Annotated in this window: 52 protein-coding genes (2 of these 52 only partly in view); 1 reads left to right on the top strand and 51 read right to left on the bottom strand. The window is 42.0% G+C overall.

Annotated features, from left to right (window positions below; translation table 11 throughout):
• The 51 genes from ACFSBH_RS01840 to ACFSBH_RS01590 form a co-directional block, all read right to left on the bottom strand.
• Positions 1 to 511: the 5' portion of a flagellar hook-basal body protein gene (locus ACFSBH_RS01840; RefSeq protein WP_379595741.1), read on the bottom strand. Its footprint begins 293 nt before the window's first position; only the first 511 of its 804 coding nucleotides appear in the window; the start codon lies at positions 509 to 511; its stop codon lies off the left edge, out of view.
• Between the two features lie 39 nt (positions 512 to 550).
• The gene (gene mreB, locus ACFSBH_RS01835; protein WP_251516108.1) at positions 551 to 1,552 is read right to left on the bottom strand and encodes a rod shape-determining protein; all 1,002 of its coding nucleotides are present in this window, start codon (positions 1,550 to 1,552) and stop codon (positions 551 to 553) included.
• 248 nt (positions 1,553 to 1,800) lie between these two features.
• The gene (spoIIID, locus tag ACFSBH_RS01830) at positions 1,801 to 2,073 is read right to left on the bottom strand and encodes a sporulation transcriptional regulator SpoIIID (RefSeq protein WP_251516110.1); all 273 of its coding nucleotides are present in this window, start codon (positions 2,071 to 2,073) and stop codon (positions 1,801 to 1,803) included.
• A gap of 370 nt (positions 2,074 to 2,443) precedes the next feature.
• On the bottom strand, positions 2,444 to 3,334 hold the full coding sequence (locus tag ACFSBH_RS01825; RefSeq protein ID WP_379595738.1) for a peptidoglycan DD-metalloendopeptidase family protein: 891 nt from the start codon (positions 3,332 to 3,334) through the stop codon (positions 2,444 to 2,446).
• A gap of 664 nt (positions 3,335 to 3,998) precedes the next feature.
• On the bottom strand, positions 3,999 to 5,150 hold the full coding sequence (gene spoIID, locus ACFSBH_RS01820) for a stage II sporulation protein D (RefSeq protein ID WP_251516114.1): 1,152 nt from the start codon (positions 5,148 to 5,150) through the stop codon (positions 3,999 to 4,001).
• Between the two features lie 235 nt (positions 5,151 to 5,385).
• The gene (gene murA / locus ACFSBH_RS01815) at positions 5,386 to 6,711 is read right to left on the bottom strand and encodes a UDP-N-acetylglucosamine 1-carboxyvinyltransferase (RefSeq protein WP_251516116.1); all 1,326 of its coding nucleotides are present in this window, start codon (positions 6,709 to 6,711) and stop codon (positions 5,386 to 5,388) included.
• Between the two features lie 36 nt (positions 6,712 to 6,747).
• Entirely contained in the window at positions 6,748 to 7,461 is a 714-nt protein-coding gene (locus ACFSBH_RS01810) for a YwmB family TATA-box binding protein (protein WP_379595736.1), read from the bottom strand.
• 149 nt (positions 7,462 to 7,610) lie between these two features.
• Positions 7,611 to 7,841, bottom strand: coding sequence for a DUF1146 family protein (locus tag ACFSBH_RS01805; RefSeq protein WP_251516120.1), 231 nt, complete (start codon positions 7,839 to 7,841; stop codon positions 7,611 to 7,613).
• A 331-nt stretch (positions 7,842 to 8,172) separates the two neighbouring features.
• On the bottom strand, positions 8,173 to 8,571 hold the full coding sequence (locus ACFSBH_RS01800) for a F0F1 ATP synthase subunit epsilon (RefSeq protein ID WP_251516153.1): 399 nt from the start codon (positions 8,569 to 8,571) through the stop codon (positions 8,173 to 8,175).
• A 71-nt stretch (positions 8,572 to 8,642) separates the two neighbouring features.
• Positions 8,643 to 10,049, bottom strand: coding sequence for a F0F1 ATP synthase subunit beta (atpD, locus tag ACFSBH_RS01795; protein ID WP_251516122.1), 1,407 nt, complete (start codon positions 10,047 to 10,049; stop codon positions 8,643 to 8,645).
• 32 nt (positions 10,050 to 10,081) lie between these two features.
• The gene (atpG, locus tag ACFSBH_RS01790; RefSeq protein WP_251516124.1) at positions 10,082 to 10,942 is read right to left on the bottom strand and encodes an ATP synthase F1 subunit gamma; all 861 of its coding nucleotides are present in this window, start codon (positions 10,940 to 10,942) and stop codon (positions 10,082 to 10,084) included.
• Positions 10,943 to 11,233: 291 nt separating this feature from the next.
• On the bottom strand, positions 11,234 to 12,745 hold the full coding sequence (gene atpA, locus ACFSBH_RS01785; RefSeq protein ID WP_251516126.1) for a F0F1 ATP synthase subunit alpha: 1,512 nt from the start codon (positions 12,743 to 12,745) through the stop codon (positions 11,234 to 11,236).
• An 18-nt stretch (positions 12,746 to 12,763) separates the two neighbouring features.
• A complete protein-coding gene (locus tag ACFSBH_RS01780) occupies positions 12,764 to 13,309 on the bottom strand; it encodes a F0F1 ATP synthase subunit delta (protein WP_251516128.1) in 546 nt (181 codons plus the stop codon).
• Positions 13,306 to 13,833: a F0F1 ATP synthase subunit B gene (atpF, locus tag ACFSBH_RS01775; RefSeq protein WP_251516130.1), complete on the bottom strand. Its 528-nt coding sequence runs from the start codon at positions 13,831 to 13,833 to the stop codon at positions 13,306 to 13,308. The genes ACFSBH_RS01780 and atpF overlap by 4 nt, the downstream gene beginning before the upstream one ends.
• A gap of 156 nt (positions 13,834 to 13,989) precedes the next feature.
• On the bottom strand, positions 13,990 to 14,202 hold the full coding sequence (atpE, locus tag ACFSBH_RS01770) for a F0F1 ATP synthase subunit C (protein ID WP_251516132.1): 213 nt from the start codon (positions 14,200 to 14,202) through the stop codon (positions 13,990 to 13,992).
• A 45-nt stretch (positions 14,203 to 14,247) separates the two neighbouring features.
• On the bottom strand, positions 14,248 to 14,973 hold the full coding sequence (gene atpB, locus ACFSBH_RS01765; RefSeq protein ID WP_251516135.1) for a F0F1 ATP synthase subunit A: 726 nt from the start codon (positions 14,971 to 14,973) through the stop codon (positions 14,248 to 14,250).
• 131 nt (positions 14,974 to 15,104) lie between these two features.
• Positions 15,105 to 15,491 carry an ATP synthase subunit I gene (locus ACFSBH_RS01760; protein ID WP_251516137.1) on the bottom strand — a complete coding sequence of 129 codons (387 nt, stop codon included), beginning with the start codon at positions 15,489 to 15,491 and terminating at the stop codon, positions 15,105 to 15,107.
• 587 nt (positions 15,492 to 16,078) lie between these two features.
• Complete coding sequence (locus ACFSBH_RS01755; protein WP_379595731.1) at positions 16,079 to 18,217, bottom strand: S8 family serine peptidase; 2,139 nt, start codon at positions 18,215 to 18,217, stop codon at positions 16,079 to 16,081.
• Between the two features lie 113 nt (positions 18,218 to 18,330).
• Complete coding sequence (gene upp, locus ACFSBH_RS01750; RefSeq protein ID WP_251516150.1) at positions 18,331 to 18,960, bottom strand: uracil phosphoribosyltransferase; 630 nt, start codon at positions 18,958 to 18,960, stop codon at positions 18,331 to 18,333.
• A gap of 963 nt (positions 18,961 to 19,923) precedes the next feature.
• On the bottom strand, positions 19,924 to 21,180 hold the full coding sequence (locus ACFSBH_RS01745) for a serine hydroxymethyltransferase (RefSeq protein ID WP_379595729.1): 1,257 nt from the start codon (positions 21,178 to 21,180) through the stop codon (positions 19,924 to 19,926).
• A 74-nt stretch (positions 21,181 to 21,254) separates the two neighbouring features.
• Positions 21,255 to 21,803, bottom strand: a complete 549-nt coding sequence (locus ACFSBH_RS01740) for a TIGR01440 family protein (protein WP_251515774.1) — start codon at positions 21,801 to 21,803, stop codon at positions 21,255 to 21,257.
• 612 nt (positions 21,804 to 22,415) lie between these two features.
• The gene (rpiB, locus tag ACFSBH_RS01735) at positions 22,416 to 22,856 is read right to left on the bottom strand and encodes a ribose 5-phosphate isomerase B (RefSeq protein ID WP_251515773.1); all 441 of its coding nucleotides are present in this window, start codon (positions 22,854 to 22,856) and stop codon (positions 22,416 to 22,418) included.
• Positions 22,857 to 22,873: 17 nt separating this feature from the next.
• Complete coding sequence (locus ACFSBH_RS01730) at positions 22,874 to 24,163, bottom strand: methyl-accepting chemotaxis protein (RefSeq protein ID WP_251515772.1); 1,290 nt, start codon at positions 24,161 to 24,163, stop codon at positions 22,874 to 22,876.
• 6 nt (positions 24,164 to 24,169) lie between these two features.
• The gene (locus ACFSBH_RS01725) at positions 24,170 to 24,775 is read right to left on the bottom strand and encodes an arsenate reductase/protein-tyrosine-phosphatase family protein (RefSeq protein ID WP_285853808.1); all 606 of its coding nucleotides are present in this window, start codon (positions 24,773 to 24,775) and stop codon (positions 24,170 to 24,172) included.
• Positions 24,776 to 25,576: 801 nt separating this feature from the next.
• A complete protein-coding gene (locus tag ACFSBH_RS01720; protein WP_251515771.1) occupies positions 25,577 to 26,131 on the bottom strand; it encodes a manganese efflux pump MntP in 555 nt (184 codons plus the stop codon).
• 61 nt (positions 26,132 to 26,192) lie between these two features.
• Positions 26,193 to 27,206 carry an L-threonylcarbamoyladenylate synthase gene (locus tag ACFSBH_RS01715; RefSeq protein WP_379595725.1) on the bottom strand — a complete coding sequence of 338 codons (1,014 nt, stop codon included), beginning with the start codon at positions 27,204 to 27,206 and terminating at the stop codon, positions 26,193 to 26,195.
• 208 nt (positions 27,207 to 27,414) lie between these two features.
• Positions 27,415 to 27,816 carry a GNAT family N-acetyltransferase gene (locus ACFSBH_RS01710; RefSeq protein ID WP_251515769.1) on the bottom strand — a complete coding sequence of 134 codons (402 nt, stop codon included), beginning with the start codon at positions 27,814 to 27,816 and terminating at the stop codon, positions 27,415 to 27,417.
• A 129-nt stretch (positions 27,817 to 27,945) separates the two neighbouring features.
• On the bottom strand, positions 27,946 to 28,554 hold the full coding sequence (spoIIR, locus tag ACFSBH_RS01705; protein WP_251515768.1) for a stage II sporulation protein R: 609 nt from the start codon (positions 28,552 to 28,554) through the stop codon (positions 27,946 to 27,948).
• A gap of 182 nt (positions 28,555 to 28,736) precedes the next feature.
• Complete coding sequence (gene prmC, locus ACFSBH_RS01700; protein WP_379595723.1) at positions 28,737 to 29,588, bottom strand: peptide chain release factor N(5)-glutamine methyltransferase; 852 nt, start codon at positions 29,586 to 29,588, stop codon at positions 28,737 to 28,739.
• Between the two features lie 4 nt (positions 29,589 to 29,592).
• Positions 29,593 to 30,663 (bottom strand): peptide chain release factor 1, encoded by a 1,071-nt coding sequence (gene prfA, locus ACFSBH_RS01695; protein ID WP_251515765.1) that lies wholly within the window; start codon positions 30,661 to 30,663, stop codon positions 29,593 to 29,595.
• A gap of 87 nt (positions 30,664 to 30,750) precedes the next feature.
• Positions 30,751 to 30,882 (bottom strand): hypothetical protein, encoded by a 132-nt coding sequence (locus ACFSBH_RS01690; protein ID WP_379595720.1) that lies wholly within the window; start codon positions 30,880 to 30,882, stop codon positions 30,751 to 30,753.
• Between the two features lie 153 nt (positions 30,883 to 31,035).
• Positions 31,036 to 31,656, bottom strand: coding sequence for a thymidine kinase (locus ACFSBH_RS01685; RefSeq protein WP_251515764.1), 621 nt, complete (start codon positions 31,654 to 31,656; stop codon positions 31,036 to 31,038).
• A gap of 281 nt (positions 31,657 to 31,937) precedes the next feature.
• Complete coding sequence (locus ACFSBH_RS01680) at positions 31,938 to 32,183, bottom strand: type B 50S ribosomal protein L31 (RefSeq protein WP_251515763.1); 246 nt, start codon at positions 32,181 to 32,183, stop codon at positions 31,938 to 31,940.
• A 455-nt stretch (positions 32,184 to 32,638) separates the two neighbouring features.
• Positions 32,639 to 33,919, bottom strand: a complete 1,281-nt coding sequence (rho, locus tag ACFSBH_RS01675; protein WP_379595718.1) for a transcription termination factor Rho — start codon at positions 33,917 to 33,919, stop codon at positions 32,639 to 32,641.
• A gap of 341 nt (positions 33,920 to 34,260) precedes the next feature.
• Positions 34,261 to 35,229 carry a class II fructose-bisphosphatase gene (gene glpX, locus ACFSBH_RS01670; protein WP_251515761.1) on the bottom strand — a complete coding sequence of 323 codons (969 nt, stop codon included), beginning with the start codon at positions 35,227 to 35,229 and terminating at the stop codon, positions 34,261 to 34,263.
• Between the two features lie 72 nt (positions 35,230 to 35,301).
• A complete protein-coding gene (locus ACFSBH_RS01665; RefSeq protein WP_251515760.1) occupies positions 35,302 to 36,588 on the bottom strand; it encodes a UDP-N-acetylglucosamine 1-carboxyvinyltransferase in 1,287 nt (428 codons plus the stop codon).
• A 134-nt stretch (positions 36,589 to 36,722) separates the two neighbouring features.
• Positions 36,723 to 37,367 (bottom strand): fructose-6-phosphate aldolase, encoded by a 645-nt coding sequence (fsa, locus tag ACFSBH_RS01660; protein WP_379595715.1) that lies wholly within the window; start codon positions 37,365 to 37,367, stop codon positions 36,723 to 36,725.
• Positions 37,368 to 37,397: 30 nt separating this feature from the next.
• Positions 37,398 to 38,252: a class II fructose-1,6-bisphosphate aldolase gene (fba, locus tag ACFSBH_RS01655; protein WP_251515756.1), complete on the bottom strand. Its 855-nt coding sequence runs from the start codon at positions 38,250 to 38,252 to the stop codon at positions 37,398 to 37,400.
• A gap of 267 nt (positions 38,253 to 38,519) precedes the next feature.
• The gene (locus ACFSBH_RS01650; RefSeq protein WP_251515754.1) at positions 38,520 to 38,885 is read right to left on the bottom strand and encodes a response regulator; all 366 of its coding nucleotides are present in this window, start codon (positions 38,883 to 38,885) and stop codon (positions 38,520 to 38,522) included.
• Between the two features lie 144 nt (positions 38,886 to 39,029).
• Positions 39,030 to 40,637, bottom strand: a complete 1,608-nt coding sequence (locus tag ACFSBH_RS01645) for a CTP synthase (RefSeq protein WP_251515752.1) — start codon at positions 40,635 to 40,637, stop codon at positions 39,030 to 39,032.
• 266 nt (positions 40,638 to 40,903) lie between these two features.
• Positions 40,904 to 41,407, bottom strand: a complete 504-nt coding sequence (rpoE, locus tag ACFSBH_RS01640; RefSeq protein WP_251515750.1) for a DNA-directed RNA polymerase subunit delta — start codon at positions 41,405 to 41,407, stop codon at positions 40,904 to 40,906.
• A gap of 990 nt (positions 41,408 to 42,397) precedes the next feature.
• Positions 42,398 to 45,640 (bottom strand): fused isobutyryl-CoA mutase/GTPase IcmF, encoded by a 3,243-nt coding sequence (gene icmF / locus ACFSBH_RS01635; protein WP_379595712.1) that lies wholly within the window; start codon positions 45,638 to 45,640, stop codon positions 42,398 to 42,400.
• A gap of 19 nt (positions 45,641 to 45,659) precedes the next feature.
• A complete protein-coding gene (locus ACFSBH_RS01630; protein ID WP_251515776.1) occupies positions 45,660 to 46,280 on the bottom strand; it encodes a TetR/AcrR family transcriptional regulator in 621 nt (206 codons plus the stop codon).
• Positions 46,273 to 47,220, bottom strand: a complete 948-nt coding sequence (gene meaB / locus ACFSBH_RS01625) for a methylmalonyl Co-A mutase-associated GTPase MeaB (protein ID WP_251515746.1) — start codon at positions 47,218 to 47,220, stop codon at positions 46,273 to 46,275. The genes ACFSBH_RS01630 and meaB overlap by 8 nt, the downstream gene beginning before the upstream one ends.
• 252 nt (positions 47,221 to 47,472) lie before the next feature.
• The gene (locus ACFSBH_RS01620) at positions 47,473 to 48,612 is read right to left on the bottom strand and encodes an acyl-CoA dehydrogenase (RefSeq protein WP_251515739.1); all 1,140 of its coding nucleotides are present in this window, start codon (positions 48,610 to 48,612) and stop codon (positions 47,473 to 47,475) included.
• A gap of 11 nt (positions 48,613 to 48,623) precedes the next feature.
• Complete coding sequence (locus tag ACFSBH_RS01615) at positions 48,624 to 49,757, bottom strand: acyl-CoA dehydrogenase (protein ID WP_251515737.1); 1,134 nt, start codon at positions 49,755 to 49,757, stop codon at positions 48,624 to 48,626.
• A gap of 19 nt (positions 49,758 to 49,776) precedes the next feature.
• Entirely contained in the window at positions 49,777 to 50,628 is an 852-nt protein-coding gene (locus ACFSBH_RS01610; protein ID WP_251515735.1) for a 3-hydroxybutyryl-CoA dehydrogenase, read from the bottom strand.
• Positions 50,629 to 50,653: 25 nt separating this feature from the next.
• Positions 50,654 to 51,835 carry an acetyl-CoA C-acetyltransferase gene (locus tag ACFSBH_RS01605; RefSeq protein WP_379595709.1) on the bottom strand — a complete coding sequence of 394 codons (1,182 nt, stop codon included), beginning with the start codon at positions 51,833 to 51,835 and terminating at the stop codon, positions 50,654 to 50,656.
• Between the two features lie 465 nt (positions 51,836 to 52,300).
• Entirely contained in the window at positions 52,301 to 54,403 is a 2,103-nt protein-coding gene (locus tag ACFSBH_RS01600) for a heterodisulfide reductase-related iron-sulfur binding cluster (protein ID WP_251515731.1), read from the bottom strand.
• Between the two features lie 748 nt (positions 54,404 to 55,151).
• Positions 55,152 to 56,825 carry an arginine--tRNA ligase gene (gene argS / locus ACFSBH_RS01595; protein ID WP_251515729.1) on the bottom strand — a complete coding sequence of 558 codons (1,674 nt, stop codon included), beginning with the start codon at positions 56,823 to 56,825 and terminating at the stop codon, positions 55,152 to 55,154.
• Positions 56,822 to 57,259 (bottom strand): YwiB family protein, encoded by a 438-nt coding sequence (locus ACFSBH_RS01590; RefSeq protein ID WP_379595706.1) that lies wholly within the window; start codon positions 57,257 to 57,259, stop codon positions 56,822 to 56,824. Before ACFSBH_RS01590 ends, argS begins: the two co-directional genes overlap by 4 nt.
• A gap of 228 nt (positions 57,260 to 57,487) precedes the next feature.
• On the opposite strand from ACFSBH_RS01590, the gene ACFSBH_RS01585 reads away from it, so the two are divergent.
• Positions 57,488 to 57,671, top strand: the 5' portion of a protein-coding gene (locus tag ACFSBH_RS01585; protein ID WP_379595704.1) for an NADPH-dependent FMN reductase. The gene runs 395 nt beyond the window's last position; the window shows 184 of its 579 coding nt (coding positions 1-184); the start codon lies at positions 57,488 to 57,490; the stop codon falls past the right edge of the window.

Below are 57,671 nucleotides of genomic sequence, written 5' to 3'. Positions count from 1 at the left end.
CTGTATCTGTCACATTAAAATGAGGGCCGCCTGGTTGAATAGGTTCACCCGTACTGCTTAGCACATAATACCCTTGGTTCGTTACGAGATACCCATCGCCATCAATCGTAAAATTCCCATTTCGCGTCAAACGTTCTTCCCCGGCTTCATTTTGCACCCGGAAAAATAATCCGCCATTTTCATCGGGCACATTCACTTGAACAAGTGCAAGATCCGTCCCGATACCTGTTTCACGGATATCACCCTGAGCAAAATCCGGAACGAATTCCTGGACGTAAACACCTGTGTTGATGGAACCGATGGTTTGGTTGAATGGTACTTTAAAATTGTTTTTCGTCGGCAGCTGTTTATTTCCTTGTGCTTGTATCAGCATCTCAGGAAATGATCGAATGGTCGCTTGATCCGCTTTGAATCCAGGTGTATTCATATTCGCGATATTATTCCCCAGCGCTTCCTGGTATCTCTGCTGAGCCATCATCCCACTCGCAGCTGTATAGAATCCTCGTAACATGGGTACTCCTCCTCTAGCCTTTCCGTGTTGCTTTAAATGTTAGCCGATTTGTCTTCTTTCGATTTTATCGATATTTTCCAGCATGATTCCTGTACCTTTTGCCACACAGCTCATTGGTTCCTCTGCAACGAATACAGGGACCTTCAGCTCTTCAGCAAGCAAGAGATCCATTCCATGGATAAGCGCTCCGCCTCCAGTCAGGATGACGCCACGATCGATAATATCAGCTGATAATTCTGGTGGTGTTTGTTCAAGAACCATCTTCGCTGCTTGTACAATCAAAGATACGGACTCTCTTAACGCTTCTTCGATTTCTTTAGAATGAACCGTGATGGTGCGAGGAAGCCCGCTGACCATGTCACGTCCACGAATATCGAGTGACTCGTCTCTTGCATCTGTAAACACGGTAGCGACACTAATTTTAATTTCTTCCGCTGTCCGCTCACCGATCAATAGTTTATATTTTTTCTTAATGTATTGAAGAATTTCTGCATCAAAATTATCCCCTGCCATTTTTATGGATTCAGAGGTAACAATTCCGCCCATCGATAGAACCGCAACATCTGTTGTTCCACCACCGATGTCGACAACCATATTTCCGCTTGGCTGGTAGATTTCCATCCCAGCGCCGATTGCAGCGACTTTAGGCTCTTCTTCCAAGTAAACTTTTTTACCGCCTGATTTTTCCGCTGCTTCTTTAATCGCTTTCTGCTCCACTTTTGTAATGTTCGTTGGACAGCAAATAAGCATGCGTGGTTTAGTAAACAGGCCTTTTACATTTATTTTATTTATAAAATGTTTTAACATCGCTTCTGTAACATCAAAATCAGCAATAACGCCATCTTTTAATGGACGGATTGCTTCAATGTTTCCTGGTGTTCGACCAACCATACGACGGGCTGCTTCTCCGACTTCGAGGACTTTTCCCGTATTTTTATCCATAGCAACAACGGCTGGTTCGTTTAATACAATTCCTTTTCCTTTTACATGAATCAAAACGTTGGCGGTTCCAAGGTCTATTCCAATATCTCTAGAAAACATTCTATCTAGGTCCTCCCAAAATTTAACTGTCTTGCACGTGAATTCACACAATGCTACTAATAACATATTTTATCACAGTTTGGTACAATAAACTTCTTTTATCGAAAATAATTTGTAAAAATTTATCTAGTTCTGTCGAAAGTGGCTGGGAGGTACAGAAGAGTAGCATTGCAGGGTGAAGAAGGAATAGGCGGTAAAAAAACGGGCTACTAATCCTTGTGAGTGACTAGTAGCTTATAGAAGGGTTTTCAATTTCGCGAACTATTGATGGTTTCTCGCTTTTTATATTTCTGTCTCGTTGCTTCACCGCCTCGCAGGTGTCTGATCGCTTTATGATATTCCAGCACTTCTTTCACCTGGTTGGCAAGCTCGGGATTAATTTCCGGTAAACGTTCAGTCAAATCTTTATGGACGGTACTTTTGGACACTCCGAATTCCTTGGCGATTTTCCGGACCGTCATCCTTGTCTCAATGACATGCTGACCAATACGGATTGCTCTTTCTTTGATGTAATCATGCACACCGTTCGCCTCCTAAGTTGATCGTTCTGAGGTGCCGTTTTTTAGCTTTCTGTTCAACTGGGGCAAGGTATATCATTACTGTGAAGTCAACTGATAAAAGTCTACTATGTAATTTTCAGTTATGCAGGTTCTGGGAAGTTTCCACTAATCTCTTTCACCTCAGCGCAAAATCTTTGTTTGGTTTGTAACATTTTATTACAAGCTACACCTGATTATGAATAAATCTTTTCTAGGACAAGGGGTAGAGAGAAGTTTTTTGGATAAGTTGGGTAAATTGGGAGGACATGAGGTGTGGGAATTTATGTGCGAAACTTTATGTATAGAAAAAAAGACACCCTGGCGTAAACGCCAAGATGTCCTTGTCCCAAAATTATTCTTCTAGATTTTCTTCGTCAGAACTTTCTTCCTCAGATTCTGCATCTTCAGATTCCGCCTCTTCACCTTCAGCATCACTGTCTTCGCCTTCATCACTATCTTCTTCTGCAGACTCATCTACTTCATCTGCTTCTTCAGCTGTTGGTTCAGCATTTTCCTCAGCAGATGTTTCGGCATCTTCTTCAGAGCCTGAAACAAGACTGTCTACGGATGCTAATGGCTGATTGACAACTGCTTCTGGGTTAACAGCTTCGTTAGCTTTACGGATTTCAAAATGGACATGATTGCCATTATCTTTTCCGAAGTTATTTTTCCCAGCAGTTCCGATTGCATCTCCTTGTTCCACGCGATCATTCGCTTCTACGGATACTTCACCAAGGCTTGCGTAATACGTTTTTACATCGTTATCATGTGCAATTACAGCAACGTTCCCGAGTAACGGGTCTTCTTTTACCTCGCTTACCGTACCGCTCAGCGCAGCGACTACTTCAAAGCTTTCGCCGTCAGCTGATGTAATGTCAATACCTGTGCTTTGATAATAACGATTGTTGTAATGGATTAGAGCATTTACTTGGTCTGCCTCGTCTGCGTTATAATCAAAAAATTTCGTTACGATTTGTGCTTCTTCAGCGTTTGCGACAGGTAACTGAATTACTTCCAGCTGATCCATTACAGGAACTGCAGAATCATCACTTGGAATTGGAGTGTAATCATCCGTTTGCTCTAGCGACTCATCAACTACTTGTTCGTCCCCGTTATTTGTATACCAGACAACTGCAGAGATTAATAGAGCTGCTAGTACTAAGTAAAGACTAGGGAAGAACCATCTTTTACGGAAAATACGTGTCCAGCGTTTTTTTGGACCGAATTTGTTTTCCTCATTCATTCTTATCACCTCAACAACCATTCTGTTCAGAAAATAGAAAATCTATACATTGATAGTGAAAAATTTTTAAGATTTGCGTATTTTATTGGTTTTTGAGGGGAAGTTAAGCATTTGGGAATAAGTTACTGTGTTATCTAGTAAATTTATTATTACCCAAGGTGCATTGCTATAGTATAGTCATTTTGACATGAGAGGGAGTCTATTGTAAGTTTAAAACGATTGCCAAGATCATTCGTGACATGAGAGACAGTCTATTGTAAGTTTTAAGCGGTTGCCAAGATCATTCGTGACATGAGAGACGTTCTATTGTTAGTTTTATACGATTGCCAAGAACATTCGTGACATGAGAGACAGTCTATTGTAAGTTTTAAGCGGTTGCCAAGATCATTCGTGACATGAGAGACGCTCTATTGTTAGTTTTATACGATTGCCAAGATCATTCGTGACATGAGAGACGCTCTATTGTAAGTTTTAAACGATTGCCAAGAACATTCGAGACATGAGAGACGCTCTATTGTAAATTTTAAACAATTTCCATCAGCATTCGTAACACGAGAGAGACTCTATTAAACGTTTCTGGTAATTGACAAAGAAATTCTTTACTTGAAAGCCACAGCTAAAACTACAGCATTCTATGAAAAGTAATGTAAACAAAAAACCCCGTCTATTTCAAGACGAGGGTTGGGGCTGCTTCATCCAAGGTACTGATTTCTACTCCTTGGTAATAGTATTTAACGATCTCTTCGTAGCTCTTTCCTTCTTTCGCCATGGCGTCGGCGCCGAATTGGCTCATGCCGATTCCGTGCCCGTAGCCTTTTGTTGTAAAAATGAAGTGATCGTTATTTTGTTTGACGGAGAAGTCGCTGGAACGTAGAGCTAGTTTGTCACGCACTTCTCTACCTGTAAATGTATTTCCCTCAATGACAAACTCACTGACACGCCCACTATCATTACGGGCGATGAGAATATCATTGGATTTCCCATTCGGAATATCTACTTCCAAAAGTTTTTCCAATTCATCTTTGGAAAATGTTTCCTGACTTACAAGTTTTGGATTTTCGAGATCCCATGGACTTGGCACACTGCGCAAGTATGGCACTTCATTTTCCCAGTAATCCTCGGAGTTCTCCGTAAAGCCATTACTCATTGAAAAATAGGCAGGCGTGATTGGATCTTCATTATATGTTATGATTTGACCTTTTGTCGCTTCTACTGCTGCTTTAATCTTTTCTAGATTCGTTTCATAATTACTACCCCATTGTTGCTGCAATTCTTGATTGTTTTTATATACCTGATGCTGCACGGTATCTGTAATATCGAACTCTTCCTCTTTATTTCCTCCTAGGAGGTGGCTCACCGTATAAGTGCGGGCGGCGAGGGCTTGAGCCTTTAGAGCTTCCAATTCAAAGTCTGCCGACATTTCTGCTGCAACAACACCGACAATATAATCTTCAAGCGGTACATCCTCCACCACATCTGCTTTCGTGCGCATGACGGCTACAGAAACCGCTTCAGGGTTTTCATCTTCCAATGTAGTTTCCTCGACCGATTCAGTTATTTCCGATTTATTACCTAAAGGCAACACAATCAAACTAGGAACCACGAGTATAAGCGTAAGAAGTAATAAAATCGAAATGATGATTGGCAACCTGTATGAATACTGATGATGTCTGAAATACACTGAACCTTTTGGTTTAAACGAAGGGGTTAGCTTTGTTTTTGCTGATGTGATGGTGCTTTTTCTAAAAGATGATTGACTTTGCAGTTTTTTCTTCAAGTGTTTCTGGAGATTGATTTTTTTCTTTGTACTTTTCACAAATTCCCTCCTTGTTGTTGAGTTCATGCTTACATGCAGATATACACAACGACTTGCATATAAACACTAGCTTAAGTTTAGCAATCTACTATTATATTTATACGCTAAAGGGAAAAATAGACCTGAAAAGTTATGAAAAATTAAAGAAAACAGTCACTTAAAAAGAAAATTACCATATAAATAACCCCTACCGGATATTTTTCTTCTGGTAGGGGTTGTCATGTTGTATTATTTGTTATGATAACTTTGCAATTTTTTCTTCAGCTGTTACAGGAAGTGGCTCGATTACATTGTCGTTTTCGTCCACGCGAACGATGTCTGCACCTAGAGCAGCCAATTTACCAACGATATTTACATAACCGCGGTCCAAATGTTTCAATTGAGTCACTCGAGTACGTCCTTCTGCGACTAAACCAGCTAAGATTAGCGAAGCTGCTGCACGAAGATCTGTTGCCGCGACTTCTGCACCTTGGAGATCATTTAATCCCTCAATGATTACGCTACGGCCTTCAATTTTAATCTTTGCGTTCATTCTTCTAAATTCTTCCACATGCATGAAACGATTTTCAAAAACAGTTTCAGTGAGGACGCTAGTACCGTTTGCTTTTAGCATTAGTGCCATCATTTGGGATTGCATGTCAGTTGGGAAGCCTGGGTAAGGAAGTGTTTTAATATCTGTAGCCTTAAGTTCTTGAGGACCAATAACACGAACTCCGGTTTCCTCTTCCTTAATAGTTACACCTACTTCTTCCAATTTAGAGATAACAGAGCGCAAATGTTCAGTTTCCACGTTTTCAACGAGTACATTACCACCTGTAATCGCAGCAGCTACCATGAATGTACCTGCTTCAATTCGGTCTGGAATAATCGTATGCGTTGCACCGTGGAGCTTTTCCACTCCTTGGATACGGATTGTTTCTGTACCAGCACCAACAATATCGGCACCCATTTTATTCAAGTAATTTGCTAAATCAACAATTTCAGGTTCTTTAGCTGCGTTCTCAATTGTTGTAACTCCATCAGCAAGGCTTGCAGCCATCATAATATTTTCCGTAGCGCCAACACTCGGCATATCTAAATAAATTTTTGCACCTTTAAGACGTCCATCTACTTTCGCTTCAACGAAACCATTACCGACATGAATGTCAGCTCCCATGGCTTCAAAGCCTTTTAGATGAAGGTCGATTGGACGTGATCCGATTGCACAGCCACCTGGCATAGCAACATTTGCATGGCCATAGCGGGCGAGCAGTGGTCCCAGTACGAGGACAGAAGCGCGCATTTTCCGAACATATTCAAACGGAGCCTCTGTACGTAATCTTCTGGAAGCATCAATTTCTACTGTATTTTGTTCTGCATCAAAGGTAACCTCGGCGTTAAGGTTTCTTAGTACTTCGTTGATTGTATAAACATCAGCTAAAACAGGTACATCTGTAATTACGCTTTTGCCTTCACTAGCAATTAAGCTCGCAGCCAAAACTGGCAATACGGCATTTTTGGCACCTTCTACTTTTACAGTACCATTTAGTTGCTGTCCACCTCTTACGATGATTTTTTCCATATTTATAAATCTCCTTCAAATCCTTTTTTCTAGATATTAATATTCATTCATTAGGATAGGTGTGCCTATCGTGTATGCCAGCTTTCCTGAATCCCCTTGAGTCGCGACGATTTGTAAATTATATGGTATACCCTGAATGACAAATTTCTCGTTCCATAGAGGTGTATACCCGTATTTTATTTTTTTATGCTTGGACATTTCGAGTGGATCATCTTGCTCTTCCACATGCTCCAGCTGCAGCGATTCTGTTAATACGTCAATAACCGCTCTATTCTCTATTGTATCATCTTCTATGACCTCAATACAAGTGAATTCATCAGGTTTATCTTGAAAGAATGAATCGTTGAGTTTACCACTTGTTTGATCATATTCCGATTGAATTTCTTCGTTCCAATCGGACCCTTTCATAACAGCTATCAGCTCAATATGTTCAGGTTCTGTCTTTGACACAATAATCGTTTGATCCACATGGATAGATGTTGAATTTTCTTCATCAAACAGAATATATTTTATACTATTTTCATCTTCGGTTCTAGTTACTAAATGACTATTTCGTACATCGTTCAAAATATCGTTGAAATTGGTTTTGGAGATAGATTCTTTAAGCATGACTTCCCAATTTGTAATTGCCCATGTATTTTCTTCTGCGATTTTGGTGAGTGTATGTAGGGGATCAACTGGTTCGTTTGGGGTAGCTCCTGTCATAAACATACTAGTAATGATAAAAAGTAATATTACTGTTTTTTTCATGTCTCTCTCCACCTTATCCTTTGATTATTTTCAGTATGGACAGGTATATATATTTTATTCACTAGATTAGTAGATTGAGAGACCAAAACAGGAGTTTATCCTTGATGAAACTCGGTTAATATAATAAGAGCTCTATGTGTGAGCTCTTTTTAAAATAGATATGATAAATCTTGTGACCAACGGATAATGTCGAGAACAAAGTTACTGACACCAGTACCGATTAATATTGCTAAAAACATGAGGAAAATCCGACCTTCTGTAGAGTGACCTTTGCGGATGATCGGGTCGAAATTCAGCTTTAACATGAGACGCCATGTGAGCCAAATAAAGAATAAATGCGAAATCATGCTAATTAACGCAATCTGACCTATCGAAATCATGGAGGGCTCCTTTCATAAGAAATATTATTGTCGATATTTCCCGGGAAATGAGTTCGGGAAAGAATGACAGTAGATGAGGACTTTTACATATCATTCAAAGAAAAAATCTCTTATAACATAGTGTGTCATAAGAGATTTTGTTTTATTACGACGTCGAAAAGACGCAGGTACTTTTTCGTATCGGCTAGCTTCAGCGACCAGGGACTGTTCGAACTTCATGCGCCTCCAGTCGATAAGTCAACATCGGTTCGTTACCTCACCGTGTTTCCTTTATCTTCTTGCGCCGCATTCCAGTTCGACCGTCCCTAAACGGTCGCTTCAGCTTTTGTATTTACTTCCCACTTACACTTAAGCGGTTAATTGCGCGTTTGAGTGCTAATTCAGCTCTCTGGAAGTCGATGTCGTCTTGTTTCGATTGTAGACGACGTTCTGCACGCTCCTTTGCCTGTTTCGCACGGGCAACGTCAATGTCGCTGGCTTTTTCGGCAGATTGTGCGAGAATAGTTACTTTATCAGGACGTACTTCCATAAATCCTCCACTGACTGCCACTTGGTATGTTTCATTGTTTTTCTTTAACCGTGTGACACCAATGTCTAATGGGGCTACTAAAGGAATATGACCTGGTAAAATACCTAGTTCACCGTTTTCAGTTTTACTAACGACCATTTCATAATCCTCTTCCAGGACTGTACCACTAGGAGTTACAACACTCACAGTTAGTGTTTTCAGGATAAACCCCTCCTAATATTGGTAAGATGGCGGGAAGTATATGAAACTTTCCCCCTTCTTCCATTTATCATTTATTGTTGCATTTGTTTTGCTTTTTCTACAACTTCCTCAATGCTTCCAACTAGACGGAATGCATCTTCTGGAAGATCGTCATGCTTACCTTCAAGGATTTCCTTAAAGCCTCTTACTGTTTCTTGAACTGGTACATAAGAACCTTTTTGACCAGTAAATTGCTCAGCAACGTGGAAGTTCTGAGATAAGAAGAACTGGATACGACGTGCACGTGCAACCGTCAATTTATCTTCTTCACTCAACTCATCCATACCTAGAATTGCGATAATATCTTGTAATTCACGGTATTTCTGAAGTGTACGTTGTACTTCAGTTGCAACTTGGTAGTGCTCTTCTCCAACAACTTCTGGGTCAAGTGCACGAGAAGTTGAAGCAAGAGGATCCACCGCTGGGTAGATACCCATCTCAGAAAGTTTACGGTCCAAGTTAGTTGTTGCATCTAAGTGAGCAAATGTTGTAGCCGGAGCCGGGTCCGTATAGTCATCCGCAGGTACGTAAATCGCTTGAATCGATGTTACAGAACCTTTTTGTGTAGATGTGATTCGCTCTTGTAGTTTACCCATTTCTGAAGCAAGTGTTGGCTGGTAACCTACCGCTGAAGGCATACGGCCTAGTAGCGCGGAAACCTCAGAACCTGCTTGTGTGAAACGGAAAATGTTGTCGATGAACAATAGTACGTCTTGGCCTTGTTCATCACGGAAGTATTCAGCCATTGTAAGACCTGTTAATGCAACACGCATACGTGCTCCAGGTGGCTCGTTCATTTGTCCGAATACCATCGCTGTTTTTGCGATAACTCCAGAGTCTTTCATCTCATAGTAAAGGTCATTACCTTCACGTGTACGCTCTCCAACACCAGCGAATACGGAAATACCACCGTGCTCTTGAGCGATGTTGTTGATTAATTCTTGGATAAGTACCGTTTTACCTACACCAGCACCACCGAACAATCCAATCTTACCACCCTTGATATATGGAGCAAGTAAGTCAACAACTTTAATTCCTGTTTCAAGAATTTCAGTTTCAGTTGAAAGTTCTTCAAATTTCGGTGCTTCACGGTGGATAGGATCTAAACGAACGTCGTTTCCAAGTGGTTCGTCAAGGTCGATATTCTCACCTAATACGTTAAATACTCTTCCTAAAGTAACATCTCCTACCGGTACGGAGATTGGTCTGCCTAAGTCTGTTACATTTGCACCACGTTGTACACCGTCTGTAGATGCCATTGCAATGGTGCGGACACTGTTATCGCCAAGGTGTAGTGCAACTTCTAATGAAAGCTTGCTGTCAACGCCATTAATGTTGACATCTACTTCCAAGGCGTTGTAGATTTCTGGGAGTTGGCCGTCTTCGAATTTTACGTCGACAACAGGACCCATTACCTGTGTAACTTGTCCCTTACTCATGGATTTCCCTCCTAACTTACTTTTCAAATCAACTATTCAAGCGCAGATGCTCCACCAACAATTTCCGTGATTTCTTGCGTGATTGCCGCTTGACGTGCACGGTTATATTGAAGCGAAAGGTCATCGATCAATTCGGATGCATTATCAGTTGCACTCTTCATGGCAGTCATACTTGCTGCGTGCTCACTTGCTTTTGCATCAAGTAATGCGCCGAAGATGAGACTTTCAGCATATTGTGGAAGCAATACGTCTAAAATTTGTTGCTCATTTGGTTCATATTCATATTCGCTGTTAGAATTTCCGACTCCAGCGATATCCTCAATCGGTAATAATTGCTTCTGAGTGACCACTTGTGAAATTGCACTTACATAATGGTTATAGAAAATGATTAATTCATCAATTTCACCATCAGTGTACATTTGCACAGTTTCGGAAGCAATTTCCTGAATTTCAGCATAGCTAGGTTGATCTGCTACACCAAGGATACTTTTTGCAATTGGTAAATTAAGTCTTCTACAAAAATCATAGCCTTTTGACCCCATCACGATGATCGTGTATTCCGATGGGTCGGAATGGCGCTCATTAATTGTCTTTGTAAGATCTCTTAAAATATGACTGTTGTACGCTCCAACAAGTCCTTTATCTGAAGTGATGATCAGATATCCTGTTTTATTGACCTTACGTTTTGTCAGCATGGGATGTGTAACATCTGAGCTACTGTTCGCAATGCTACCGACAACTTCCTGAATCTTTTCGCTATAAGGAACAAAACCTTTCGCAGCGCGTTCGGCTTTACCCATTTTAGAGGCAGATACCAGCTCCATCGCAGCTGTTATTTGTTTTGTCTTTTTTGTAGAATCTATTCTTCCTTTTAGATCTCTAAGTGATGCCAAGCTTCTTCACCACCCTTTCGCAGTGATTTGTGAAGAGGGCTGGCTAGTGAATGCCAGACCTCTTATATTAAAACGGTCGATTACGCATTTGATACGTCTAGCTCCAGTGACCAGGGACTGTCCGAACTTCATGCGCTTCCGGTCGATAAGTCAACATCGGTTCGTTACCTCGCCATGTTTCCTTTATCTTCAAGATATAGGGGAAGTTCGACTAAGAACGCCCCATCCTGGGGCAACATCGAACCACCCCACGTCCTGTGGGGCGCAGTTCGGCCGTCCCTAAACGGTCGATTACGCATTTGATGGTAAGAATGTGTTCTTGAATCCTTCAATTGCTTTGTTCATTTTATCTGCATCAGGCAGTTGGCCTGTAGTGCGGATTTCTTCTAGCAATTCGTTTGCGTTTGTAGCTAACCATATGTTCATTTCTTCTTCAAAACGAAGAATATCTTCGACTGGAATATCATCTAGATAGCCTTTTGTAAGTGCATAAATGATCATTACTTGGTTTTCTACCGCTAGTGGTTTATGCAAGCCTTGTTTTAGTACTTCAACTGTACGTGCACCACGGTTCAGTTTTGCTTGTGTTGCTGCATCAAGGTCAGAACCGAACTGAGCGAAGGCTTCTAGCTCACGGAAGGATGCAAGGTCCAGACGTAGTGTACCTGCAACTTTCTTCATCGCTTTGATTTGTGCGTCTCCACCTACACGTGATACGGATAGACCAGCGTTGATCGCCGGACGTACACCGGAGAAGAATAGGTCAGACTGTAAGAAAATTTGTCCGTCTGTAATGGAGATAACGTTCGTTGGGATATAAGCAGAAATGTCCCCTGCTTGTGTTTCAACGAATGGTAGCGCCGTTAGAGAACCGCCACCTTTTGCGTCACTAAGTTTAGCTGCACGTTCAAGTAGACGTGAGTGCAAGTAGAAAACATCCCCTGGGAATGCTTCACGTCCTGGTGGACGACGTAATAGTAGGGAAAGTTCACGGTATGCGTTCGCTTGTTTCGACAAGTCATCATAAACAACAAGTACGTGTTTTCCGTTATACATGAATTCTTCACCCATCGCTACACCAGCATATGGAGCTAGGTATAGAGAAGGTGCTGGGTCTGAAGCAGATGCAGATACAACGATTGTGTAATCTAGTGCACCATAACGACGTAGAACTTCAACTGTAGAACGTACAGTAGATTCTTTTTGTCCAATTGCAACGTAGATACAAATCATATCTTGATCTTTTTGGTTAATGATCGTGTCGATCGCTACCGTTGTTTTACCTGTTTGACGGTCACCGATGATCAACTCACGCTGTCCACGTCCGATTGGTACGAGGGCGTCGATCGCTTTAATACCAGTTTGTAATGGCTCGAAAACCGATTGACGATCCATTACACCAGGAGCTTGTGCTTCGATTGGACGAGTTTTTGTCGTGTTGATTGGGCCAAGTCCATCAATTGGTTGACCTAATGTGTTCACTACGCGTCCTAATAATTCCTCTCCAACTGGTACTTGCATGATTCTTCCTGTACGACGAACTTCATCGCCTTCTTTAATTCCTAAATAATCACCGAGGATAACGATACCTACGTTACTTTCCTCAAGGTTTTGCGCTAATCCCATAACGCCATTTTCAAATTCTAATAGTTCTCCAGCCATTGCGCTTTCGAGGCCATGTGCACGTGCAATTCCGTCCCCTACTTCAATAACTGTTCCAACATCCGATACTTCGATATCTGTTTCAAAGTTTTCGATTTGCTGCTTTATCAGCTTGCTAATCTCTTCGGCATTAATGCTCATACCATTTCACCCCTATCATCATTTGTTCGCTACTGTTATTTTTTGTTCAAGTCGATGCAACTTGCCACTGATGGAACCGTCGTAAATTGTGTTACCCACCCGAATTTTTATGCCGCCAATTAAACTTGGGTCGATGACATTTTCAAATTCTAATGTGTTTTTTCCGATACGTTTAGCAAAATTCACTCTTAAACCTTGCTTTTCCTCAGCGGATAGTTCACGAACAGAATAAACAGTTGCCACTTCAATTCCCTTCGCATCATTCACATTTTTAATGAAAGCTTCAACAATGGATGGAATAAGCATTGTACGATGGCGTTGTACGAGGAGTTTAATCGTATTGACGACATCTTTATGTAAGCCTTTCAAGCTTTCAGTAATTAGCTTTTCTTTTTGTTCCCCATTCACTCTTGGATGCAATAGGAATGAATTTAATTGTTTATTATCTTTAAAGACTTCACGAACGGCGCGTAAAGATTCTTCATATTGGTCTAGTTCTGATTTTTGTATAGCTAGTTGAAAAAGAGCATCTGCATAACGCTTGGCTACGATTGTTTCACTCATCGCTCTTCTCCTACCTCTTTAATGTAGTCATTAATGAACGCTGCTTGGTCTTGTTCATTGATTTCTTTTTCAATCACTTTACTTGCAACTAACACAGAAAGTGAAGCAACTTGTGCTTGAAGTGCTTGGATCGCTTGATCTTTCTCGTTTTGGATGTCTGCTTGAGCTTGCTTTTTGATGCGCTCAGCTTCCTCACGGGCAGATGCAATGATATCTTGCTCTTGTTTGATACCGGCAGTCTTAGCGTCTTCAATGATTTTCTGTGCTTCTTGTCTTACGTTGTTCAGCTGTGCAGCTGCTTCTTGTGCAGACTTCTCAGCTTCAGCGCGGCTTTTCTCTGCTGCTTCGATTTCACTTGCAACATAGTTTTCACGCTGTTCCATCATATTCATGAGTGGTCCCCACGCAAATTTTCTCAGTAATGCCAGTAAGATGAGGAAGAAGATTAATTGAACGATCATATCGCCAATTCGTAATCCCCCTACTGCTGCACCTACAGACAACATGTCAATGTATGAATGCACTACTTTCACTCCTTTCACGGATTTCGTCTATTGAAAAAAGCGTTTAATCAGTTCTGCTTTAACTTACAGAATTAACCTACATAATCTTACATAAAGGAATGGCGAAGATTCTATTAACCGGATCCTCGCCATCTTCAACTTATTAAGGACGTGTTATTAGCTGCCCATAACCATGAACGCAATAACTGCTGCGATGATTGGAATCGCCTCAACTAGTGCTACAGCGATAAACATTGTACCTTGTAGTGAACCTTTCAGTTCAGGTTGTCTTGCAATACCTTCCAAAGTCTTACTACCTATCATCCCGATTCCTAGACCAGCACCTAATGCTGCTAATCCGATTGCGATTGCTGCTGCTAAAGCTCCCATTTATAATTTCCTCCTTTTATGTTTAAACCCTTTAGTTTTTTTTATTTAATGGTCTTCCGCACTCACTTTATGAGACATGTATACCATTGTTAACATAACGAATACATATGCCTGAATTGCACCGATGAACAATTTGAAGCCCATCCAGGCCAGTGTTGGTAATGCAGCTCCTAAGAATCCAAAAACTCCTGATGCTGCTAGTGAAATAAGTAAAGCTAGTAGAATTTCTCCCGCAAATAAGTTACCAAATAGTCGGAGACCGAGTGTCAATGTGTTGGTGAATTCCTCCAAAATCTTAAATGGTAACATCAACGGAACAGGGCTCACGTATGTCTTGAGATAATGTTTCGTTCCCCGTAGTTTTATGGAATAGAAGTGTGTCAAAATCACGACCATACCTGATAAGGTCAGTGTTATCGTTGCGTCTGCAGTCGGTGATTTCCACCAGAGGTCAGTACCTATCGTGACGACAGTGACTAGCCCTGCTACGTTACTAAACAGGATATAAAAGATGAGTGTCATTCCTAGTGGAAGGAAGACCTTTCCTGTTTTCCAGTCCATTGTGTCGCCGATAATACCCCTTACAAACTCTACGGCCCACTCCATGAAGTTCTGCTTGCCAGTCGGTTTCATTTGAAGATTACGACTTGCCCAAACACAGACGACGAATACTAGTGTGGATATGACTGCGATCATGAATACGTTGGCGAGGTTGAAGTCAAGCCAGGAGATCCCAAAAACATCTTCAACTATTGGAGCTGTGTGATCCAAATTTATCACCCCTTTACATCGATAGTTTTAGATGGCCACCAGAATTGGTGACGTTTTCTTACGTGGTGCAGATAGATACCTTATCTACCAAGAGTTGCTTTTGCATATTAAAGCTGCATGAAGTATGTACATTAGCTATCTTGATTTTTTCTAATGAGAAGGTAATAGATTCCATCAAGAAAAATGATAAGGTAGGATAGCATTAAACCAATTACTACAGCAATAACATGAAAAGATTCTTCAAAACGCATAGCGATTGCTACGCCTAAAACTGCTGCCGCCATTCTTGTGACCGTTCCCAAACTTCCTCGAAATTTACTTTTTGTTGCTGCTTTATCCCCCAGCAATCTTGTCTTACGCTGAAGTACCAACAAATTATAGAAGCTGATCACCCCACCTAACAAGAGTCCATTAAGCTCTCTCATATAAGGCAGAAATACTACTCCGAGTACGACTAGCGCAAGCAAAGTAAGCATGCCTTTCCTCTGTCGTACAATCATACTATCAAATTCAAACATTTTTTCTGAACGCTCCTATAGTGAAACATACGGGAAGGTGGTGATACGAATTTCCAAGCTTAGAATTGTACTTCTACCTATTAACATAGAAGAGATGTACCTTCAGTTGGCCAGAACCTTGCAAGTATCGGCGACTTTTACTATGTATGATGTGAGTCTGCAGAAAGTGTCAACAGGATATTATTCCCTATATGTGTAGTTTTTAACAAACTCCGACTAATTTCTAACATTTTTTCTGAAAAAACCCATACTCACACTAGGTAAGTTTACCTTAATGGCACATGCATTGTCAATTAGAAGCCTTGGATAAATTCAACGGTTTTCGAGCAAAATTTTTTAGCTACTTTACGGTAAAAAAATGCCGGGAAATTCAAGGCGTACAACACTCATTATATAGGAAATATATCGTTGTAAATATGACGTTTTTGTGAACGGGTTTTGACAATTTTGGAAAGTGGGAAAAAGGGAATGGATAGAGGTTTCACTTAGTGTAATAGAGCTAGATACTGAATAATGAGGATGTTTACTCGGGGTTTAAATTTGGAAGCCGGGACCAATAGAAAAATATATCCATTGACCCGACTTCACTATTCAATCGTAATCGGCATTTCACCAATTTGCACTTCTCCATCTGCACTGATGACAATCAACCTTCCGATATAATTACCCGGGGTCAGCTTGTATCGGGGGATCTCCCCTTCATTTGTACCGATTGTCGGCTCTTCTATTTCAATTAAATTTCCACGATATGTCAAGATATCCGGATCGTATAAATCAATCGCGACTGATTTCAGTTCTTCCGTTGCATAAAGGTTATAGCTATAAGTGTCTTCAGAGAATGGTTTAAGGTCGAATTCAATGCCAGCGATTTTGGGTTGGTCTGCTGACTGATTAACAAATAGGTATGGTAAATGATATGTTTTGTTTTCTTTTTTCTCCTTCAAGGTCAAAAAGCCTTCATGCACACCATCAGGCAACCGTGAACTGCTCACCTTCAACTGGACTTTCAGCTCATGTTTCTCCTTTGGTTCAACGGTAAACGATAGTGGGAGCTGCCATTGAATACCGGATTGCTGCTTTGGATACTCGAAAGTGAACTCCTGCGTTTCATCTGATAGGTTTTCAATTGTTACGTTAAATTGCTTTTCTTCATGCCGCTCCGTAATTTTTCCAGCTTCCAACGTTCCATCATAGATGACAGTACGAGTATTTAATGCTTGTTCAGGCTGGATGAGCCCGTGCCCTTGGGTAGACGGAGTATGAAATTCGCCAGCTTCTGTACGCAATGGTTCTGCCGTCGTTTGAAGTGCACTATATATTTTTTCTACATCCCAGCTTGGATAGGCTTCTTTTAGCAGCGCAATGGCACCCGTGACATAAGGGGCTGCCATGCTCGTACCATTGAAGCTTTCATAGCCACCAGGAACGGTACTTTTTATTGCGGTCCCAGGGGCAGTGATATCCGGTTTAATTTCCCAGTTAACCGTGACAGGTCCGCGGGAACTGAAGTCGGCAATTGTTGTGTCCAATTGTTGATGATTCGTTGCGATATATTCCTCGCTTTTGTTAAGGAGCCACTCCCCATCTTCCTCTGAAATTCCTGCAACAGGAATCTTAATTGCTCCATCATTGTTTTCGATACCACCATATAACGGACCAGGTTCATTATTATAGATGAGGACGGCAACCGCTCCTTTTCTCTGTGCTTCAAGTGCGTAATCACGAAAAGTCGTCACATCACGCTGAAATAGAGCAATTTTTCCGTTCAACTCTTCGGCCTTATCACCTTGGACTATTTTATAATCCTTTGTAAGATCCCAGGATGTTGCACCTTGCATCGTTGCAATCTGGATGGCTTTCCTTTCTCCTTCATGGTAAAGATACGGCACACTTGTAGGCGCTTGAACCGCCCCAACAGACAGGGCATCCGCGGCAGTTGCCGGACTTCCGACCGTCCATGGATCTGGCCCACTATTACCATTGGCTATGACAACCGGGATACCAAGTTCAACCGCTTTGTTAACCGCGACACTCGTCGGGTAATCAGGACCGTTCACACTATTACCAAGGGACAGATTAATAATATCCACTTTATCCTGCACGGCTTGTTCAAGAGCTGCAAGGACATGGACGGTCGAACCAAATCCCCCAGGTCCGAGAGCACGATAAGCATAGAGCGACGCATCCGGTGCAATTCCTTGCATTTCACCATTCGCAGCGATGATTCCTGCGACATGCGTTCCATGATTCGTCGGCATCCCCTCTTCAGGCAGTGTCTCCATTGGGTCCTCATCAAAATCAACCAAATCCTGGCCGCCTTTAAAATTTTCTTTTAAATCTGGATGGTTATAATCCACTCCCGTGTCAATCACCGCAACTTTTATATTTTTACCAGTCACATCACTTGTGATGGGAGCAGATTGGATTTTTGTTTCTTCTGAAGTTCCTGCAGGCAACGTTTGATAATCTTGGACATGATGGACCCCTTTAATAAAATCAACCGTGTGCATCCGCTTCAAGTGTTCCGCCTTGCCTTGAATGGCCAGTCCGTTAAAAAGAGTGGAATAGGTAGCGACAACTTCGACAAATGGATGATTTTTTTCAATATACTCCTCGTGCTCGTCGACATTTCCTTCTACTTCAATGATTACTGTTTCAAGTTCGGAAGCATACACATTGGAATAAAACAGGAGGAAAATGAACAGAAAAAATATGATTCGCTTCATATACGTTGCTCCTCTTTTTCTTACTCTGCTTAGTTTTGATTAAACGAGGAATTCTATGTATAAAAAAGACTTGTAATCCTTTAAAAAGATTACAAGTCCCATCATTTTCACTATTATTTTGTACCGAATAAACGGTCTCCAGCATCACCAAGACCTGGAACGATATAACCATTCTCATCTAACTTCTCATCGATTGCAGCGAGGTAAATATCCACATCAGGATGTTCTTCTTTAATGACTTCCACACCCTCTGGCGCAGCAATTAGACACATGAGTTTCACATGTTTTGCTCCACGCTTTTTCAGGGAATGGATTGCATCATTTGCTGAACCTCCTGTTGCAAGCATCGGGTCGATGACAATCAATTCACGCTCAGAAATATCAGAAGGAAGCTTAATGTAATATTCCACAGGTTTCAATGTTTCCGGATCACGATATAGTCCAACGTGCCCGACTTTGGCTGCAGGAATCAATTTACGGACTCCATCCACCATTCCTAGTCCTGCACGAAGAATTGGAATAAGACCAATTTTCTTACCGGAAAGTTCTTTTGTTTTAGCCGTTGTTACTGGTGTTTCCGTTTCAACTTCCGTTACAGGAAGATCTCTTGTAATTTCAAAAGCCATCAGCATCGCAACTTCATCAACTAACTCGCGGAACTCTTTTGTTCCAGTGTTTTTATCACGAATACGCGTTAATTTATGCTGAATTAACGGATGATCCAATACGAATACTTTACTCAATGTAGATCACTCCTTCAAATTTTCATATCTCTAAGATTGTACAGAAAAACGACAAGTTATTCAAGCTTGATTGGGCATATTATGTCACATTTTATCGAAAAGCTTTCATGGTGGAAATCATGGGATATTGCTTCAGCATTTCTGAGAGTTTAATAGATTGTGAGGGCTGATTTGAGATGAGTTTCTTCCATTCATGTACTTTTAGCGCTTGTAAATGCACGAGCGATACAGAAAAATTCTGATTCATGTCTTTATGGTAGTAATAAGGACTCGAACGATCATGTAAAATTTCCATTCGGGACTTTATAGTGCTTATAAGGACTCGAACACTCGTGCAAAACTCCAGTTCGGGGCTTTATAGGGCTTATAAGGACTCGAAGCATCGTGCAAAACTCCACTTCGGGGCTTTAAAGCGATTATAAGGACTCGAAGCATCGTGCAAAACTCCAATTCGGGGCTTTATAGGGCTTATAAGGACTCGAAGGCTTGTGCAAAACTCCAATTCGGGACTTTATAGCACTTATAAGGACTCGAAGGATCGTGCAAAAATTCCATTCGGGACTTTATAGCGCTTATAAAGACTCGAAGGCTTGTGCAAAACTCCAATTCGGGACTTTATTGGCACTTATAAGGACTCGAAGGATCGTGCAAAAATTCCATTCGGGACTTTATAGCGCTTATAAAGACTCGAAGGATCGTGCAAAAATTCCATTCAGGTCTTTATAGGGCTTATAAGGACTCGAGCACTCTTGCAAAATTTCCATTCAGGTCTTTAGAGAGCTTATAAGGACTCGAACACTCTTGTAAAACTTCTATTCGGGTCTTTATAAGGCTTATAACGACTCCAACGCTCGTGCAATATTTCCATTCGAGGTATTATAGCGGTTATAATGAGTGCCACTTGCAAATACACCCTACCAAAAAGAAAAACCCGCTTAGATTGCTCTAAACGGGTCATGTTAATTAGTTATTATATAGCGGGAAGCGTTCCGTCAAGTTTAGTACGCGCGCTTTCAAGTCATCAAGAACTTCTTGATTTTCGTGGTTTTTAAGAGCTGTTGCAATAATATCAGCAACTTCTTTGATTTCCGCCTCTTTGAAGCCACGTGAAGTGACTGCTGCCGTTCCAATTCGAACACCACTTGTCACAAACGGACTCTCAGTATCAAATGGAATTGTGTTTTTATTTGTTGTGATTAGGATATCATCCAATACTTTTTCAGCATCTTTTCCAGTAAAGCCTAGTGTTTTCACATCTAGAAGCAGAAGGTGGTTGTCCGTTCCACCTGAAACGATGCGCACTCCTGCGTTTGATAATTCTTCAGCAAGGACAGCTGCGTTTTTAACAACTTGTTTCGAGTATTCTTTAAAGTCATCGGAAAGTGCCTCTTTAAATGCAACAGCTTTTGCTGCAATCACATGCATTAATGGACCACCTTGCATGCCAGGGAAAACTGAACTATCCACTTTTTTCGCAAATTCCTGTCTTGTAAGAATGACACCACCACGTGGACCACGTAGTGTTTTATGAGTCGTTGTCGTCACAAAGTCTGCGTATGGTACTGGATTAGGATGCAAACCAGCTGCTACAAGTCCTGCAATGTGCGCCATATCAACCATGAGGTATGCATCTACTTCATCAGCGATTTCACGGAACTTCGCAAAATCAATGGTACGAGAATAAGCACTAGCACCAGCAACAATCAGCTTCGGTTTAACTTCTTTCGCTTTAGCTAAAATTGCATCGTAATCTAGTTGCTCTGTTTCTTCATCAACACCGTATTCTTCAAAGTTGTATAATTTTCCACTGAAGTTCACTGGGCTACCATGTGTAAGGTGACCACCGTGACTTAGGTTCATTCCTAGTACTGTGTCGCCTGGCTGTAAAACGGTTGAGTATACCGCCATATTCGCTTGCGCTCCAGAGTGTGGCTGAACGTTTGCATGTTCCGCCCCGAATAATTCCTTCACTCGATCACGTGCCAAATTTTCCACTACATCAACAAATTCACACCCACCGTAATACCGTTTACCTGGATAACCTTCCGCATATTTATTCGTTAAAACCGAACCCATCGCTTCCATAACAGCTTCAGATACAAAGTTCTCAGAAGCGATCAGTTCGATATTATCCTGCTGACGCTTTCTTTCATTCTCCATTGCTGCAAAAACTTCTGGATCCGCTTCTCTTACTGCGGCTTGCTTTACTACTTGCTCCATTGTACAGTCCCCCTTGCATGTAATATATAATGTAGTAAATTTTATAGTAAAAAGAACAAATTGTTCTCTACCAACTAACTATTGTATTTGGCACGTTCTCCACCAATTAATTTTGGTCTGGTACGCGCTAAACCAATTCTTGCTTCCCCAATATATTTTTTGCTAAAACGAAGTGGAACAGCGACTTGTTTCAAATGCATTCCAATCATCGTCTCACCAATATCAATGCCAGCATGCGCGCGTGAACGCACAGACTCAACAACGACTGGATCCTTCATATGTTTATAAGCATAAGCTGCCATCGAGCCACCTGCTTCTCGCACCGGAACGACAGTCACTTCATCTAAATCAAATGCCTCCATTACTTCCCGCTCCACTACAAGTGCACGGTTAAGGTGCTCACAGCACTGAAAAGCAAGATGGGTTCCCGTTTCTTCTTTCAGACGGTTCATTTCATCATAAATCAGTTCGGCAATCTCTTCAGTACCTGCTGTACCAATTTTCTTACCAGCTACTTCACTTGTTGAGCAACCAATGACAAATAGTTGTCCTTTCCGTAAGTAGTCTGTCGTAAGCCATTCATCAACGATATCTTGGAGATCTTGTTTTATTTGTTCTTGCATTATCGGTTCACCTCCAATATTGTAAGACCGTTCGGGAGTGTTGGTATTTACTTTTGTCCCTAAACGGCCGCTTTCGCTTTGTTGCGGCTAGCTACAGCGGCCAGGGACTGCCCGAACTTCATGCGCCTCCGGTCGATAAGTCAACATCGGCTCGTACCTCGCTGTGTTTCCTTTATCTTCCTGCACCGCATTCCAGTTCGGCTNTTGGTATTTACTTTTGTCCCTAAACGGCCGCTTTCGCTTTGTTGCGGCTAGCTACAGCGGCCAGGGACTGCCCGAACTTCATGCGCCTCCGGTCGATAAGTCAACATCGGCTCGTACCTCGCCGTGTTTCCTTTATCTTCCTGCACCGCATTCCAGTTCGGCCGTCCCTAAACGGCCGCTTTCGCTTTTGTTGCGGCTAGCTTCAGAGGGCAGGGACTGCTCAAACTTCGTACGCTTTCAGTCGATAAGTCAACATCAGCTCCAAGTCTAAGGATGCCCGACTAAAACCGGGCTAAAGCCCAACGTCGGATACCCCCTAAAGGGGCATGTTTCCTTTATCTCCTTGCACCGTACTCCAGTTTGAACGTCCCTAAACGCCCTCTTCAGCTTTTGTATCTACTATACTACTTATTTGTCTTCATAGGAATGGATTTTTTCAATTCGGCGGCTGTGGCGGTCGCCTTCGAATTCGGTTTCGAGCCAGATTTTGGCGATTTCTCTGCCCAGGCTTGGTCCGATGACTCGTTCTCCCATGGCAAGTACATTTGAGTTATTATGCTGTCTTGTAGCACGGGCACTGAACATGTCGTGCACTAAAGCTGCGCGGATTCCTTTTACTTTGTTGGCAGCAATCGACATGCCGATTCCTGTTCCACAAATGAAGATTCCGCGGTCAAATTCACCACTTGCAATCCGTTCAGCTGCTGGTAAAGCATAGTCCGGATAATCGACAGATGTTGTACAGCTTGCACCTGCGTCCTCGTACTCAATTCCCATCTCTTCCAATAAATTCGCTACTTCATTGCGAAGGGTCATTCCTGCGTGATCACCTGTAATTAAAACCTTCATATCTTTCATCCTTTCCACTAAAGTTGGAATTGGTTAATTTGTTTCTTCAAGCGCATCGCATGTTCTTCAATATCAGCAGCCAAGCGATCCACTTCTTCGATACTGGCCACCTGTTCTTGAATAGCGGCGTTCACTTCTTCAGCACCAGCTGATGTTTCCTCAGCAATTGCTGCGACTTCTTGAGATTCACGGCTCGTATCTTGAATCGACTCTAACTGCTTATCTACAAGCGTGGAAATCGTTTCAATTTCTGATGCGACTTCCATGACGGAATTGGACATTTCTTCAAAGGTTGTATTAGTTTTTTGCCCATTTTCCGCTTCTTTATTTGCAAAAACAACATTCTGATTTATATTTTCCACAACGTTTTTCACATCATCTTGGATGGCGCCAATAAGCCCCGATATTTGCTGAACTGCTTGGGCACTTTGATCGGCAAGCTTCCGGATTTCTTCCGCCACAACGGCAAATCCTTGCCCATGCTCACCCGCCCTTGCCGCTTCAATGGATGCATTCAACGCTAACAAATTCGTTTGTTCCGCAATTTCTCCGACCATCGTGATAATCGATTCAACTTGAAACGCATTTTGTTTCAAGTTATCCACATTGGTTAATGACTGCTGCTGGTCCTTGGCGATACGGTCGATCCCTTCCACAAGCGTACTCACCACCTGCTTTGTCATATTCAGTGTGTCGAGCATTTGGTCTGATTTATTTTTCGACTCTGCCGCCCGGTCCTGAACTTTCATCGCAAGGTCAGAAGCAATTTCAACAGATTCTGCTGTATTTTGAATAGCCTCCGAAGAATTCTCCGCTCCTTGTGAAATTTCACTAATGGAACTACCAATTAGCTGCGAATGGGAAAAGGCTGTGCTTGATGCCTGTTTCATCTGGATAACAGCTTCATTCGTTTTATCAAAATTATCATCGATATTTTTCACGATATCATTCAAATTCGTAAGCATCGCGTTAAAGGATATCGCCAATCCACGTATTTCATCATTCGTTTTTGGAATTTCCACTGTTTGATTTAGATTACCCTCTGCAGCGATATTTGCAACTTTTTCGAGATTCTCAATTGATTTTGTAATAAAGCTCGCAAAGAAATAGGCAAGAATTCCTGACCACATAATTCCTAAGACAAAGGTTATGATGGTAAACCATTCAAGACTAAAAGGTATGTATTCTTGGAAAAAATCATATAAGAAAAAAATAAAGACAAAGGAAGTGCCATAAGTAATTATTGCTAATAGAGTAGTGAATAAAACGAGCTTTTTCCTGATGCTGAATGAATATTTCCTCTCCATGAAGCCTTAATCCTCCTTAGTTGCATCGAGCTTATCAATAAGCCTTTCAATTTGTTGTTCTAATTCGATTCTTGTAGCACGGTATAGGTCTAAGTCACCCCCATATGGATCGGAAATATCATAATTATAACTTGCTGCTTCCAATTGTTGGAGCTTATCCACTTCTTCACTTACAAGTTCATCCAACTTTTGTTCAAGCTCTTCGCTTGTAAGTTCTGGATTTTCTGCAATGAACTTGCGACGTTTATTTTCGATTTGAAGCTGTAACTGCTGAATTTCTTTTTCACTCGAGGTTGAAATATATTCTTTAAGCGTATAGATTTTTTCCTGGTGATCAGGATGCTCCATGATCAGTAACTGTTTATGTTGGGTAGTCATCGTTAACACAAGACTAGACCAATCCAGCAGTTCTCCTGTCACTTTTTGTGCTTGGTGATTCAACGTAATGTTCTCTTCATCTAAAGCTTGTAGTGCTTGAGGACTTGCCGGCGCACCATCCGCCGCAAAAACACCTGCCGATTTCACATTGATTTGCGGAGATTTGTCGCGCAGCAACGCCTCAGCCATCGGACTTCGACAAGTATTACCAGTACAAACAAATAAAATGTTCATCAACAAACCTCCATTATTAAAAACGGGAATACGTTCCACCCGTAAACATATTAGAAAAAATCATACATCTACTATAAATATATCATATTCTTATCGAGTCGGATAGAGGATTTAGGGAAGAGATTATGCGGGAAAAATGGGTGGTTTTGTACTATTTTGGATAGGAATTTTGAGGTAGTCCGGGTGGCGCTAGTAAACTACTGGATTTGAAAATTCTGCTTGCTTTAGGGTGATTAAAGCGAGGATGAGCGACTGAATACACGAATTAGTTTTCCTTTCAGGCATTTAGATCATAGATGAGTGACCGAATTCACGAATTAGACTTCCTTTCCGGCGTTTAGAGCATAGATGAGTGACCGAATTCACGAATTAGACTTCCTTTCCGGCGGTTAGAGCATAGATGAGTGAGCGGATTCACGAATTAGATTTTCTTTCGGGCGTATAGAGCATGGATGAGCGACCGAATATACGAATCAGACTTCCTCTCGGGCGGTTAGAGCATAGATGAGCGACCGAATACAAGAATCAGACTTCCTTTCGGGCGGTTAGAGCATAGATGAGCGACCGAATATACGAATCAGTCTTCCTTTCGGGCGGTTAGAGCATAGATGAGCGACCGAATACACGAATTAGATTTCCTTTCGGGCGTTTAGAGCGTAGATGAGCGACCGAATACACGAATCATTTTTCCTTTCAGGCGTTTAGAGCATGAATGAACGAACGAAATCAAAATCACACGTTAATTTAGCATATGAAACATCCAATAAAAAAGAAAAGACCCTCCAATCATGAAGGATCTCTTCAAGCAAAAAGCACATATAAACCAAAGCCGACAAGGATGCTTCCACCAAGCAGTTCACTATATCTACCTAAAACCCCTTGGACGTGGCGCCCAATCAGTAGTGCGAGACCTGATAGAAATGCGCTTGAAAGGCCAAATAATATGAGGGCAAGTACCACTTTTACCCCTGCGAGTCCGAGGCCGAATCCAACTGTAAAGCTGTCCATACTTACCGTAAAGGCAAGAATGAGTAACCCGATTCCAATTGGTTGAATAAGCATTTTCTTTTCTTCGGTGAACGCACTGAAAAACATTTGGGCTCCTATGAAAATTAGCAGCATGCTGCTAATGAGTTGTGCATAACTTTCAAATGGTGCCGATGCCATTTTTCCTAACAGGATTCCGATAAACGGCATGATGATATGAAAGGCACCAATGATTAAACTTATCCACAAAATTCGTTTGAGCCTTAACTGCTGCATTCCGAGGCCTAAACATACGGAAAAGGCGTCGAGTGCCAATGCTTGAGCCATGAAAATGAGTACGAGCAATTCGCCGATTGAATTCTCCAGCATTCATCCCCCCTTGGACATGCTTATACACTATATGCAAGCTCCCTTTGGGATATGCTGGAAGTTAGTCAATGTACGTGGTCATTGCTTTTCTCAATCGATTCATAACCGCTTGTCCGATTCCCGAATCCGGAAAAACTTCAGAAATGATGACATCTGCGTCCGTCTCTTTCACTTTTCTTAAATTATCGTAAAGCTTATTGGCGACGTCTTCCAGGCTGGATCCAAGACTTAGCCTAATATCTGCCCTAACTTGTTCTAGCACTTCATCACGAGCAAGTAAAGCAACCGTCTTTCCTTTTGACTTTTCCTCATCAATAACACCTTGAATTCTCGAAATATCCCCATCCACAAGCCAAAGTGGAACTTCTGGAGAATAATGTTTATATTTCATTCCTGGGGCGGTAGGCTTATCCACATTTTTTTCAAACGTTTCGGCAACGGGAACAAATTTTTCAATCTGTTCTTTCGTAACCCCGCCCGGTCGGAGAATAACGACATCATCCTCACGGCAAGCAATCACCGTGGACTCTACACCTACCCCGGTAGGTCCTCCATCGATGATACCTGCAATTTTACCATCCAGATCTTCCGCGACGTGGCCCGCCGTTGTAGGACTTGGCTTACCGGAAAGATTTGCACTTGGTGCAGCTACCGGAACATCACATGCTGTGAGCAGCTCAAGTGCGATAGGATGATCCGGGATACGCACAGCAACTGTGGATAATCCGGCAGTGACATTGGGGGCGCAAGTTCCATTGCTCGGAAGCACATACGTCAAGGGTCCAGGAGAGTATGCAGAAATTAAATCTTCCACATAGCCTGGTAGTTTATCCAAAAGTTTTCTTAATTGTTCCATAGTTGCGACATGAGCAATTAATGGATTATCTTGTGGACGACCTTTCGCTTGGAATATTTTTGCGACAGCTTCTGCATTAGTCGCATCTGCTCCCAATCCATAAACCGTTTCGGTTGGAAAGGCAACGGTTTCTCCTTTTTTGAGAAGTAAAGCGGCCTCTTGGATCGCTGATTCAATATTTATTTTGTCATTCATTAGATTCCATTGTTTTGTTTTCATATAAACCCTCGTTTCTCTGTTTACAGTTTAGTTGATTATCCGTATTTGTGCAATTTAGGAATGTGATTGACTTTTCCACAAAAAAACCTGTGGTAAATTATCCACAGGTTTCTATATAATAAAAGGGGGAGGAATCAGCTTTTTTATATAAATACTATATTTATCAACAAGTTATTCACAGATAATTGTGAGTAATATCAGCACATGTTCAGGAGACCTCATAGCTCCACCAACTACCTGCCCTTGAAGGGTTTTGCGGAATTTTGATTTGCTTTTTCTCTTGTCGGAAATCAAGAGCTTCCAACAAGATATCCACAACCGGTTGGTGACTGTGGACATATACCGCACTCGCCCTTTGCTGTTTAGCAATTTGAAGAATAGTTTCTAGCAATACTGGTAGTTTCGCAGCATGTGACTGCGTAATGTAAAGTTGCTTCAGCCAAAGTCCACCAGACTCCAGTTCATCAAGTATAAAGCTCGCCTCAATTTGACCATCAATATCTACAACAAACCCTTTATCCACGAGGAGTTGCTTATCGATATTTTGATTTCTACTGAGAAAACTATCAAGCTGCTCGTAGGTTGCTTGTTTAACAGGCATTATTTTCATTCGATTCACCTCAAAAGATTAGTTTATTTATGAAATATAAGTGCAGAGGAACGATCTATAAGTGACTCTATTTGCCTTAGCTCTTACGGAAGAATCACTTTGAACTATTCTATGATTGAAACAGAAATTCTATGACCAACCTAGCCATTCAAATAGAAAAAACTTTACTTCTGTCTCCTGCTCTTCTTCCTCTTCTATTTCTACTTCACTTTCCGTTTCTGCATCTTTTGCCTCGACGGTTGTACCGAATGAAAAATCCAGGAAACAGAGCGGCGGAAAGAGCACACACCACCAATTGGAACCATTTCCTTCGCCTAGTGTAATCAAAATTGCCTCGTATTCACCAGCTGGATAGAGATAATCGCCATAAAGCTTCATTGGAAATGTGACATTTTTTCCATACTCGACGCTGTACTCGTTACTATCACCTTCCTCAACAATGACATCGCCAACAATTTGCTCTATTTCTGGAAGACGCTCTTGGATAAGCTGACGAGCTTCCTCGATATCGTCTATCTGTGCCACCCACTCACTTACCTCTTCACTAACCCGGTCTCGCACGATATGCTTCAACTGTTGATCGGATTCTTGGTCACTGTTTGCAAGAATTCGAAGTCGTATCGCTTCATCCGGGATGACTTGGTAGTCCATTTCCCCATCTGTAGCTTGAGTATTCAGACCAGCATAACTTATTAACAAAATAATTAATATAAGAACAAAAAATACTAGTTTTTTCATTTTCGCTACCCCTTTACTACTGAACTATCCACAGTATGGCCAGAGGATCGAAAATTTAAACTAGTATTCTAGTAAAAAATAATAGGCATTGATGTTTTGTAATATCTCCAACTTTTTTAAAGTGGAGTATTGCTAGCACGCCAATTCCTTATTCCGTTTATTCAGAAACTCACTTTATAAATTTAAAGTTTTGCGATAATAATTCTGTTTTTCCCATTGATATCTTGGATGAGTTTTACTTCACTTTGTGGAAAACTGTCCAGCAAAAGCTTTTTGACAGCCTCACCTTGTGTATAACCAATCTCTAAAGCAATCAGCCCATCTTCTTTCAACACTGATTTAGCCTGTTTAATTATCTTTTTGTAAGCTGCCAGTCCGTCATCTTCAGCAAAAAGTGCAAGATCTGGATCATATAACTTAACTGTATCCGAAAGCTCTTCTCTTTCACTTTCCGCAATATATGGTGGGTTAGACACAATGATATCCACAGTTTTCTGTTGATAATTTAGTGGTTCTAAAAAATCACCTTGATGGAAAGTAACATTTGCTTGCAAACTGGCCGCGTTAGCCTTTGCAACTTGAAGTGCTTCTGGGGAGATGTCCGTTGCTAACACCTCGACATTCGGAAGTTCCAAAGCCAAAGTAATTGCTATCACGCCACTCCCTGTTCCAACATCAACTAGCCGCAGATTTTGATTCGGAACTTTATCCACAGCTTGTATCACATGTTGAACAAGCTCTTCCGTTTCCGGTCGAGGAATCAGCACATGTTCATTTACCGAAAACCTTCTTCCATAAAATTCTTCATAACCTGTAAGATGCTGGAGAGGGATTCCGGTAGTTGCATGCTTTTCAATATCAGCTTTAAATGCTTCATAAACTTCGACAGGAATATGTTCCTGCATGTTCATGAAAAATTGTGACCTTGTGACACCAAGATGATGTTGGAGGAGCAGTTCAGCAACCCGCGATTCGCGATTGTTTTCTTCTAAAAAAACAGAAGCCCATCGCAGGACTTCATATTGTTTTTTCATCATATTATTCACCAATTTGCTCTAGTTTTTCAGTTTGTTCTTCTAGAATCAGTGCGTCGATGAATTCATCCAGTTTTCCGTCTAGAATTTGATCAAGCTTTTGGATTGTAAGTCCAATGCGGTGATCGGTTACACGGTTTTGCGGGAAGTTGTACGTACGGATACGTTCTGAACGATCTCCCGTTCCAACAGCAGATTTACGGTTTTCATCGTATTCCGCCTGAGCTTCCTGCTGGAACTTATCGTAAACTCTCGCACGAAGAACTTTCATCGCTTTTTCTTTATTTTTAATTTGTGATTTTTCATCTTGAATGGAAACCACAATTCCCGTCGGTTCGTGGGTAAGACGAACAGCAGACATTGTCGTATTTACACTTTGCCCACCAGGTCCACTGGATGCGAATGTGTCAACACGGATATCTTTTTCGTGGATATCGATTTCAACTTCTTCCGCTTCAGGTAGCACGGCAACCGTCGCAGTTGATGTATGGATTCTGCCTCCAGATTCTGTTTCTGGAACACGCTGTACTCGGTGAGCACCGTTTTCGTATTTCAAGCGGGAATACACATCTTTACCGTTAATCATAAAAATGATTTCCTTATAGCCGCCGACTCCGGTCGTGTTCGCTTCCATCACTTCCGTCTTCCAGCCTCTATCCTCCGCATAGCGGGAATACATCCGGTACAAGTCACCAGCAAACAGGGCCGCTTCGTCTCCACCAGCTGCACCACGAATCTCCATAATAACGTTCTTTCCATCGTTCGGGTCTTTTGGTAGCAGAAGAACTTTTATCTTTTCATCCAGTTCTTCAAGCTGTTCCTGAAGTTCACTGATTTCCATTTTAACCATTTCTTCCATTTCACTATCCAAGTCATCGTCAAGCATTTCCTTCGCATCGGAAAGCTGCGCGCTCAAATCCTTATGCTCCCGGTAAGCCTCAACGACATCCTGTAAATCAGACTGTTCTTTTCCGTACTCACGAAGTTTATTTGGGTCACTTGCCACAGCAGGATCACTGAGCATTTCATTTAATTTATTATAACGATCTTCCAACGATTGTAATCGTTCTAACATCACGAACACCTCTTTTTAGTTGCATTAAAAACATAAATCAACTTTACTTACGACCGAATGTCCACGTCCAGCTCCAGCACCCAACGATTATCGGACTTTCTGTACCTCCGTACGATAAGTCAACATCGGTTCGTTCCTCACCGTGTTTCCTTTATCTCCTGCAGCCCAGTCCAGTCTGTACGTCGCTAAACGGGTGCTTCCGCTTTTGTGCATTAACATTCTAATTATAGTATACCCGATGCTGATGGTCAAAATATACTTTTCATTTGTTCCTGTACTTTATTTAGATACTTATATAATTAAAAAATGATTCCAGCAAGCGCCAGAATCATTTTTCTCTTCGATTCATTATACTGATTTTATTAAAAAATGTTATTTAGAAGCGTTCAGCAATTTTTTTATGGACTGGCTTGCTGGACTATGGGGCACTTCATGATGATGTCTGCATCTCGGTTCGTATGATTCAGATGCTCCAACAAGTATGACAGGATCGTTATAGGATGCAGGCTTTCCATTTATCAACCGTTGCGTTCGGGTAGCTGGAGAACCACAAACAGGGCAGATCGCATTCAGCTTTGTCACAGACTCACTTAATGCCATTAAGCGAGGCATCGGTCCAAATGGTTCACCACGAAAATCGGTGTCGAGACCAGCTGCAATAACAAGGATGCCACGATTGGCTAATTCTTCGACTATATCAACAATGTTTTCCTCAAAAAATTGTATTTCATCAATACCGACAACCTCAGTTGAATCATCAATATTATCAAAGATTTCTTCCGCTCGTTTAATCGGTCTAGCCATAACCGAAGTACCATTATGAGATACAACGGATTCATCATCATAGCGATTATCGATTGCTGGTTTAAACACTCTTATCGACATTTTTGCATACGTTGCACGCCGAATACGGCGGATCAGTTCCTCTGATTTACCTGAAAACATACTTCCACAAATCACTTCGACCCAACCGCTTTGCTTCATCATGTACATCTTGTTATACCCCATTTCTACCGTTTCAGTTTCTATATGTACTTAGTGTATACCAATTTTCGTTCTATTTTAACCCTTAATCAGGCAAGATTATATCTATTTTTGCCGAAGCTTTAAAGATTATGTCATAAAGCTTCAACCTCATATCAATCAATACAAACAAAAAGACAGGCAATTTGGCTTTCGTCATTTTGCCTGTCTGTTTTGTTTATGGAAGCAATGACTAAACATCGCCTCCGCATTTTAATTAAACTAGCCTTAGCTTCAAAAGCTTCAGCCTATTAGTTCATATTATATTTCTTCTTGAATCGGTCAACTCGGCCACCTACGCGGTCAGCTTTTTGCTTACCAGTGTAGAATGGGTGAGAGTCAGAACTGATTTCAACTTTGATTAGTGGGTAAGTGTTGCCATCTTCCCATTCAATCGTTTCGTTTGAGCTTTTAGTAGAGCCGCTCAAGAATTTGAAATCTGAACTTGTATCAAGAAAAACTACTTTACGGTATTCTGGATGAATATCCTTTTTCATTTCCTTCCACTCCTTTTTGCCCTGAATCCTTTAGTGAAAACAGAGTTATTGTAAGAGCCGTCTAAGTAAAATACCTTATCAAAACTCACATAAAAGAATTATACCAGCAACATGTTCCATTTGCAATGGTTTTTTATAGTAAAATCTTGGTTGTGTATTCTCTTTAAATCGCTGCTCTATATTGAGTTTACCCCATTTTTGTAAGCTTTCATACGTGTAATAAAAGAGTTTTTTTGGAATGTCATGAATTTCATTAAACTCTGGAAAAAACGTAGCTTATTCGATTGAATGAAGTGCATTTCATCTGCTTCGGGAGATTAAAGCCCCTTTATTCAACCGAGTGAAGCTCATAACACCTCCTCCGGGAAAACAATCATCTAATTCCTCAAAGAAATAAAAAAGACACGAAGAAAAAGTACAATTTCTCACATGCCTTTACACTTTATTATATTTTCTTACCTTTTGATTCCTTTTCGTTTCATCTCTTCATCGATTTCTGCAAAGAAGTCTTCGTTTGTAGCCGTGTTTTTGAGTTTTTTCAGGAAGCGTTCTGTGAAATCGTTGGAATCTTGCATCGTTCTGCGGATCGTCCAGATTTTATCCAGATGATTTTTATCCACTAACAACTCTTCTTTACGTGTTCCTGAACGTAAAATGTCAATCGCTGGGAAGATACGGCGGTTGGCTAGATTACGGTCGAGGTGGAGCTCCATATTACCGGTTCCTTTAAATTCCTCATAAATCACATCATCCATACGGGAGCCTGTTTCAACAAGAGCAGTTGCTAGGATTGTGAAGCTTCCGCCTTCTTCAATATTACGTGCCGCTCCGAAGAATCGCTTTGGACGGTGGAATGCTGCGGGGTCGATCCCTCCGGATAGTGTACGTCCGCTTGGCGGGATGACAAGGTTGTATGCTCGGGCAAGTCTTGTGATACTATCCATCAGTACAATTACATCACGCTTATGTTCCACTAAACGCATCGCACGTTCCAATACAAGTTCTGATACGCGGATATGACTTTCCGGCACTTCGTCGAATGTGGAGCTGACGACATCAACATCCGGTGCTACAGAACGTTCAATATCCGTAACTTCTTCTGGGCGTTCATCCACTAATAGGATGATTAGTTTTGCTTCTGGATGGTTCTTTGAAATGCTATTTGCGATTTCTTTAATGAGCATCGTTTTTCCGGCTTTTGGTGGCGCAACGATCAAGCCACGTTGTCCAAATCCAACCGGTGTCATCAAATCTATAATTCTTGTTGATAATTGATTGGATTCTGTTTCCAGTTTCATAAAACGGTCTGGATAAAGTGCCGTCAATGCAGGGAAGTGTACTCTTTCTTTTGAAGAGTCCGGATCCTCGCTGTTCACTGCATCCACATGAAGAAGGCCGTAATAACGTTCGTTTTCTTTAGGTGGGCGCACCTTTCCTGAAACCTTGTCACCGTTCCGGAGGTCAAACCTGCGAATTTGTGATGCGGAGATATAAATATCTTCTGCACTCGGTGAGTAGTTAATTGGACGCAAAAATCCAAAACCTTCAGACGGTATAATTTCTAAAATCCCATCCATAAATAAGAAACCATCTTTTTCTGCTTGTCCTTTTAAAATAGCAAAAATAAGTTCTTTTTTCGTTAATTTTGCGTAATAGGAAATTTTATATTCCTTTGCAAGAGCGTATAGCTCCTTTAGTGTCAATGTTTCTAATGTTGAAATAGTTAATTCTGCCATAAATTAATCACGCCTATTCTTTTGTCTTTAATAAACAATTTTATATCCACTTCTAAGAATGATTGGTATTTCCAGAATAAAAGAAGAGAGTATTGGAAGTAGAATTGGAAGTGTAATCTGGTAAGTCATATTTTACTAGTACATCACATCAGCTCCAGCGCTGGGCGCTTTCTGCCATTGTGTCTAGAATAACCAAGTTTGGTATATTGTAAACATCTATTATATTACACGTTTACATTCGTTTATTCAACATCATCTCGTCTAATTAGAAGAAGTTTTCTTTTTAGAGGAAATGATGAGGATAGGAAGCCCATCATATGGCTTCCTATCCTCCTAGCACTCTATTTATCAATAACTAAATTCGGTTTCTTGATTAAACTATGTTCTCCTTGAACGAACCGTACCGTGCCGCTTTTGGCCCGCATGACCACACTTTCTGTCGTTGCTTTGGAACCTTTGAATTGGACACCTTTCAACAGTTCGCCATCCGTTACTCCTGTGGCGGCAAAAATCGCATCGTCACCTTTACAGAAATCATCCATATGGAACACTTTATTAATATCATCAATTCCCATCTCTTTACAACGGGCGAGTTCATCAGCATCCTTCGGCAACAGTTTTCCTTGAATTTCACCACCGAGACATTTTAATGCGGCTGCAGCAATGACACCTTCCGGGGCACCGCCACTACCTAATAAAATATCCACACCTGTCCAGTCAAAAGCTGTGTTGATGGCAGCTGCTACATCGCCGTCTGGAATCAACTTAATCCGGGCACCTGATGAACGGATTTCTTCTATCAACTGAGCATGACGCGGGCGGTCAAGTACCGTCACAAGAAGATCTTCAACCTTTTTATTCTTTGCTTCGGCAACAGCTTGTAAGTTATCGATGACCGGCGCATTAATATCAATAGCCCCTACAGCTGCTGGACCGACTGCAATCTTTTCCATATACATATCTGGTGCATGAAGCAGATTCCCTTTATCGGCAATCGCAACAACAGATAGTGCGTTCCAAGAGCCGTGTGCCACGATCGATGTGCCTTCTAGAGGATCGACCGCTACATCCACACCCGGTCCGTCTCCGGTTCCGAGTTCCTCTCCAATGTAAAGCATCGGTGCTTCGTCCATCTCACCTTCCCCAATGACGACAACGCCCTCCATGGGGATGGTGTCGAATACGTTACGCATCGCTGTTGTTGCAGCATCATCCGCCTCATTTTTAAGACCTCTTCCCATCCAACGGGCAGATGATAAGGCTGCTGCTTCTGTCACTCGAACTAACTCCATAGATAAACTTCTTTCCATTTGTCGTCCTCTCCTCTATACATAAATGATCCTCATCCCAAAAGGAAAATCGATAAAGAAAGAGAACATGGACTATGAATTCTGCAACTGAATGATTTCTTCGTCGGTCATCTCTTCCCGCCAAATTCGCGCACCAAGTTCTGACAGCTTTTCAGTAATTTGTTCATAGCCTCTATCTATATGGTCTACACCGGTGATTTCCGTAACTCCATTTGCCATTAACCCAGCTACAATTAGCGCTGCTCCAGCTCTCAAGTCAGATGCTTTCACTTTTGCGCCTTCCAGCTGGGATGGACCAGAGACAATGACGGATCCACCTTCGACTTTAATTATAGCATTCATACGTCTAAGTTCGTCAATATGTTTTAAACGAGCTGAATAAATGGTATCGGTGACGACTCCAGTTTGTTCGGCTTTTGTAAGTAAAGATGTAAACGGTTGCTGAAGATCAGTGGGAAATCCAGGATAAACCAATGTTTTGATATCAACACTCTTAAATGTTTTGCCTGGGCGTATAAGCAACTGTTCGTCACCGTCTTCAACAGTGACACCCATTTCCCGAAGTTTTGCTATAAGCGATTCAATATGTTGAGGGATGACATTGTCGATAATGACTTCTTCCCCTTGTGCTGCGGCTGCTATTGCGTATGTACCTGCTTCAATTCGGTCAGGGATAATCGTATGTGTACATCCTTCTAAGCTTGGGACACCTTCAATACGAATGACATCTGTACCAACACCTTTGATCTTTGCCCCCATATTACTGAGCAAAGTCGCAACATCAATGATTTCAGGTTCTTTGGCTGCATTTTCAATGACGGTTTTCCCTTTTGCCCTTACTGCTGCGAGCATGATGTTAATCGTCGCTCCAACACTGACCACATCCAAGTAAATTCTTGCGCCACGCAATTCTTCCGCACGAAGGTAAATCGCACCTTGTTCGTTCGTAACGGTTGCACCAAGCGCTTCGAACCCCTTGATATGCTGGTCAATAGGCCGAGGGCCTAAGAAACAGCCTCCAGGTAAACCAATCACAGCTTTACCAAATTTTCCGAGCATGGCCCCCATGAAATAATACGAGGCACGGAGCTTTTTCACTTTCCCATTTGGAAGTGGCATCGCAACCATGTTCGCTGGATCAATGGTAATATTATTGTCTTGTCTCGAAACAGTACCGCCAATTTCTTCCAACAGGTCACTTAATGTTTCCACATCAGAAATATTGGGCAATCCCTCAATCGTAACGGCAGAATCAGCTAAAATGGCGGCTGGGAGTAGTGCGACTGCACTATTCTTTGCACCACTGATTCGTACTTTTCCGTTTAATGGATGGCCACCTTCAATAAGTATTTTTTGCATATCTCAAATCGCTCCTACTGAGGATTTATTTAAATCCGCCCATCCCCTTTCCATTCCAGTGACGGAAAGGGGATAGCTTGTCCAATGAGCAGATTTCTATACTTCTTAGTTTTACACGTCAACCAATTTTTATGCTATTGTTTCGCATTTTCCCAGTCTTGCAGGAAGCGTTCGATACCTTGATCCGTTAATGGATGTTTCACTAACTGAGCCAATACATTGTAAGGAATCGTTGCAATATCCGCACCGTGAAGCGCTGCATCCGTTACATGTAGCGGATGGCGGATAGATGCTGCAATGATTTCCGTAGCAATTCCATGTGTATCGAATATCTCTGCAATTGTTGAAATCAATTCCATCCCGTTATGACCAATGTCATCGAGACGGCCTAAGAATGGAGAAACATAAGTTGCGCCCGCACGAGCTGCAAGAAGTGCTTGGTTTGCATTGAAAATAAGCGTCACATTCGTTTTGATATTTAAATCGCTGAATGCTTTAACTGCCTTCAAACCTTCCAAAGTCATCGGAACTTTTACTGTAATGTTTGGAGCAATTGCCGCTAATTCTTTTCCTTCTTCAATCATACCTTCAGCATCTTCTGCAATAACTTCCGCACTTACGGAACCAGAAACTTCTTCCGTAATTTCACGCAGACGGTCGTGGAAAGAAACGCCTTCTTTCGCCACTAATGATGGGTTTGTCGTAACCCCATCTAAGATACCTAATGCGTTTGCTGCACGGATGTCGTCTATGTTCGCTGTATCAATAAAAAATTTCATCGTTGTCCCTCCATTTGATTATTTCTTTATTTATGCTTGTTGAGATGAACCAAATTCACGCATTTTTCCTTTTACTGTTTCTTTGATTGCTTCCGTACCAGGTCCTAAATATTTACGTGGATCGTACAGATCCGGTTTTTGAGCCAATACTTCACGAACAGCTTTTGTTTGTGCCATTTGGTTTTCTGTATTTACGTTGATTTTTGCTGTACCTAGAGAAATTGCTTTTTGAATATCTTTCAATGGAATACCTGTACCACCGTGAAGTACAAGTGGGACTTGAACAAGATTTAAAATTTCTTCCATCTCTTTAAAGCCTAAGTTCGGTTCTCCTTGATATGGACCATGAACAGAACCCAATGCAGGTGCAAGGCAGTCGACATTCGTTTCTTGAACGAGCTGTTTACATTCATCTGGATCGGCATACATAATACCACCGACTATACCGTCCTCTTCTCCACCAACTGTTCCTACTTCTGCTTCTACAGATACACCGTGGATATGAGCTAGTTCCACCACTTTCTTCGTAGTAGCAATATTTTCTTCAATTGGCGAGTGAGATGCATCAATCATAACGGAAGTGAAACCAGCATGAATTGCTTCTGCACATGCCTTGAAGCTGGTACCATGATCCAAGTGGATAGCTACTGGTACCGTTGTACCGTAAGAATCCATAAGAGCTTTCACCATCGCAACAACTACTTTGAAACCACCCATATATTTTGCTGCACCTTCTGAAACACCTAAGATTACTGGAGATTTTTCTTCTTCAGCTGCTTGCAAAATCGCTTGGCAGTACTCAAGGTTGTTAATATTGAACTGACCAACGGCATATCCTTTATCCTTGGCTGTTTCCAGCATTTCCTTCATTGAAACTAATGGCATGGTAATTCCTCCTCTAAAGTATGTAACAACCGTCCGATTGAATATTATTTGAAGCTACGAGCCATCCAAAGATATCACGGAGCTGAAATTCCAATAGACGTTACTATAAGAATACCAACTCAAACTCTTTGGTGCAACAGATTAAAGTAGTTGCATATTGGACTTTTATTATTCCCTCGAGGAAGGTGTAAGCTTTGTTTGAGGGATATAGTAGATATTCATGGGATGAAGCTCCGACAGTTGTACAACTTTCAACGTTTCTTCAGGTTAAAGAGAATCAATAGACTGTTCTACAAGAATAGGAATTTGCTGAATATCAAAAGGTTTCGCTAAAACGGTTTTCACAATTGGAAAACTTTCCAGCTCATTTTCGATTTTTTCTACTAGACCACTCATTACTATTGCAGGTATGCGGAGGTTTAATTCCTCTATCTTTTTTAATACTTCCACACCGTCTACAATCGGCAATTTATAATCCAGCAGGATGGTAGCAAAATGTTTCTCGACAAGCTTTTCGATAGCCTCCTTACCATTACTGGCAGTAGTCACATTATAGCCCTCATTCATTAAAATATCCGTCAATAATAGGCGGATTCCCGGTTGATCATCAACTACCAATACATCCTTTAACATAATTTGTCCCCCTCTTATCATTCTCCCCATTCTCTAAGTTCGATACATGTCATGAAATTCCTTCATTTTATTCAGTTTACATTTTAATTGTAGATATTTTGGTCTATAAATGGAGTAAAAATAAAGAGTTAATGTCCTAGGACATTAACTCTTTTTTCCATTTGCAATAGCACCAATGAACCCTTTAAATAAACTTTGGGCACGAGTTGGTCGAGAAGTAAATTCTGGGTGGAATTGACAAGCTACAAACCAAGGATGATCTTTCAGCTCAATAATTTCCACTAATCTTCCATCCGGGCTAAGACCTGAGATGACAAAGCCTTTCTCTTCCAACTGTTCACGGTATTCATTATTAAATTCATAGCGGTGGCGATGACGTTCTTCTATCATATCTTTTCCTTCATATGCTTCTCTTGCTTTAGTGCCTTCCACTAATTTACATGGATAAGCTCCAAGACGCAGTGTTCCACCTAAATCCACTACATCCTCTTGATCAGGAAGCAGAGAAATTACAGGATGTTTCGTGTTTGGATCGATTTCTGCAGAATGGGCATTTTCCAATCCAACAACATTACGGGCAAATTCCACTGTTGCAAGCTGCATTCCTAAACAAATGCCAAAGAACGGAATGTTGTTTTCTCTAGCATAGCGGATAGCCTCAATTTTACCATCAATGCCACGTGTACCGAATCCACCAGGAACGATAATGCCGTCGACGTGAGATAGTTCTTCCTCAATCGCTTCTTTCGTCAGTGTTTCCGAATTGATCCAATGCACATTAATATCTGCATCAAATTCATAACCAGCGTGCTTTAATGATTCAACGACAGATAAGTATGCATCTGGCAATTCCACGTATTTTCCAACGAGACCAATTTCAATCGTTTTGGATAGATTGCGCACTTTTTCAACGAGCTGCACCCATTCATCCATATCCGCTTCTTCGCAGTCCAAACCAAAACGGTCACAAACTAGCTGATCTAAATGTTGTTCTTGAAGGGAGATTGGAATTTGATATAAAGTGTCGGCATCCGGCATTTCAATTACGGCTTCTTCTGCAATATCACAGAATAAAGCAATTTTCTCTTTCTGTTCTTTAGATACATCTACTTCTGTACGAAGCACAATGACATCTGGCTGAATTCCAAGCGAACGCAATTCTTTCACACTGTGCTGTGTCGGTTTTGTCTTCAACTCGCCAGCAGCTGCAATGTATGGTACCAATGTACAGTGGACATACATGACACTGTTTCTGCCTACTTCATTTTTAATTTGACGAATGGCTTCAAGGAAAGGAAGAGACTCAATATCTCCGACCGTACCGCCAATTTCGGTAATGACGACATCCGCATCTGTTGCACTGCCTGCACGGAAGACTTGGTCTTTGATTTCATTCGTTATATGCGGAATGACTTGGACCGTACCACCGTTGTAATCGCCGCGGCGTTCTTTCTTAATGACAGTCGAATACACTTTTCCAGTTGTAATATTGCTGTATTTGTTCAGGTTGATATCGATAAAACGCTCATAGTGACCAAGGTCCAAATCTGTCTCAGCACCATCATTCGTGACGAATACCTCTCCATGCTGATACGGACTCATTGTTCCAGGATCCACGTTAATATAAGGATCAAATTTTTGAATGGTAACCTTTAGCCCACGGTTCTTAAGTAAACGACCAAGTGAGGCAGCTGTAATTCCTTTTCCTAATGAAGAAACAACTCCACCTGTAACGAATATATATTTAGTCACTGCTTTCCCTCTTTCTTTCCAAAGATTCTATTCATATGTTGCCCGAAGACAAACATTTATAACTTGATTTGGTGACTCTGTATAAAAAATTCAAAAGCGGAGCTGGACATGAATATTCATGTGTCTCCAGCTGACGCTTTAAATAATTTTTATTATAAAAAATAAAAGCGCCTTCCCATTTTTTTCTGGGAAAACGCCTGTTCTTCTCAATTAAGGAGCCCAAATAAAATTGTACTTATCCTGATAGAAAAAGTCAAGTAGCCTTCTTAGATTTTTTCCTCATCATCTTCGTCTTCAACATCCAAGTCTACTTCAAGGACTTCCTCTTCATCATCTTCCAAATCCTCATCAAAGACATCCTCATCGTAGACATCGAGTTCTTCTAATTCTTCTTCCTCTTCGCCTAATTCAACGAGGTCTAGATCTTCATCGAATTCCAGGTCATCGTCATCCAAGTCATCGTCGCCTTTTTTCTTCTTACGCTTCTTCGGTACAGAAGTGACTTGCTCATCTGCCTGCTCCACCGGATACCACTCTTTCAAGCCCCAAATATTGGAACCGATGGTCATAAAACTGCCATCCACGTTCAGCTCCGTGTAAAACTGAGCAACACGCTCGTCCTTCTCTTCTTGGGTGTATTCTTTGATTTCAGCTATTTGGTCATAAATTTCATTGAAGTTTAATGCTTTTTTTGCATCTTTTAAAATGATGCTCGCCAATTCAAGCATGGACTTTTTCTTTAATTCTTCTTGGCTATATTTACCTAACACTGCACGCACTCCCTTTACTATATATTCATAATAAAATTTGTAATTGATTTAAGTACTTTACCATAAATGATTCATTTAGCAAAACTTTTATATTACTAAGATAAACATACCTTTCATTATATACAAGTATATAGTGTTTATGCTAGGGGTTTAAGAGAAATTATACAAAGTTTCTTAGAGGAAATCCGCTGAGAGATTTTTTAGAATATGAACGTGAATCTAAGATTAGTTTCGTAACGGATTAAAAAGCTGAACTTGAGCTGAGGATCTTGAACATTCATTTAGACGATGCGCTCTCTTATCTGAAAGATGGAGTTTTTGATGCATTCCTGACAAGAGCGATATCTCTTGTCAGGAAGATAAAGTTTTTGAATGCGTTCATGACATGAGGACGCCTATATTGTCACGAAGATAAAATTTTTGAATGTGTTCATGACATGAGGACGACTCTCTTGTCACGAAGATAAAGTTTTTGAATGCGTTCATGACATGAGAACGCTTCTCTTGTCACGAAGATAAAATTTTTGAATGTATTCATGACATGAGAACGCTTCTCTTGTCACGAAGATAAAATTTTTGAATGCGTTCATGACATGAGAACGCTTCTCTTGTCAGGAAGATAAAGCTTTTTGTTGTCTTCGTGACATGAGAACACCTATATTGTCACGAAGATCACGCTTTTTGATGCATTCATGACATGAGAACACCTATATTGTCATGAAGACCAAGCGTTTTGATGCGTTCATGACTTGAGGACACCTATATTGTCATGAAGACCAAGCGTTTTGATGCGTTCATGACTTGAGGACACCTATATTGTCATGAAGACCAAGCGTTTTGATGCGTTCATGACATGAGGATGCTTCTCTTGTCAGGATTGAGTACTTCTCTGGTTGCTTCACGACAAGAGGAGTGTTGGCTCTAAGTTCTATTGTGCCCAACAAATGAAAAAGAAGGTACCCACCATAAGCGGATACCTTCCATTTCTGTTTACATATTTCTTCTATACTGTCCGCCAACTTCGTAGAGGGCGCTTGTGATTTGGCCGAGGCTGGCAACTTTTACTGTTTCTAGCAGTTCTTCGAAAATATTGCCTCCGGATACGGCGACTTCTTTTAAGCGGGTTAATGCTGCTTCTGTTTCGTTTTCGTGTTTCTTTTGGAATTTGCGCAGTTCTGTGATTTGATGTTGTTTTTCTTCTTGGGATGCTCGGGCAAGTTCCATGGAATCAATCTCTTCATCAGATGGCGGGTTGGGATTGAGATACGTATTCACGCCAACGATTGGAAGTTCACCGGAATGTTTTTTCCCTTCATAGTAGAGGGACTCTTCCTGGATTTTGCCGCGTTGGTATTGACGCTCCATCGCTCCAAGCACTCCACCCCGGTCATTCATTCTTTCAAATTCTTTCAGAACGGCTTCCTCCACAAGGTCCGTTAATTCTTCAACGATAAAGGAGCCTTGGATGGAGTTCTCGTTCTTTGTCAGTCCAAATTCTTTATTAATAATCATTTGAATTGCCATCGCACGGCGGACAGATTCCTCTGTCGGTGTTGTGATTGCTTCGTCATATGCATTCGTATGAAGCGAGTTTGTATTATCTTGGATAGCTAGGAGTGCCTGTAACGTTGTCCGAATATCATTAAAATCAATTTCCTGAGCGTGCAAGGAACGGCCCGAAGTCTGGACATGATATTTCAGCTTTTGCGCTCGTTCGTTTGCTCCATACTTTTCCTTCATGACAACTGCCCAAATGCGGCGCGCGACACGGCCGATTACGGTATACTCCGGATCGAGTCCATTGGAGAAGAAGAAAGATAGATTTTGTGCAAACTTATTTACATCCATTCCCCGACTTAAATAGTACTCGACATAGGTAAAGCCGTTCGCCAATGTAAATGCAAGCTGGGTAATCGGGTTCGCTCCCGCTTCGGCGATATGGTAGCCGGAAATCGAGACAGAATAATAATTACGTACATTATTTTCTATAAAATATTCCTGGATATCTCCCATCATGCGCAGGGCGAATTCCGTTGAGAAGATACATGTATTTTGACCTTGATCTTCTTTTAAAATATCCGCTTGCACGGTACCGCGAATGACAGAAATCGTATCGGCTTTGATTTTTTCATATTCTTCCGGTGTTGGCTGGCGGCCGTTTTCCTCAGTAAATTTATCCACTTGCTGGTCGATTGCCGTGTTGAAATACATGGCTAGAATAATCGGTGCTGGCCCGTTGATGGTCATAGAAACAGACGTCAGCGGATGTGTCAGATCAAAACCGGCATATAGCTTTTTCATATCATCCAACGTGCAAACGTTTACACCACTTTCACCAATTTTCCCAAAAATATCTGGACGCTCGGCTGGGTCTTCTCCATATAAAGTGACCGAGTCGAAGGCGGTGGAGAGTCGTTTTGCTTCGGAATCCTTGGATAAATAATGGAAACGGCGATTCGTCCGGTCCGGCGTTCCTTCTCCGGCAAATTGGCGGGTCGGGTCTTCGCCTTCACGTTTAAACGGGAATACTCCAGCTGTAAACGGAAAAGCACCTGGAACGTTTTCCTTCATCAGCCAGCGGAGACGCTCACCCCAATCTTGGAATTTCGGAAATGCCACTTTCGGGATTTTCAAGCCGGATAAAGATTCTGTGGTTATTTCTGTAACGATTTCTTTATCACGGACTTTGAATGTAATGGTGTCTCCACTATATTTTTCCTTCGTTTCATCCCAAGACTCAAGAAGTTCCCGCGACTGATTATCGAGCTGCTTCTCATATTGTTTCATTGTCGTTTGGAGCAATTCTTTAACTTCTTCATCCTCGATGATGTCGAGCGTTCCTTGAAGCTGATAAAGCTTTCTCGCAATTTCACTTTGATCTTCAATCTTTTTATTATAATTGCGGATAATGCTGGCAATTTCACGTAAGTAATGACGGCGTTCGCTGGAGATGATTTGATTTTGTTTTTCTGAGAGGACATGCCTCTCAAAATCAACTTCCTCATCCCAATCATAACGCTCATTCAATGTATCGATAATCGAGGCGAAAAGTGCGTTTGTTCCTTTATCATTGAATTGGCTGGCAATGGTGCCAAATACCGGATATTTCGTTTTATCCTGCCCGAACAACATGCGGCTTCGCTCAAATTGTTTGCGGACTTGATTCAATGCATCCTCCGAACCACGTTGTTCGAATTTATTGATGACAATGAAATCCGCATAGTCAATCATGTCAATTTTCTCAAGTTGGGTAGGTGCACCGAATTCAGCTGTCATGACATACATGGATAGATCGGTAACATCAGTAATTGCGGCATTTCCTTGACCAATACCACTTGTTTCCACGATGATAAAGTCAAAGTCAGTAGCCCGGACGACATCTAGGACGTCATTGATTGCTTTTGACAGTTCATCCCGAGAATCCCTTGTTGCCAACGATCGCATGTAGACCCGCTCATTAAAAATCGCATTCATCCGGATTCGGTCGCCTAGAAGTGCACCACCAGTTTTTCTTTTTGTCGGATCAATCGAAATGACAGCAATCTTCTTATCTGGTACCTCATTTAAAAATCGGCGGATAAGTTCGTCAGTAAGAGAACTTTTCCCTGCCCCACCTGTACCCGTGATTCCTAATACCGGTAGATTTTCATTCGCTTTTTCCTGGAATTCCTGCAGAAGTTTTTCCTTTTCTTCTGAATCATCCGGTGTGTTTTCCATGTACGTAATAAATTTGGCCATGGCGTCCCGCTCACTATTGTATAATCGTGGTTTCTCTTTTTCGATATCAACCGGCGGCATGAAATCACTGAGTTCCATAATCTTATTAATCATTCCTTGAAGGCCGTACTTTCTTCCGTCCTCCGGAGAAAATATCCAATCGACACCATAATCATGGAGTTCTTTGATTTCCCGAGGGATAATCGTTCCTCCTCCGCCTCCGAATACTTTAATATGCTCCGAACCGAGTTCTTTCAGCAAATCAACAATATATTTGAAGTACTCCACATGACCACCTTGATAAGAAGAGATGGCAATGGCTTGCGCATCTTCTTGGATGGCAGCATAAACGATTTCCTCTACAGAGCGATTATGTCCAAGGTGAATCACTTCTGCCCCAGTTGACTGCAGGATACGGCGCATGATATTTATCGATGCGTCATGGCCGTCGAACAGACTGGATGCAGTGACAAAGCGGACGGGATTTTTCGGTTTATAAATCTCCACTTGTTGCATAGGTATTTCTCCTTCCCCTTTAGTTTTTCTTCATATGCAAGAGACCGTTCAGGTTAAGATTAATTTGGATATTCGCGTACTCTTCGATGGTGAAGCTTTTTTGTAAAATCCAACGGCGGAAAGCCCACATATGGCCCTGGACAAAAATATTGTTAGCCACAATGGCAGCCGCTGCTTCATCGAGGTTCGCGTAACTGGAAAGAATCAATTTCTCCAGCATGGCCACCATATCTTTTTCCTTTTTAAGTACGTATTTTCTCGTTTCTTTATTCAGTCCTTTTATTTCTTGATAAAGAACAAGGATCTCTTCTTGCATGTCATCCATTAATTGATAGTAAGAACGGATGACTGCTTCAACATTTTCCTTCGAGGGAGCGTCCAGTTTCATCGCTGATTCGAACCGCTCCTGCACCCCATCATAAATGTAGTCGCAAACTAAAAATAAAACGTCTTCCTTTTTGCGGATATATTCGTACAGCGTACCGATACTGAATCCAGATTCTTTCGCGATTTCCCTTGTCGTTGTCCGGTGGAAACCTTTCTCTTTAAAAAGCCGTATCGCACCCTGAATCATTTGATTGCGGCGTTTTTTAATCAGGTCCTCATCTTTTACGGAGGAGATAATTTGATTCTTATCCATCACCACTGTGGTCTCCCTCCTTCTTCCATCTTGTATACCAATCCTTCGCTAAACGATATGGGTCAGCATCCGCTTCAATTGGCTGGAAATGTTTCCTCGCCTCCACAAACTGTTCCACATCCCGCCAAATTTCATCTCGGATCAGTTCATACACTTCCAGTTCTTGCTGCATCGTCCGTTTACGTTTACCTTCTTCAGTACGATACAAGTAGTCATGATGTTCTTTAATCTTCATCCAAAGCTTATCGATGCCTTTATTTTCAGTTGTTATTGTCTTTACAATCGGTGTTTCTCTTTCTTCCGTTGCGGTGATCATCACCAGCTCTTTGAGTAGTGCTTTTAACTTCCCAAATCCATGGAGATCTGCTTTGTTGATGACAAAGAGGTCCGCGATTTCCATGATGCCTGCTTTGAAAATTTGCAGCACATCTCCGCTGTTAGGAGTAAGCACGACTGCGGTTGTATCAACAATTTTCATAATATCAAGTTCAGATTGTCCGACACCGACCGTCTCGACTAGAATGACATCGAATCCGTAAGCATCGCATATTCGCACCGCATCCTTCGTAGCTCGGGCAAGGCCGCCCAGACTGCCACGGGTGGCCATACTCCGGATAAACACTCCTTCATCGAGAAAATGTTCATTCATCCGGACCCGATCACCGAGGAGTGCACCACCGCTGAACGGACTCGTAGGATCGATTGCGATGACAGCGACGGTTTTTCCCTCATTCCGGATTTGGGTAATGAGCCGGTTTACGAGGGAGCTCTTACCTGCGCCGGGTGAGCCGGTAAGTCCGACATAGACAGCATGTTTTTGCTGGCTAAACACGTCGCTTAATAGCTCGAGCTTTTCTGGGTGGTCGTTTTCCACCATTGTGATAGCTCGGGCAAGGGCACGAATATCCTTTTGTTTGATCCGTTCAACTATTTCATGCATTTGGTTCTTCCTTTCAGTTGGTTTCATTCTGTGTGATTCTCCCCCGAGGTCCGCAGTCCAAATACCTCTCGCTTTTCGCAGGCGGCCCGTAAGCCTCCTCGCTGCGCTGCGGGGTCTCACTCTGGCCTATCCTTCCGCAGGAGTCTCGAGGTATTTGGACTGCTCCGAGGGAATCCCATTTTACAGTGATCTTTATTTGATTATTAATAGAATAGCTTTATATAACCTAGTATGAAACCGTGACCCACTCAATTACTTAGTCACTGTGCGTCCGATGACGAGGCGTTGGACTTCTTGGGTGCCTTCGTAGATTTGAGTGATTTTTGCGTCGCGCATGTAGCGTTCTACTGGGTAGTCTTTTGTGTAGCCGTAGCCGCCGAAGATTTGGACTGCTTCGACTGTGATGCGCATGGCAGCGTCACCTGCGAATAGTTTGGACATGGCGGATTCTTTGCCATATGGTTTGCCATTGCTCTCAAGCCATGCAGCTTGATACGTTAATAAGCGGGCTGCTTCTACTTCGGTTGCCATATCTGCTAGTTTAAAAGAGATTCCTTGGTTATGGGCAATTGGTTTTCCGAATTGTTCTCTTTCCTTTGCATAATTAATCGATGCATCTAATGCGCCTTGAGCAATTCCAACTGCTTGAGCTGCAATACCATTGCGGCCACCATCGAGGGTAGTCATCGCAATTTTAAAACCTTCCCCTTCTTCCCCAAGAAGGTTTTCTTTAGGGACTCGGCAGTTTTCAAAGATTAATTCTGTCGTCGGGGAGGAACGGATTCCCAGTTTCTTCTCTTTTTTACCAAAGGAGAATCCTTCTGTTCCTTTTTCCACGATGAATGCGCTGATTCCTTTATGACGTGCATCTGGATCAGTTTTTGCAAACACGATATAAATATCAGCGACACCGCCATTTGTAATCCATACTTTATTTCCGTTCAATACGTAAGCATCGCCATCTTTTTTAGCGGTTGTTTTCATTGCGGCAACGTCACTTCCAGCACCTGGCTCCGATAATGCATAAGCACCGAGCGCTTCACCTGTAGCTAATCGGTATAGGAAATTTTTCTTTTGTTCTTCATTCCCATACGCATAAATCGGCCAGCTGGCAAGGGACAAATGAGCCGATAGCGTTACGCCCGTCGAGGCACAGACTCGGGATAATTCTTCAACTGCGATACAGTAACTCACAAAGTCGGAACCAATTCCACCGTATTCTTCAGGCCACGGGATTCCAGTGAGTCCTAGTTCTGCCATTTTATCGAATATCTCCCGGTCAAAACGTTCTTCTTCGTCACGCTCAGCAGCCGTCGGTTCCACTTCCTTCACGGCGAAATCGCGAACCATTTTCCGTAACATTTCCTGTTCTTCTGTCAGTTGAAAATTCATTCTGTCTCCCCCTAATTCAGTAAGTTTTTTGCGATTACGATATGTTGAATTTCGTTTGTTCCTTCATAGATTTGCGTCACTTTTGCTTCACGGAAAAAGCGTTCTACCGGATAATCTTCGGTATAACCATATCCGCCATATATTTGAACCGCTTCAATAGCTGTCTTCATTGCCGTATTGGATGCATACATTTTCGCCATAGATGCTTCCTTACTGTGCGGCAGATTCCGTTCGGCAAGATCGACCGCGCGATAGATTAATAGTTTTGCTGCTTCAATTTGCGTCGCCAAGTCAGCTAATTTAAAGGAGATGCCTTGATTGTGGGCAATCGGCTTTCCGAATTGTTCCCTTTCCTTCGCATAATCCACAGCATGTTCAAAAGCTGCTTCCGCGACCCCTAACGCTTGGGCGGCAATTCCGATGCGGCCAAAATTCAAGTTAGCCATGGCAATTTTAAAACCTTCCCCTACTTCTCCAAGAAGCTGTCCTTTTGGCACTTTGCAGTTGTCAAAACTTAACGTTACTGTTCCTGTTCCGTGCAGTCCCATTTTCTTCTCCGCTTTACCGATAGAGAGTCCTAGCGTGTCTCTTTCGATAATAAAAGCGCTGATTCCTTTATTCCCCTCGCCCGTTCTCGCGAATGTGATAAATGTATTGGCTGCTATACCGTTTGTGATGAATAATTTAGACCCATTTAAAATATAGTCGTCGCCTTCCAGCCTAGCTTTCGTTTTAATATTCGCTGCGTCAGACCCGGCACCTGGCTCGGTAAGGGCAAATGCGCCGATATATTCACCAGAAGCAAGCTTCGGAATGTACTTTTTCTTCTGTTCTTCACTACCAAACTTTAGAATCGGATTCGTACCTACCGAAGTATGGACCGATAAAATGACACCTACACCAGCACTTGCCTTGGATATTTCATTAATAGCGATGATATACGATGTGTAGTCCATCCCTGTTCCGCCATACTCCTCAGGGATTGGAATCCCCATTAAACCGAGCTCACCCATTTTACGGATAATCTCTATAGGAAAACGATCTTCCTTTTCCATTTGCTCAACCGCTGGGACAATTTCATCTTTGGCAAAATCACGGACCATCTTCCGCATCATTTCCTGCTCTTCAGTGAACGTTAAATCCATCGTAGTAACCTCCAAGGTGTTAGTCGTATACATAGAAACCACGGCCTGATTTCTTACCGAGCCAACCTGCCTTCACATACTTCCTAAGTAGCGGACACGGGCGATATTTGCTGTCTCCAAAACCTTCATATAGAACTTCCATAATATATAGGCACGTATCCAAGCCGATAAAGTCCGCAAGCGTAAGTGGTCCCATCGGATGATTCATACCCAGCTTCATCACCGTATCAATATCCTCAGGCGTTGCTACTCCTTCATATACGGCGTAAATCGCTTCATTGATCATCGGCATAAGAATGCGGTTTGCCGCAAAGCCAGGAAAATCAGCAACTTCAACAGATGTTTTTCCGAGCGCTTCTGACATCTTCGCGATCGTTTCATAGGTTTCATCACTCGTTTGAATTCCACGAATCACTTCCACCAGCTTCATGACTGGAACAGGATTCATAAAATGCATGCCAATCACTTTTTCCGGCCGTTTAGTTGCCGCTGCGATTTCTGTAATCGGCAAGGATGAAGTATTGGTCGCTAATATCGTATGTTCTGGTGTGATTTCGTCCAGTTCACGGAACACCTTTGTTTTGACATCCATATTTTCAACAATCGCTTCAATTACGAGATCACAACTTTCAGCATCTTTAAGCGATTTCGCTGGCTGGAGTCGCTTCAGGGTAGCTGTTTTCTCGTCTTCGGTGATTCTCTCCTTATCCACTGCCCGGATAAGGAGTTTCTCAATATGTTGAAGACCTTTTTCAATAGCTTCTTGGTTGGCATCATATAAAAGAACATCGAAGCCAGCCTGGGCATTTACTTGGGCGATCCCCGAACCCATCTGTCCTGCTCCAATGACCATTACTTTTTTGATTGTCATGTGTTCTTCCTCCCGAATGAAGTTTCTATTTTACTTCGATTAAGATCGCGTCACCTTGGCCGCCGCCACTACAAATTGCCGCAATTCCAAGTCCGCCGCCACGACGCTTCAATTCGTGGATCAACGTGAGGATAATCCGCGCTCCACTTGCACCAATTGGATGTCCAAGTGCAACTGCACCACCGTTAACATTCACTTTATCCATATCAATTCCAGCAATTTGGCTACTTGCCAAGGAAACGACCGCAAACGCTTCGTTGATTTCAAACAAATCGATATCGTCTTTCGTATAACCTGTTTTTTCTAAAAGCTTATTGATGACGATACCTGGAGTTTGTGGGAAATCTTTCGCTTCCACCGCTACTTCAGCGTGACCAAGAACGGTTGCGAGCGGGTTAATTCCCAGCTCCTCTGCCTTATCATCACCCATGACAACAAAAGCAGCTGCTCCATCATTGATACCTGGTGCATTTCCTGCAGTTATCGTTCCATCAGGATTAAAAGCTGGACGCAGTTGCGCAAGTTTTTCTGCACTTGTATCTTTTCGTGGTGCTTCGTCTGTATCAACAACGATTGGGTCACCTTTACGTTGTGGAACTTCAAGTGGCACAATTTCATCTTTAAATTTTCCGGATTCAATCGCTTCTACTGCAAGTTTGTGGCTGCGATATGCCCAGTCATCTTGTGCTTCACGGCTTACATTGAATTCATTTGCAGTCGAGTTTCCGTAATTCCCCATATGGACGCCTTCAAATGAACAAGTTAGTCCATCGTGAATCATCATATCGACGACCTGCTTATCCCCCATGCGATTTCCCCAGCGAGCATCTTTCAGGATGTATGGAGCATTGCTCATGCTTTCCATACCCCCTGCAACAATAACGTCTTCATCACCAAGACGGATAAGCTGATCCGCAAGCGTCACTGCGCGAAGGCCGGATGCACAGACTTTGTTGATTGTTTCTGTTTTCACTCCCCATGGAAGCCCTGCTTTTCTAGCTGCTTGACGAGATGGAATTTGACCTTGACCACCTTGTAAAACTGACCCCATAATTACTTCATCTACTTGTTCACCATCAATTCCAGCTTGCTTCACCGCTTCCGAAATCACTTTTCCCCCAAGATCAGATGCTTGAAAAGCTTTTAAAGCACCCCCAAATTTTCCGAATGGTGTCCTTGCTCCAGATACGATTACCGTTTTTCTCATAATAATCCTCCTTTAAAATATATTAATATCAAGCTTGCGATTGAACGCTCGCTCAAGTGTTGGTTGTAAAGAAAGAGGTATAGGGTTTATACCTCTTTCTATTGTACTATTAGGCTAAAGAGCAGAATTTCTGCATGTCTGAGTAGTTTTGTTCAATAGCCACGTCCAGCTCCAGTGAAGCATCGACTTGTATATCTTCATGAATCTGCTACTTTGTAATACTCCGTGCAGCTTTGCGAGGAGTGCCGCTACACCGACTAAGCTTGCAACACGACGAGCATTGGGACTATCAGACTTCCCAAACCTCATGACACGATAAGTCAACATCGACTCTATGTTTAGGAGGGCCGACTAAGTACGGGCTAAAGCCCAACGTCGGCATACCCCTAAAGGGGCATGTTTCCTTTATCTCCTGCGGTTCGGTCCAGTCTGTACGTCCCTAAACGGGCACTTTCGCTTTTGAGCTTAGGCAGTCTTTGCTTCTTCTTCCTTGAATACAGAGATTGCTAGAATTTCTGCAACATCCATGGTACTGATGTCTTCATCGACTTCTTTTGCTTTCGTTCCATCACTGATCATCGTCAAGCAATATGGGCATCCAGTGGAAATCATCGATGGGCTGACGGCTAAAGCTTGTTCCGTACGAGCTACGTTGATGCGGGTTCCAGTCGTTTCTTCCGTCCACATCAAGCCTCCACCGGCTCCACAACACATTCCGTTCTCTCGGTTACGGACCATTTCCACCAACTCCAAACCTGGAATTGATTTTAGGATTTCCCTAGGTGGGTCATAGACACCATTATATCTTCCAAGATAACATGAATCATGATAAGTTAGGCGTTCATTAATGCTTCCCTTTGGCTGTAGGCTGCCTTCCATGATAAGATCGTAGAGTAGTTGAGTGTGATGATACACTTCTGCCTCAAAGCCAAAGTCCGGATATTCATTCTTAAATATATTATATGCATGCGGGTCGATCGTGACGATTTTCTTCACATCGTATTTTGTAAACTGTTTGATGTTCTTTTCAGCAATTTCTTGGAAAAGGAATTCGTTTCCAATTCGACGAGCCGTGTCTCCTGAGTTTGCCTCTGTATTTCCTAAAATCGCAAAGCTCACTCCAGCTTTATTCATCAGTTTCGCAAAAGCGATGGCAATCTTTTGGCTACGGCTGTCGTACGCACCCATCGAGCTTACCCAGAACAAGTATTCAAAGTCTTTTCCTTCTTTTTTCAACTCTTTTACTGTCGGAATATAAACTGACTCATCTTCTTCACGCCATTTGATACGGTCTTTTTTCGATAAGCCCCACGGATTCCCTTGACGCTCGATGTTTTGTACCGCACGTTGGATGTCGGAATCCATTTTCCCTTCCGTCATCACAAGATAACGGCGCAGGTCGATAATTGTACCAACATGTTCGTTATTTACAGGACAAGCATCTTCACAGTTCCGGCAAGTCGTACAACCAGAAAGCTCTTCAGCTGTAATGACATCGCCTACTAAACTCATATTTTGAATCGTTTCTGCAGCTTCTCCGCCTGCACTTGCTTGGTTTCCAGCTGCTCCGGCGAATGCATAGCTCGGAACCCATGGAGATTTTCCGGTTACAGCTGCTCCTTTTTCCGTTAAATGGTCACGGAGCTTGATCATAATATCCATTGGGGAAAGCATTTTTCCTGTTCCTGCAGCTGGACAGACGTCCGTACAGCGACCGCATTCCACGCAGGCATAAAAGTCAATCATTTGGAACTGCTTGAAGTCCTCGACCTTGCCTACCCCAAAGGAAATCTCTTCGTCTTCATCTTCCTCATCGATATCAAAATCAATCTTTTCAAGCTTACCAGGCACTTTCTTACTTAAGAACACATTGACTGGTGCCGCAAGCAAGTGGAAGTGCTTGGATTGTGGAATATACACTAAGAACGCTAAAAGGGTTACCGTATGGACCCACCATGCAATGAAAAACAAGACCATCGCAGCTTCTGGCGATAAGAAGCTAAAGGTGGATGCTACTAAACTTGCAACAGGCTCTGTCCATGCAGTTGCGCGCTCCTCCCAGAGCATGAGCATTCCATTTCCAAATAACACGGAAAGCATGAGTGTGCCGATAAAGATAAGTACGACCCCAGCTTTAAAGCCCCTTTTCAAGCGGACAAGCTTTTCCATGTATCGGCGATAGAAGGCCCAAACAACCGCCACGAGAATCATCAATGTGACAAGCTCTTGGAAAAAGACGAATCCTGGGTATAATGGACCGAACGGCAAATGGTTTCCAGGTGACAATCCTTTGATGAACATATCAATTGCGCCAAATTGGACAAGGATAAATCCGTAAAACATCATGACATGAATGATTCCCGATTTTTTGTCCTTCAGCAATTTCGATTGTCCAAACACAATCTTGCCTACTCGCTTCAAGCGTAACTTAACTTCGCCATCAAACTCTGACTTCCTCCCCAGTTTGATGTAGGCTATTCTAGTCGTAACAACTCTAGCAAATAAATAGATTGCATAAATCGTTACAATTAAGAATGCGATCCAGTTGATGATAAGAAATGTATCCATTTATATGCTCCCCCTCTTTTTTATTTATTCAGAATGATAGCGATTTCATAATGTGCTAAAAAAATTTGATGGCAACTGGGGATGATACAATATTTGATATGTACCGCCAGTTTAGAAAATTCTTTACTACTACTTTATAGGTGAATGACCATTCAGTCAATAGATTTGTATAAATAAAATTATTTTATTATTTGGAGATTAATACAGATTACTAACCTAATGTACTCAAAGAATTTCTTCTGACGGTCCGCAGCCCCCGATACACCTTCGCTTTCCGTGGGCGGCTTTGTGAGCCTCCGACGCACAGGACGTGCTAGTGCAGACGTTGCCACAGGACGTGGCGTTCTTAGTCTGCCTCAGGCGCAAGCGCCTTGTGGGGTCTCACCGATGCCTCTGCTCCCACAGGAGTCTCCGGTGTATCGGGGGCTGCTCCCAGGTATTTCTGTTATTTAGCGTAATGAATAAATTTACTTATCTAATTCATACGATATTTTTACTTACAAGTAGCGCTATTGCCTTATATAATCAAAATGCCATTATTGATTTTAGCAGAGAGCAGTCCAAATATCTCGAGACTCCTGCGGGAGGAAAGGCTTAGGGGAGACCCCACAGCGAGCTTGCTCGCGAGGAGGCTTCCCAGCCGCCCGCGAAAAGCGAGAGGTATTTGTACTGCGGACCTCCAATAGGAATGAAGCCCAAAAAAGCCAAATCATCCCCCCCTAGGAAATGATTTGGCTTTTTATTTAAATTACATTTTTTCTGGTGCAGTTACACCAATTAGATTCAATGCATTGGCGATGGTAATTCGGACTGCTTTCATTAAAGCTATTCTTGCAGTTGTACGTTCTTGAGCGTCGGCATCGAGTACTTTTTCAGCGTTATAGAAGCTATGAAGTAATGATGCTAGCTCGAACACGTAATTTGTTAGACGTTGTGGTGCATGTTTTTCCGCCGCGTCAGCGATTGTTTGTGGGAATTCACCAAGTTTCTTTAATAAATCCTGCTCTTTTTCAGCTGTTAAAATTTCAGGATTAAACTCCGCATCAACATCAAAGCCTTTATTTTTCGCCTGCTCCAACATCGTACAGATCCGAGCATGGGCATATTGTACGTAGTATACCGGGTTTTCATTGGACTGGGAACGTGCAAGGTCCATGTCAAAATCAAGCTGGGAATCGTTCGAACGGGAAACGAAGAAGTAGCGCGTCGCATCAATGCCCACTTCGTCCATCAATTCACGGAGGCTGACCGCTTTTCCAGTACGCTTACTCATGCGGACCTTTTCGCCGCCTTCGAAGAGATTCACCATTTGAATGATTTTTACATCAAACTTGTCTGCTGAATATCCTAAAGCTTGAATTGCAGCTTTCATCCGGGCAACATAACCATGGTGGTCAGAGCCCCAAACGTTAATGATTTTATCAAAACCACGATCTAATTTATTTTTATGATACGCAATATCTGGAGTCAGGTATGTGTAACTGCCATCTTGTTTGATGATGACACGGTCTTTGTCGTCTTCACCGAATGCGGTAGACTTGAACCACGTTGCCCCATCTTTTTCATAGACGTAGTCCCCTTCTTCCAGCTTCTTGATCGCATCCTGAATCTGATTATCTTCATAAAGAGAACGCTCTGAAAACCAATTGTCAAACTCGACTTGGAAATCTTTTAAGTCGCGTTCAATGTTTTTCAAGGAAGCTTTTAAGCCATATTCCTTCATATATTCCAAACGCTCTTGATGGGATTTCTCCAGCCATTTATCGCCGTCTTCTTCAATAATCGCTTTTGCCATATCGATAATGACTTGACCATGATAGCCATCTTCTGGCATTTCGACATCTTGACCGAGTTCCTGTAAATAACGCGCCTCAACAGATAAACCGAGATTATCAATTTGGCTTCCAGCATCATTGATATAATATTCCCGTTCAACATTGTATCCAGCTGCATCGAACACATTACAAAGCACATCTCCGTAAGCCGCTCCACGCGCATGACCAAGATGCAGGTCTCCAGTTGGGTTCACCGATACGAATTCCACTTGTACCCGTTCCCCATTTCCGGCATTCGATCTGCCGTAATTTTCCCCTTGTTCCAAGACCGTTGGAATAATTTGTTGCAGGAAGTCATTTTTCATGAAGAAGTTGATGAATCCTGGTCCAGCAATTTCAATTTTTTCAATGGATGCTTCTTCTTGATTGATTTCCTTCACGATATCGTCCGCAATTTGTCGTGGAGCTTTTTTAGCAATCCGGGCTAGTTGCATTGCGATATTCGTTGCAAAATCACCATGGGATTTATCTTTTGGTTTTTCCAAAATCACTTCAGGAAGCTCTTCCTTGCTAGCAAGTCCTGCTGTAAGCACTGCTTGAGCAATTTCCTGTTTCAGCTGCTGCTCTGTTTGTTCTAATACGTTCATTCAGAGTCCTCCTCTTTAATAAATAGCTCTAACATATGATTTCTTTCATCCTGTCCGTTTAACTTCACCGTATATTTCAGTCTCAATCGCGCAGATTTACTAGGTTGAAGCTGTTCATACACGATTGTATTTGTAAAAGTTTCCATATGGATGTTGCCATGGGGATGTTTGTAGACATTCTCCGTCAACTGTCCAAGACGAAATTGTTGATGCATGGAGACTGCCCCACTTCGTTTAATCGATACTTTTTCTTGTTGAATCGTAATCATCGTAGTGATATCCATATCATCAACTTTTTCTTTATAGGACAAGACATCCCTTCCAGCACTCTGTATAAAGACACCATTGGCCTTTACTGCGTTCATTTCTTTATCGGCAGCATCTTGAATCGTCGTCTTCAATTCAACAGCTACTCGTTTTATTGGCTCATTCATGTTATCGACTTTCCTTTTTAGATAATGTGACTATTATATCGATAAAATAGCAAGCTTATCAATAAAAATATGTATTGTTCCCTATTCTACGGAACTTTTCAAACAATTTTTGATTTATGTTGGATAAACAACAAAAATGAAAAACCATTAGTTTCCGGCAGTTTAATTATGTACTAGGATTGAATTACAAGCAAATACAACAAAACAAATTACTTAGGAGGAATACAAATGGTTAAGATTGGAATTATTACAGGAAGTACGAGACAAGGAAGAGTAAATACACAAGTGGCAGAATGGGTGAAATCCATTGCCGACAAAAGAACAGATGCGGAATATGAATTAGTGGATATTAAAGATTATAACCTGCCACCATTCAACGAGCCAGTTCCAGCGATCATGTCTCAAGATTACC

This window comes from Oceanobacillus luteolus, assembly GCF_042678205.1.
In the GTDB taxonomy this organism is placed as follows: Bacteria; Bacillota; Bacilli; order Bacillales; family Amphibacillaceae; genus Oceanobacillus; species Oceanobacillus luteolus.
This window is presented reverse-complemented; position numbering and strand designations above follow the sequence as displayed.

Coding starts and splice junctions, on each gene's coding strand:
- mreB (WP_251516108.1), bottom strand. CDS start 1,552: ATGTTTTCTAGAGATATTGGAATAGACCTTGGAACCGCCAACGTTTTG.
- ACFSBH_RS01825 (WP_379595738.1), bottom strand. CDS start 3,334: ATGAATGAGGAAAACAAATTCGGTCCAAAAAAACGCTGGACACGTATT.
- murA (WP_251516116.1), bottom strand. CDS start 6,711: ATGGAAAAAATCATCGTAAGAGGTGGACAGCAACTAAATGGTACTGTA.
- ACFSBH_RS01810 (WP_379595736.1), bottom strand. CDS start 7,461: ATGAAAAAAACAGTAATATTACTTTTTATCATTACTAGTATGTTTATG.
- ACFSBH_RS01805 (WP_251516120.1), bottom strand. CDS start 7,841: ATGATTTCGATAGGTCAGATTGCGTTAATTAGCATGATTTCGCATTTA.
- atpD (WP_251516122.1), bottom strand. CDS start 10,049: ATGAGTAAGGGACAAGTTACACAGGTAATGGGTCCTGTTGTCGACGTA.
- atpA (WP_251516126.1), bottom strand. CDS start 12,745: ATGAGCATTAATGCCGAAGAGATTAGCAAGCTGATAAAGCAGCAAATC.
- ACFSBH_RS01780 (WP_251516128.1), bottom strand. CDS start 13,309: ATGAGTGAAACAATCGTAGCCAAGCGTTATGCAGATGCTCTTTTTCAA.
- atpE (WP_251516132.1), bottom strand. CDS start 14,202: ATGGGAGCTTTAGCAGCAGCAATCGCAATCGGATTAGCAGCATTAGGT.
- ACFSBH_RS01760 (WP_251516137.1), bottom strand. CDS start 15,491: ATGTTTGAATTTGATAGTATGATTGTACGACAGAGGAAAGGCATGCTT.
- ACFSBH_RS01755 (WP_379595731.1), bottom strand. CDS start 18,217: ATGAAGCGAATCATATTTTTTCTGTTCATTTTCCTCCTGTTTTATTCC.
- ACFSBH_RS01745 (WP_379595729.1), bottom strand. CDS start 21,180: ATGGAGCAAGTAGTAAAGCAAGCCGCAGTAAGAGAAGCGGATCCAGAA.
- ACFSBH_RS01740 (WP_251515774.1), bottom strand. CDS start 21,803: ATGCAAGAACAAATAAAACAAGATCTCCAAGATATCGTTGATGAATGG.
- rpiB (WP_251515773.1), bottom strand. CDS start 22,856: ATGAAGGTTTTAATTACAGGTGATCACGCAGGAATGACCCTTCGCAAT.
- ACFSBH_RS01730 (WP_251515772.1), bottom strand. CDS start 24,163: ATGGAGAGGAAATATTCATTCAGCATCAGGAAAAAGCTCGTTTTATTC.
- ACFSBH_RS01725 (WP_285853808.1), bottom strand. CDS start 24,775: ATGAACATTTTATTTGTTTGTACTGGTAATACTTGTCGAAGTCCGATG.
- ACFSBH_RS01720 (WP_251515771.1), bottom strand. CDS start 26,131: ATGCTGGAGAATTCAATCGGCGAATTGCTCGTACTCATTTTCATGGCT.
- ACFSBH_RS01715 (WP_379595725.1), bottom strand. CDS start 27,206: ATGAAAACAAAACAATGGAATCTAATGAATGACAAAATAAATATTGAA.
- ACFSBH_RS01710 (WP_251515769.1), bottom strand. CDS start 27,816: ATGAAAATAATGCCTGTTAAACAAGCAACCTACGAGCAGCTTGATAGT.
- spoIIR (WP_251515768.1), bottom strand. CDS start 28,554: ATGAAAAAACTAGTATTTTTTGTTCTTATATTAATTATTTTGTTAATA.
- prmC (WP_379595723.1), bottom strand. CDS start 29,588: ATGAAAAAACAATATGAAGTCCTGCGATGGGCTTCTGTTTTTTTAGAA.
- prfA (WP_251515765.1), bottom strand. CDS start 30,663: ATGTTAGAACGATTACAATCGTTGGAAGATCGTTATAATAAATTAAAT.
- ACFSBH_RS01690 (WP_379595720.1), bottom strand. CDS start 30,882: ATGTTAATGCACAAAAGCGGAAGCACCCGTTTAGCGACGTACAGACTG.
- ACFSBH_RS01685 (WP_251515764.1), bottom strand. CDS start 31,656: ATGTACATGATGAAGCAAAGCGGTTGGGTCGAAGTGATTTGTGGAAGT.
- ACFSBH_RS01680 (WP_251515763.1), bottom strand. CDS start 32,183: ATGAAAAAGGATATTCATCCAGAATACCGTAAAGTAGTTTTTCTTGAT.
- rho (WP_379595718.1), bottom strand. CDS start 33,919: ATGGCAGAATTAACTATTTCAACATTAGAAACATTGACACTAAAGGAG.
- glpX (WP_251515761.1), bottom strand. CDS start 35,229: ATGGAAAGAAGTTTATCTATGGAGTTAGTTCGAGTGACAGAAGCAGCA.
- ACFSBH_RS01665 (WP_251515760.1), bottom strand. CDS start 36,588: ATGCAAAAAATACTTATTGAAGGTGGCCATCCATTAAACGGAAAAGTA.
- fsa (WP_379595715.1), bottom strand. CDS start 37,367: ATGAAATTTTTTATTGATACAGCGAACATAGACGACATCCGTGCAGCA.
- fba (WP_251515756.1), bottom strand. CDS start 38,252: ATGCCATTAGTTTCAATGAAGGAAATGCTGGAAACAGCCAAGGATAAA.
- ACFSBH_RS01650 (WP_251515754.1), bottom strand. CDS start 38,885: ATGTTAAAGGATGTATTGGTAGTTGATGATCAACCGGGAATCCGCCTA.
- icmF (WP_379595712.1), bottom strand. CDS start 45,640: ATGCAACAAGTGGAGATTTATAAACCGAAAAATCCCGTCCGCTTTGTC.
- ACFSBH_RS01630 (WP_251515776.1), bottom strand. CDS start 46,280: ATGGATAAGAATCAAATTATCTCCTCCGTAAAAGATGAGGACCTGATT.
- meaB (WP_251515746.1), bottom strand. CDS start 47,220: ATGCATGAAATAGTTGAACGGATCAAACAAAAGGATATTCGTGCCCTT.
- ACFSBH_RS01620 (WP_251515739.1), bottom strand. CDS start 48,612: ATGAATTTTCAACTGACAGAAGAACAGGAAATGTTACGGAAAATGGTT.
- ACFSBH_RS01615 (WP_251515737.1), bottom strand. CDS start 49,757: ATGGATTTAACGTTCACTGAAGAGCAGGAAATGATGCGGAAGATGGTC.
- ACFSBH_RS01610 (WP_251515735.1), bottom strand. CDS start 50,628: ATGACAATCAAAAAAGTAATGGTCATTGGAGCAGGACAGATGGGTTCG.
- ACFSBH_RS01605 (WP_379595709.1), bottom strand. CDS start 51,835: ATGAGAAAAACGGTAATCGTATCTGGAGCAAGGACACCATTCGGAAAA.
- ACFSBH_RS01600 (WP_251515731.1), bottom strand. CDS start 54,403: ATGGATACATTTCTTATCATCAACTGGATCGCATTCTTAATTGTAACG.
- argS (WP_251515729.1), bottom strand. CDS start 56,825: ATGAACGTATTAGAACAAACAGAGCAGCAGCTGAAACAGGAAATTGCT.
- ACFSBH_RS01590 (WP_379595706.1), bottom strand. CDS start 57,259: ATGAATGAGCCAATAAAACGAGTAGCTGTTGAATTGAAGACGACGATT.